Genomic DNA, 57,671 nt, shown 5'->3' with positions numbered 1-57,671 from the left:
TCGTGTGGGCATTGAACCGGTGGTGGTGCAGAGCGATACCGGCATCATGGGCGGTAAGGTCGCTCATGAATTCATGCTGGACACTCCGAACGGCGAAGATTACTTGATTCTTTGTAAGAAGTGCGGCTACCAGGCCAACCGCGAAATTGCGAAGTTCCAGCGTGTTCCGTTCAAGGGTGACGAAAATGCGGCCCTCGAAAAGGTCGCCACGCCGAACAGCGAAAGCATCGACGAACTCACCAAGTTCCTGAACGTGCCCGCCGAATCCACCGCCAAGTGTGTGTTCTTCGACTTCGAAGGCAAGCTCATCACGGTGGTGGTTCCGGGCAACCTCGACGTTTCCGAGATCAAGCTTCACAACTTGCTGAAGGCGAAGGAACTTTACCCCGCCGAAGACAGCCTCATCAAGGCCTGCGGCATGGTTCCGGGCTTTGCGTCCCCGATTAATTCTCACGATACGCGCATCATCGTGGACGAAGCGCTTGCCGATTCCTTCGACCTCGTGACCGGCGCAAACGAAGAAGGCTTTCACTTCAAGCATTGCAACCCGAAGCGCGACTTCCCGAAGTTCGAAGTGGCCGACATCGCCGAAGCATCCGAAGTCTGCAAGTGCCCCTGCTGCGGCGAACTCCTCACCGAGACCCGCGGTATCGAAATGGGCAACATCTTCAAGCTGGGCACCAAGTTCTCCGAATCAATGGGCGCCAAGTTCCTCACCGCCGAAAAGACCACCGCTCCGGCCATCATGGGCTGCTACGGCATCGGTGTGGGCCGCCTGATGGCCTCTGTCGTGGAAAACAGCCACGATGACTTCGGACCGATTTGGCCCAAGTCCATCGCGCCCTTCCAGGTGGAAATCGTCCCCATCGGCAAGGAAGCCGAACTAGTGGAACTCGCCGAAAAGTTCGAAAAGGAACTCGAAGCTGCCGGCATCGACGTGCTGGTGGACGACCGCGATGAACGCCCGGGCGTCAAATTCAAGGACGCCGACCTCTGGGGTTCTCCGGTGCGCATCGCCATCGGCAAGAAGGGCCTCGCCAACGGCGAAGTCGAATGGAAGTTCCGTAACGAAAAGGAATTCTCCATGGTCAAGGTGGTCGACGTTGTCGCCAAGGCTAAGGCATACTTTAAAGAGTAAACGAAGAGCCCGTGCTATTCATCACCTCTGCTTCGGTAGGGGTGTTTTTTTCTTGACAAAGCTGTTTTTTTTTCTTACATTCTGAGAGAGGCAATATAAACAGAGGTGTTTGATGAAAGAGATTCTTTTGACTTCATTCGTTTCCGCAGTCTGCGCCATGATGCTTGCTTGTGGAAGCGATTCCGGTACCAATTCCGGATCGAACGGGGGAGCGATCAATACACCGTCGGTGGGTGATACATCGGCAATCCTTCAGCCGCATGAGTGTGAAAAAATCATGCAGGCCTTGCCTGTCCAACCGGAATTGCCTTATGTCACAGTCAATGAAGTGAATTCAGATAATCAATGTAATGTTGAAATCCCTACAGCCGTTGACTCATCAACTATAATGAATTTTTTGAATAATTTGAGTGCATATGGTGAGGCTATTGCTCCTACGTTAGTTGAAAAAGGGTCTCAATCGTGGGCTTATAGCTATAGTGTGAACATGGGTGTTACGCTTTGGTATGAAGGAGAAAATCACTTTAGTATTCGTTTAGAAAGTGATTGCCGAAATGCAGCCTATGTGGCAAATATTCCAGAAAAAGATTCTATTTGGAATAGTGAAGGCGACGATGGGGACGTTTCTTGTACCCTTTATACATCTGCATATAAATATTCTGAAATTCCTATGACGCAAATGCAGTTAGAAGAAAAAATGGCTACTCTTGTAGCAGATGGTTGGGCTGTAACGACTGGTTGCGCCCGTCGTCTAGATTTAGATGCTGATGCATACTGTTTCCAAAAACAGGTTAACAATTATCTTTTCGAATTAGGTTATGGACCCGATGAAAATGGGGCTCTGCTTGATGTTGGGATAGCTTTTAGCTATCAAATGATTCCCTAATTGCCTGTGTATATTCGAATTGCAAAATCCTGTAGCTAATGCTATAGGATTTTTTTATTTGAAAAAAGCGTCGGCCAGTTTTTTTAAAAAGTCATTTTTCTATATTATTTCCCGAAAAAATTTTCTCTAAGGAGATTCTTATGGACATGAAGAAAATTGCTCTTGGTTCTGCAGCGTTGGCTGCTTTTGGTCTTATGGGTTGCGACCAGATGGGTGGCGACAAGGCCGAATCCAAGGCTCCGGCCGCAATTACTGCAAATTCTACCGACGACCAGAAGTTTGCCTATATGCTGGGTGCTCAGTTCGGTGGCCAGAACTTTACGATTATTCCGCGCCAGATGGGCGAAGAGCTCTATGAAGATGCCCTGCTGCAGGCGATTCACGATAATGTAAAGGCGAATAAGGATACGAACTTCAAGGTTCAGATGACTCCGGATTCGCTGCAGGCCGTGAGCCAGCGTTACACGGTAATCGCCCGTACCCGCAACGAGATGCTTCGCCCCGATAGCGCCCTGTTGGCTGAAGGCAACCAGGAAAAGATCAAGGCTTATGTGGATTCTGTTTCGAAGACTCTGCCTGTCGCAAAGGCTCCTGCTTCTACGGGGGCTGCAGTGACGGTTGCTGGTGATTCTCCGGACAATACCAAGTTCTCTTACCTGCTCGGTCTCCAGTTTGCAAACCAGCTTATTGCAATCGGCAACCAGTTCCAGACTGAATTTGATGTCGACTATTTCATTCTGGGTGTCAAGGAATCTGTAGCCAAGGTTGCTGACTCGACGGTCGCTCTTTCTCTCCCGCAGGATTCTCTGACCGCGGTTGGCCAGCGTTACCAGCAGAAAATCCAGGAATTGCGTCAGGCTGCTTTCAAAAAACAGCAGGAAGAAGAAGCCAAACTGAAGGAAGAAATTGCTCCGCTCCGTGGCGATACCCTTGCTAACGGCATGCCGCAGAAGTTTAACCTGAAGGTGAAGGCTACCAAGATTTCCGTCGACAAGGCGATTGCTTCTGGACTCGAAAATCTCGAACCGTTCGCGAACAAGCCGCTTCTCGTGTTCTATTTCTCCGCTACTTGCGGACATTGCGCTCACGCTGCACCCGAAGTTCTTGCGATTGCCAAGGAATTTGCTCCGAAGGGCCTCACGATGCTTGCTGTGGCCAGCGGTGGAAACCAGAAGGTCGGTATCCGCAAGTTCATGGACAACGCCAAGTGGGACGAAACTGTTAACGTGGTCTGGGACGAATCCCGCCAGTTCGGCGAACTCTATAGCGACGGCTATGTTCCGAAGGTCTACGCCGTAAATCCGGATGGCACTTACAAGATGTATGCCGCTTTCGAAAGCCAGAAGGAAGAACTCAAGCAGGACCTTGCTGGAATCCTTTCCGGCAAGAATGTTGAATGGAAACCCGAAGCTCCGAAGACTGAAGAAAAGAAATAGTTGGTAGAACTTAGACCGCTCTGCTCTTAGAACTTAGATTTTTATTTAAGTTCTAAGTTCTAAGCTCTAAGTTCTAAGTTCTAGAAATGTCTCTAATCGCAGTATATGACGTAGTCGTTGTCGGCGGTGGTCATGCCGGTATCGAGGCGACCCACGCCGCTTGGAAATTGGGCGTAAAGACCGCCATGCTCACGATGGATATCAATGCCATCGGGCGTATGAGTTGCAACCCGGCCGTAGGCGGGGTAGCGAAGGGGCAGATTGTCCGAGACATCGATGCTCTCGGTGGCCTGATGGGATTACTCACCGACAAGGCGGGCATCCAATTCCGCATGCTCAATATGAGCAAGGGGCCGGCCGTGTGGGGTCCGCGAGCTCAATGCGACATGAAGTACTACAGCGAAGTGGCACGCGAAGTCATTACAAGCCTTCCGGGGCTTTCCGTGATTCAGGGTGAACTCGCTGCCTTTTCGCGAATGGCTGACGGTCGCTTGGAACTTTCGCTCCTGAATGGCGAACGCTACATCACGCGCTCGCTCGTGATTACGAGTGGGACCTTCCTTGCTTCCAAGATGTTTACCGGGCTTGAAACCAGCATCGGTGGGCGAGTGGGTGAGCCGAGCGCCGATAAACTCTCGGAATGCCTTGCAAGCGAAGGAATTGCGCTCCGTCGCCTGAAGACGGGGACTCCCAGCCGCTTGGATCCTGATTCCATCGACTTTAATGAGTGCGATATTCAGCGTGGCGACGATACTCCGTGGCCCATGAGCGACCGCCATCTGGCAAACACGGTGCCAGGCCGCGATGCGGATTATTTCTGGGGCGATCCGACGAATAAATTTGTTCGAAACGATTGCGTGTGCTGGATTACCCGCACGAACCTGAAGACTCACGACATTCTGCGCAGTGGCTTTAAGGACAGCCCGATGTTTAGCGGACGCATTCATGGAAAGGGCCCGCGCTACTGTCCGAGTATCGAAGATAAGATTAACCGTTTTGGCGATCGTGACGGTCATCAGCTTTTCCTGGAACCGGAACAGGCCGATATCGGTCGCGTTTATATCAACGGTTTTAGTTCGAGTTTGCCGGCCGATATTCAGTTGGCCGCCATCCATACGATTCCGGGATTGACCCGCGCCCGTGTGTTGCAGATTGGCTATGCTGTGGAATATGACTCGGTGGATGCCACGCAGCTTTTCCCGACGTTTGAATGCAAGAAGGTTCCGGGGCTCTATTTTGCGGGTCAGGTCTGCGGTACGAGCGGCTATGAAGAAGCTGCCGGTCAAGGGCTTTTGGCGGGTATCAACGCCGCCCTGAAGGTCAAGGACGAAGAACCTTTGATTCTTGGTCGTTCGGATAGCTACTTGGGCGTCATGGCGGATGACCTGGTAAACATTCTGCTGGATGAACCTTATCGCATGTTCACGAGCCGCGCCGAATACAGACTGTTCCTCCGTAGCGATAATGCCGAAGCTCGCCTCAAGGAACGCGCCCATAAGATTGGCATGATTTCGGATGATGATTATGCGGACTTCAAGCGTCGTCAGAATCTGATTGAAATGGCCCGCACCCGTATGGCCGAGGAATCGGCGACGCCCGACCAGGCGAATCTGATTCTTGAAGCGGGTGGCCAGGCGCTTTCGACGGAACGCACCCGTTGGATCAACGTGTTGCGTCGTCCGGGAATCGATCCGGAACAACTTTTCAAGGCTGCCGTGCCCGACTTGAATCTTTCTCGCCGCGACCAGTGGTTCATGTACGCCGAAGAAATCTACGCAGGATTCTTCGACCGGCAGGCCCGCGAAATCGACGACCAGAAGAAGATGGAATCCGTGCGCCTGCCCGAAAACTTCGACTACATGCAGGTGACCGCCGTCAGTATCGAAAGTCGCCAGCGCCTCAATGCTCACAAGCCCTTGACACTCGGCCAGGCTAGCCGTATTCCCGGTGTCCGCCCGGCCGACATTACGGTTCTCGCGCATTGGCTAGAAAACAAGAAACTGAACGGCTAGGGGTTCCGCAGGTGGCGGTCACCCCCGTTTTTTGACTCGAAAAAGCATAATTTTTAATTGCTTTTTTGAGAAAGCATCAAAAAATTACTATCTTTGCGCCGTCAATTAACAATATTTCCAAGAGGTCTATTATGTCAGAAGAAACTGAAGTCAAATCCACAGAAGAAATCAAGCCTCAGGAAACAAAATCCCAAGAAAAGAAGGCCCCGGCCAAGAAGAAGCGCCCCCTGAACGCCAAGCGTAAGGGTGCTCCCGCTCCCAAGAAACCGGCTGTCTTTAGCGATTCCCTGGAAGAACGTTTCCCCGCCCTCGCCGCCAAGCTCAAGAAGCAGATTGAAGACGGTATCAAGCAGAAGATCAAGGAAGCCCAGAACGACCCGAAGGTCAAGGCCGCCTCAAAGAAATTCGCTGAGAAATAATTCGATTTTTCTTTGACAATTTAAAATGCCGCTGGTCATTCGATCGGCGGTATTTTTTATATATTTATTTAAAAATTTACAAGGAGATTTCTAATGCGTAAGTTATTCACGATTCTCGCTCTCGGTTGTGCTCTCGGTATGGTTGCCTGCGGTGGTGGTGGCAAGACCGTGACCCGTATCGATGAAAAATCTACGACGGATTTGTCGGGCAAGTGGAACGACACTGACTCTCGCCTGGTTGCTGAAGAAATGATTACGAGCTGCTTGCACAGCGCCAAGATCGAACGCGTGATTGGCGAAATGGGCCGCACTCCGACAATCGTCATTGGCAAGATCCGCAACAAGAGCCACGAACACATCAGTGTCGAAACCTTCGTTAAGGACATGGAACGTACTCTCCTGAATTCCGAAGCGGTTGATTTCGTGGCAAATTCCGCCGAACGCGCCGAACTTCGTAACGAGGTGGCCGACCAGCAGGGGAACGCAACCGAAGAAACCGCCAAGGAACTTCATCAGGAAACGGGTGCCGACTGGATGCTGACCGGCACCATCAATACCATCGTGGACCAGGAAGGCGGCAAGTCCGTTATCTTCTACCAGGTGGACCTGGAACTCACCGACCTGCAGAGCCACAAGAAACTCTGGATGGGTGACAAGAAGATCAAGAAGTTCGTCTCTCAGGATTCTGTGAAGCTTTAGTCGATTTCCCGCAGGGGTTTCCTTGCGGGGCTTTTTTTATGCGTCTTTGGATTACGACCGCACCTGACGATTTTTCTGCTGAGTTCGACGATATTGAGCAGATGTTTTCTCATGGGCTTTCGCGTCTTATTTTGCAGAAGCGGAGCCGTACCGGGGCCCCTTATGCGACCGAAAGCGAATATGAACGCTGGCTTATGGCTCTCCCGATGGAATGCCGCGACCGCATCTGGGTGCGTGGGAGTCCCGACTTGGCAGAACGCCTGGATGTTCGCGGGTGCGTTGCCGAGGCGACTTCGCTTTTGGGAGATATTCCCGAAAGCTGGAAACGCGTGAACAGTATTGCCTTTTGCCGCAATTTGGAACAGCTTGATTTGCTTCCCGAGTGGGTGGCGGGCGCTTTGGTGGGGCCCGTGTTCCAGCCGCAGTCCGTCTACGAACCGGTTCCAGTTCTTGGTGTCGGGAAGGTTGTAGATAAATTAATTGCCTGCGTTTCAACTCGCGATTCGTCCAATTCGGAGCAGGCTAAAACTGCGCCCAAGATTCCCCAGGTTATCGCCTTCGGGGGCATCGATCACGAAAATCTGGACGATATCAAGAAACTTCCCCTACAGGGAATCTCTGTGCTGGGTGGTATCTGGAATTATGCCGATCCGGTGAATGCGTTAATTAAATTAAATAGGGCCGTAAATGGAATGTGTAGCGTGTGATGTGTAATTATTAATTACTCATTTCTCACTTCACTCCTCACATTGCGGCGTAGCCGCTCACACTCCACAATGCATTATCGTTGGATATAAACAGCGTTTCTCGGCTTGGCCTTGAGTCTGTTGCCGAGCAAGTCAAAGTAAACCGGGTTTCGGTTTAGGCGGGCGGGTTTACTGAAATCGCGGTATTTCTTGGCAATGCTGACTGTCGTGTCCGGCACCTTGTAAGGCTTGTCCGGATCGTCGACGACCATCTTGATGCGCGCCGTGCTCTTGCAACCGGTCTCGTTCGTGTAAATCACGGTGTAGTAACCGCTGAAGTCGCCGTCTACGTTCTTGAGTGTGTTTTCGCGGTCGGTGGATTTGAAACCGTTCGGGCCTTCCCAGCTCCAGAGCTTGCCGTCCCACGGATGCGGGCCGAACTGCACCGTAGCGCCCTTCGCGACCTTCAGGTCGAGTGTCTCGTTCCAGCCGCCTTCATCGACCTTCACGTAGGGGATAATCTTCGTGCCGCTGCAGGGGCCAACGACCTTCTTGCCGTCGCAAACGCCGATGGAATCTGGGATGTCAATTACCCGCGGTTCGAAATCAGGGGTGGGGAAGGCTTTCATGAGTTTTGCGGTCTCTTCGGCGGTAATCGGAAGAATGGTGCCGTGGCGGGGCGTGAATGCGCCCGTCATTGCGGTATTCTGGATAAACTTGAACGTTTCGAGGTCCGTACTGCTTGTAAACTGGTAATGATCGTTCATGTAGCAGTCGTACATCAGCACCCAGGAATTCTGGTTGATGAGCTTGAACACTCCTGCACCTTCTACGGCTTCGGTCGTCTGTTGCAGGGCCTTGCACGGCTTGCTCCACTGCGAACCGGAGGCGGCTCCGCTCTTGGGCATAAGCGAACTTGCGGTCACCTTGCAGATGCCGCCATCGCCCTCGTTCTTGTAGAAGGCGTGGTAGAACTTGTCGATCGGGTTGTAGACGATATCCATGTCGATGGTCGATTTGCCGCGGTCAAAGAAATGCTGCGGTTCGCCTTCCAAATCGGTGAAGTCCTTGTTCGAGTAGGCGTAGAAAACCTTGTCGTAGGGGATGGTGCCATCGTTGGTCAATAGCGAAAAGTACACGAGTGGGCGGCCCTTGGTGCCGTCGCCGTTGTCGTAGGTGTCGTCCCAGAACGTTTCCGGGGCCCATACGCGGGTCACGTTCGCGAAGTTCTTGCCCTTGTATTTATCGGGAAAGTGCACGGTGCTGTGTTCCCAGTTGATGAGGTCGCGGGAGCGCATGAGCACCATGCCGCGGTTGCTCGCCCAGCCTTCGGCACTCTTCATGTCGGTGTTTACCGTGTAAAACCAGCCGTCGGGGGCGCGTAGCACGTGCGGGTCGCGGAGTCCCTTCTTGATGCTCACGGTATCGGCGGCCACCACGCGCTTGCCGTTGTTCATGGCGGTAAAGCTGTAGCCGTCGTTACTCAGGGCATAGTAGATGTTTTCATCCTTGTTGTCCCGAAAATAGACGAAAAGGTAGTTGGAGTAGGGCTCATACCCGTGGATAGAAACCTTGAATACCTTTTTCTCGATTCGCTGCGAGGTGCCGACATTCTTGATGCTGGCGGTCAGGGAAACTTCCTTGTTTTCGCCCACGAAGCGTCCGTTGATGCGCCCGTCATGTCCGAGGAAGAGGGTGTCCGAACTTTCCCAGGTGATAGGGTATTTGCGGTCGGTTCGGGGAGTGGAATCGGGAAGGACTAGGTCTTCATAGAGGTCATTTATCGCATTGCTCAGTTTGACGCTGTCGTACGCGGCCCAGAACGGCGAAATTTCGACGATGTCTTGGGAAAAGGCGATTCCTGCCCCTATAATCGCAAGTGCAAATGAACGTTTCATGTTTTCCTCTTTTCTAACCTTTTTGTGGATCCCGTCACTCACTACGTTCGCTCCAGGATGACTTAATTTGTTGCGTCATCCTCGACCATCGGGAGGGGATCCAGTGTTGCATCCTTTTCAAATATAATTTCTCATTTTCACTCCGTTTTGCTCTGAAAAATACGATTGTTGATAGTTTTTCCACGGTCTAGGTGTATTTTATGTCACATGAATTTCTAAAAAACATATAATAAAGTTGCAAATAGCTTTTTTTGAAAAAAAAGGCATATTATTCCAAGTTGGAATAGTATAAATTGGACTTATTTCAAATTTTAATGATATATTAGGAGTGTATGGAACGATCCCGCGCGAAAATTTTAGTTATTGATGATACGAAAACAAACATCGAAGTGCTCGAAGGCATTTTATCCAACGATTACGATGTTTTTGTTGCCCTGGATGGTAAAAAAGGGCTGTTGCTTGCCGAAAAGGTCAAGCCTGATCTTATATTGCTCGATGTGATGATGCCCGAAATGGACGGCTGCGAGACTCTTCACCAGATGAAGGAAAAGAGGCTCGTCGACAATACTCCGGTCCTGTTCCTGACCGCCAAGGCGGATTCCAAGAGTGAACAGCAGGGGTTGGACCTTGGGGCGGTCGACTACATTACCAAGCCGTTCCATCCGAACCTGGTACAGCTCCGTATCAAGAACCAGCTTGAATTCAAGCACCAGCGAGACCATCTGCAGGAACTTGTTGAAGAAAAGACGGTGGACCTGCGCAAGACGCTCAAGGTGATGCTCACGAGTCTCGGTGCACTTGCCGAATACCGCGATCCCGAAACCGGGGCGCACATTAAGCGTACCCAGGTGCTGGTGCAGATGCTTGCCGAAAAGTTGCGCAATCACCCGCGTTTTAAGGATGCCATCCCCAATAACGAATATATCGACTACTATGCAACGGCGGCCCCCTTGCACGACATTGGGAAGGTGGGCATTCCCGACGAAATTCTGCGCAAGCCAGCCCGCCTGAACGAAGAGGAATGGGCCGTGATGAGTACGCATGCGCAGATGGGCTACGATGTGCTTGTCAATGCGACGCATGAACTCAAGGACCACCCGCTGGTGCGAATTTCTGCAGAAATCATCTTGAATCACCATGAGCGTTTTGACGGTGACGGATACCCGAACGGTCTCAAGGGTGACGCAATCCCTGTCGGTGCGCGCCTGATGTCGGTTGCTGATGTCTACGACGCCCTTGTTTCCAAGAGACCCTACAAGAATGCTTTCCCGCACGAAGTTGCCGTCAAGGAAATCCAGGAAGGAAGGGGGACCCAGTTTGATCCGGATGTGGTCGATGCCTTTATGGAATTGGAATCGCAGCTTCCTGCCATTTACGACCGGTTCAAAGAAGAATCCTAGTGAGGTTTTGATTTGACCCACAATTCAATCAATGCGCAGCGTCGTCGCCTTCGAAATCGTATTTCAATGGTTTATGTGTTGCCGACTTTTATAGCGGCGATTGTGTTGGTCTTTATATTTTCTTATGCGGTTCGTTCCATGCTGGTGGATTCTGCGGTCGCCAATACCGAGAAGGCGCTCCACGAACGCGTTCAGACCGAAGTCGAGGCTTTTCTCAAGAATCGCGAAGATAAGTTCCTCTCGTTTTCAAAGCGCTTTCAGCAGATAACGAAGGACAATGCGCTTCGGCCCATGCTTTACAAGCAGACGCAGCAGGGGGGCGAAGGGATTGTCGATGTCTATTACGGAAGCAAGGACGGCGATTTCATTTCGGGTCGCGGACTGAAACTTGAGAGCGGGAAGACGGAATTCCGCACGACGGGCTGGTACCTGGAAGCATCGCGTAAACGCGGACTTGCCTACACGGGGCCGATTCTCCGCAAAGATGTGAACAAGCAGGTGCTTTCGCTTTCGTATCCGATTTGGGATAAGAATCACAAGTTCAAGGGTGCCGTCGCCGAAGATGTCAATCTTCACAAGGTGCGTCTTTCGATGGGCGGGCTTGCCAAGGAAGAAGGCGGCGTCACGATGCTGGTGGGGAGCGAAAACGACAACCTCCTGACCTATTTCCCGTACGAGACCAATCGTGGAAAGGTCCTGCAGGATAGCGTCGAAAATTTGCTTCAGCTGGTTTCGGACAAGTTCAATTCCGATACACTGATGGATGGGCGCATCTTGCGCTTCGAAAAGACGAATGAACATCGCCAGCAGCTCATTTTCATGGTGACTCCTTTGAGCCATTTGCCGTTCTATATTGTCCACGTGAGTCAGCACAACAGGATTGCCGCGAGTATCGAAAACCACGCATCGACGGTATTCGGCGTGGTCGCCATCGCCGTGTTCCTGATGATGGGACTTGCTGCCCTTCTTTCCCATATTCTTTTCCGTCGTTATATCCAGCGCGATCTGAACGACAGCGTGAATTCCAGTACCTTGTTCGATACACTTTTGTGGAAAGGCGACAACTTTACGATTATCCTTACGAACGAGAATTTTGACATTCTTCATGCGAGTGCTTATGTGGTCGATTTCCTGAACGGCGGCGAGGACATGAAGGACGAAAGCTTGTTCAAGTTCTTCAAGTCGGAAACCTTTGAAAAGTTTGCGCGCAGAGTTGCCATGGGCGGCCAGATGCTTGCCAGTGAACGCAAGACGATTGAGCGAGTCCAGAATTCTGACGGGGAAGTGGCATGGTGGGGCATGTCGTTCCAGGTACTTGTCGAAGATAACGGTGCGACAAGATTGCTGATCATGGTGACCGACGAAACGAGCGGAATCCAGAAAGATACCATCTTGGATACGATTATGCTTTCGGGCGACCATTCAATCCTGATCATCTTTGACAAGAATATGCATGTCAAGTACATGTCAAGGCAACTTGCTGAATTCTTGAACAAGGAATGGCGTTCGTTTATCGGTCTTTCGATTATGGATCTTCCCGAAATGGGACTGCCTGAATCGATTATTGCTTCGATGATTGATTCGTTCAAGAAGGACGAAGTCTGGAAGGATTCCTTTATGCTGAAGCCCGAGGGCGTTTCCTTGGAAACGTGGTTCCGTGGCGAAGGCTGCACCTTGAAGACGCAAGAAACCGTTGTCGGCTACATGCTATCGATGATTGATATCTCGGAGGTGGTAGCGGCTCGCGAAATTGCCGAACAGGCGACCCAGGCGAAAAGCGAGTTCCTTGCGAATATGAGTCATGAAATTCGTACGCCGATGAATGCCATTATCGGCATGGCACATTTGATTTCGGAGACGGACCTGGACAATCACCAGCGCGGTTTTGTGGATCGCATTAGTCATGCGGCAAAATCCTTGCTCGGCATCATCAACAATATTCTTGACTTCTCGAAGATTGAGGCGAAAAAGCAGAATCTGGAAATTACGCAACTTGTGTTACAGGATGTCATCGGCGAGGTGACGGCGCTTGCGGAAGTTCGTATTGCAGGTCGCCCGATTGAACTGATTGTGGATGTAGATCCGGATATTCCAGAAATCTTGATGGGTGACCCGCTCCGTCTTTCGCAGATTTTCACGAACCTGATCAACAATGCGACCAAGTTTACCGAAAAGGGCGACATTACTTTGAGTGTTAAGCTCTTGCAGCAGGTGAACAATACGGTCAAGCTGTATTTCTGTGTCAAGGATACAGGAATTGGCATGACTTCCGAGCAGCTGGGGCGCCTGTTCAACGCCTTTACGCAGGCGGACGGTTCTACAACGCGCAAGTATGGCGGCACGGGACTTGGACTCGTGATATCGAAGTCGCTGGTGGAACTGATGGGCGGTCAGCTGCAGGTGTCGAGTTTTTCGGGAGAAGGTTCTCAATTCTTCTTTACGATTTCTCTGCCCGTGGCATCGCAGGCCGGCGAACCGAAATGGAAAAGTGAAAATCGGTTACGCAACAAGAATATCTTGCTGATCGATGACTGTGCGAACTTGAGGACGGTTCTTCGCCATTACCTGACGCGTTTGCAATGCGTTGTCGAGGAAGCCTGTTCCGTTGACGAGGCTCTGGAGCTGATCCAGGCTCATGAAGAGGCCAACGAGGATCCGTACGATCTGTTCCTGGTGGATTACAGTATGCCTCTCTTGAACGGTTTTGACTTTGTGCATGGCCTGAGCGATTCGATGAAGTCGATTCCCAAGATTTTGATGCATCCGATTCATTTTGACGAAAGTGAACTTTCGACTGCAAGTGGACTCGGTTTCAATGCGTATGTTTCTAAGCCGTTGCAGTTGAGTACGATGTTGAGTGCCATGCAAGAAGCTTTCGGTTATCCGCTCACGTACCAGAAGGCTGCCAAGAAAGAAAAGGGGAAAATCTATTTCAAGGAAGCCAAGATTCTTCTGGTCGAAGATAACCAGATGAACCAGGAATTGGCGGTGTCCTTGTTGAACAGTGTCGGCCTTACCACGATGATTGCGAACAACGGTAAAGAAGCCTTGGAAATGCTCAAGAAGGATGCCTTCAACCTAGTGCTGATGGATATCCAGATGCCCATTATGAACGGCCTGACGGCGACTCGCGAAATCCGTGCCCGCGAAGACGAATACTTCAAGCAGGTGCCGATCCTCGCCATGAGTGCCCGAGCTTTCAAGAAGGATACGGAAGAATGCTTTGAAGCGGGTATGAATGCGCATATCGTAAAGCCGATTGACCCGACGATTCTTTACGAGGAACTGGCGAAGTTCTTGCAGGTTGCCGCAGAAACGCAGGGCGCCGCGAAGGACGATCAAGTCGATATCTCGCAGGATGACAAGGACTTTATTTCACATTTCCAGAAGGTCAAGAATTTTGATGCGGAGTCGGGGCTTTACCATGTCAACAACAACCGCAATATGTTCCTCAAGATTTTGCAGGGCTTCGTCCGCGATTATGGTGGAAAATCGTTCAATCTGCGTTCCCTGATAGAACAGTTCCATTACGAAGAGGCGACCCGTATCGTGCATACGATTAAGGGACTTTGTGGAACTATCGGCGCAGGCCATGTCCAGAACCTTGCGGCAGCGCTCGAAGCGGACTTGGAACAGAAACAGTGCAATTTTAGCGAATACAATGTATTCGAAGAAAACCTGCGTGAACTTGTCGACGAACTGAATATCGTTCTGGCGGATATCGTGGCGGAACAGAACGAACCTGTCCAGAAAGTGGATGATCCCGAAGCAGAAAAGAAGTTGCGTGAAGCGGTTGTCGCCTTGAAGGATGCGGTGGATACCTGTTCTTCGACCCAGTGCAAACGAATCTTGGACGGTATAGACGGGATTGCCTTTGAAAAGAGTCAAGAAGTTCTTCTGCGCAAGCTGAAAGAACTGCTTGAAGATTACGATTTCAGCGAGGCCGCCGAAATCCTGGATTCCCTGGAAAAGACTCTCGGTTAGTGTAGCACCATTGCTGCGATAAATGCCAGGGTGACGATGATTGCCGCTACGATGGCAAGCGGGTTCGCTTTTTTCTTGGAACCGAATTCATTATCGACAATTTCTTCGTAGTCCGGTGTCTCGAGATCGGAAAATTCCGAACCTTCGCTCCAGCCGGTTTCCTTGTCGCTTCCGCAGTGCGGGCAAAAGGTGGCATTTTCCTTGAGTGGGGAATGGCAGTGGGGGCAATAGTTCATAAAAGTCAAAGTAGAAAAAGTCTTTTGGGTTTTCTGTCCGCTTTTTGGGGCTTCTGGTCATTTTTTGAGGCTCTAATTTGCTTTTTAAGGTAAAAAATGCTATAATACTGATGTATAAGTGGAGGATTCTATGAATCGTACAATTAAAGGTTTTCTCGCTGTAGTCGCCATGACGGCGATATCCTTTGCGCAGGCTCCGGTTGAGTCTGCTACGGCACCTGTTGCTGAACCTGCTGCTCCCGCGGCAGAAACTGTCGCAGAACAGGCGTCCCCTGCAGCTCCTGCCGCTGTTGAAGCTGCTCCCGAAGAAGCGGCTCCCGTGGCAGTCCGCGGCGCCGATGCCGCTGAAGCGTCTCCCGCCAGCTCAAGTTCCGATGTCGCTGCACCCGTTCCTGCGGAACCGGTGCAGGAACCTGCCATTGTCGTGGCCCCGAAGGCTGTTCGCGGTGCCGACAAGGATCCTCAGGCGGTTGAACGTTTCCGCGATGCAAAGAATGTGGTTTATTACGAAACGGTCTATACTCGTGAAGATGGCGTGCCCGTCCGTACGGTTTACGTTGCCGAACGTGAAGGCAAGGACACCGTGACCATGGATAATCTGATGGGTCTCAAGCCGATGAAGTTCAAGATCGGTGCGCACGCCTCTGTCGGCGCCTACCAGATATCCGGCAATGATTGGGATAGCGACCGCTATACCGGTATGAACTGGAAAGCGGGTCTCATGGCCTTGATTCCCCTGAGTGAATACACGATGGGCCTCAAGATCGGCGCTATGTATGAGCAGGCCAAGGCAAGCGAGTCCTACTACATTAACCAGGTACCGACAAATTTTGAGTTTAGACAGAAGATGATCGATATTCCGGTTCTCTTCACCTTCAAGGCTCCGTCATCCAGTCTTTACTTCGATCTCGGTGTCGAAATGAGTATTCCTCTTTATGACAAGCTGAAGATCTCTTATACGGATCGCAATGACAACCATGTCTCTAGTCGCGTAGACCTGATGGATGACTACCGTAATGCGATGGATTGGGCATTCTTTTTCGGTTTCTCGATTATGGCCAACCAGTACATCTCGCTCGATATTGCGGCTAAGCTCGGTATGTCCGATCTTTACGACGGTCACTTGAAGTACACGAACTTGAACTTGGATGCATCCTCATTCAACGTTGGTATTACGCTCTATCCGTTCTAGTCTATGCTCCTGGCTATTGTTGCTGTAATTGTTGGCTTGGCCGTTCTCGTCTGGAGTGCGGACAAGTTTGTGGATGGTGCCGTAGGTGTTGCTGAATTCTGCGGCATGTCCACGCTCCTTATTGGTATGGTTGTAGTCGGTTTTGGAACTTCGGCTCCGGAACTTACAGTGTCTGCTATTTCGGCGTCACAAGGCAATCCTGAGCTCGCTCTGGGAAATGCATACGGCAGTAACATTGCGAATATCGCGTTGATTTTGGGGGCGACCGCACTGATTTCTCCAATCTTGATGCAGCGATCCGTGCTTCGCGGAGACTTGCCGATTCTGCTCGCGGTATCCGTTCTTTCGATTATTCTCGTATGGGATGGAAGCGTCGCTCGTTGGAACGGCTTTCTGTTGCTAATCGTTTTTACCGCCGCAATGGCTTACAGCATCCGTCGCGAACTGAAAAAAGTCAAGTTGGAAAAATCCGAAAGCCTGTCGGGGAATGATGATTCTGCCGAACCGAAAAAGGTGTCTCTCGGAAAATCTGTCTTTTGGCTAGTTCTTGGTCTTGTGTTGCTTGTCGTGAGTTCTCGCGCCCTTGTCTGGGGAGCGGTCGAAATTGCCCGTACGCTTGGCGTGAGCGACCTTCTGATTGGCTTGACGATTGTCGCTATTGGAACATCTCTTCCGGAATTGGCTAGCTCTATTGCTGCCGCCCGTAAAGGTGAAAACGACCTTGCCCTGGGTAACATCATCGGTTCGAACTTGTTCAATACGCTTGCCGTGGTTGGCCTTGCGGCGATTGTTTCGCCGATGGATGCAATTGAAAAGGCTGTCGCTTATCGCGACATGCCCTTGATGATTGCTTTGACCGTTGCCTTGATTGTGCTTGGCTTTAGGCGTAAAGGCGATGGCCGCTTGAACCGTATTGCCGGCGCCATTCTTTTAGCCGTTTATGTCGGCTATCTCGCCCTGCTTATCGTGCAAGCGAAGGGCTAAATCAAAAAAATTGGAGCTTTCCGATATACGTTTCCGAAATCTGAATTCCGAATTTTGAAATCCGAATTCCGAAATCTGAATTACATAGGCGGGAAGAACAGGTAGGCGATTGCGATTGCTGCAATCACTCCGGCGGCATCCGCTATCAGGGCGCATGTAACGGCGTGGCGAGTCTTCTTTACTCCTACGGAACCGAAGTACACCGCGATAATGTAGAAGGTCGTATCGGCGGCTCCCTGGAACATGCAGCTCAGGCGGCCTGCGAAACTGTCAGGGCCTAGAGTCTTCATGGCGTCGATCATCATGCCGCGGGCACCGCTACCGCTCAAGGGTTTCATAATGGCGGTGGGGAGGGCGGGAACGATATCGTTACCCACGCCGCAGAGCCCAAGAATCCAGGAAACGCCGTTCAGCAACAAGTCCATTGCACCGCTTGCGCGGAATACGGCGACACCCACGAGGATGGCGACTAGGTTCGGAATGATCATCACGGCGGTATGGAAACCGTCTTTCGCTCCTTCGACAAAGGCTTCGTAGGCCTGCACCTTCTTGTATACGGCGAGTCCGAGGAAGGCTACGATGATGCCGAACAGGGCGATGCCGCTAATCAAGAGACTGGTCGTGCCGATGGCTTCTGCCGTCAGGTGGCTGAAGTAGACCATGATAGAAATAACGCAAGCCGAAAGTCCGCCGAGCCAGGCGACCGTTACCGGGTCCTTGAGCTTGACCTTCTGGAAAAAGCTGAGTGCGACTATGCCGGCGATAGTGCTGAAGAACGTAGAAAGCAGGAGCGGAAGGAAGACGTCGCTTGGATTGGAGGCGCCCATCTGCGCGCGGTAGGTCATGATGCTGACGGGAATGAGCGTGAGGCCACTGGCGTTCAGCACCAGGAACATAATTTGCGAATTGCTCGCGACGGTCTTGTCTTCGTTCGGATTGATTTCCTGTAGTTGCTTCATGGCCTGGAGGCCCATCGGGGTGGCGGCGTTGTCGAGACCGAGCATGTTGGCGCTGATGTTCATGAGCATGGTTCCGATGACCGGGTGGTTCTTCGGTATTTCAGGGAACAGGCGGCTAAACAGCGGCGAGACGATTTTGGCGAGAATCTGAACAGCTCCTGCCTTTTCGCCGATTTTCATAATGCCGAGCCAAAGTGAAAGAATGCCGGTAAGCCCTAAGGCAATTTCGAATGCCGTTTTCGACATATCGAAGGCGCCAAGGATTGCCTTGTTGAAAATGCCTGAATCACCGAAGGCGATCCATTGGATCATGCAGGCGACAAAGGCGCCAAAGAAAAATACGAGCCAAATGATATTTAAGACCATAGCATAAAAATAGCAATAATGAAACAATATGGAAATCGATGTGCCCCAATAAAAAACGGACCTGTTGGATTAACCAACGGTCCGCTCTTGTTTATTTAGATGTTGCGATTTTTAGTACTCGAATCCGCAAGCGGACATTGCATCACTCTCGCTGATTTTGGTACAGCTGCTAGATGTGCAGGAATACACTTCGCCATCGTCGAAGCATCCATAGACGCCCGAACAAACCTGAGTGTAGTCGTCACAGATGCTGCCGATGGATCCCGAATTGGATAGATATAGGGGCTATATCCAATTCGTCTTCATTGTCGTCTGCGATATCGCTACAAGAAATCTCGTCGTCGTAAACGGAAATTTCTCCGTAAATAGACGAGGTACATTGCTTTTTTGCGCCAGGCGGACAAGCGGAAACGATCATGTACGTAAACTTGTCTTTAGCTTCGCCGTTGTTCTTGCACAGGTTTTTAGGCACACTACCGCAAATGACAGGCTCTTCATCATTGGAGGCCAAGCAGTAAGATGTCGTGTTTGCATCTGGACTGGTTTCGTCACCCGTAAGTACAGCATCGGTCGATCCCTTGCCGGAGCAAGCGACCAAGGCCAGCATACCTGCTGCGAGTGCGCACTTTGTTACTTTGTACATAAATCACCTCTGGGAGATTAGAACGTGAGGAACACGCCGAGGTTGCCGACAAGGCCGCTCCAGGACTGGCTACCCAGGTCGTCTGCAATAGAAGCTTCGACGATCAGGTTGTTGTACTGGAAACGGAGACCGCCGTTTGCCATGGTGCTGTTAGTACGCATAGTGATAATGGAAGTTTCGTCGGTGTTCTTGCCCTGTTCGATGGTGGTTGCGCTGCGGCTAAACACGTTCCAGAGGTAGGTTGCACCGGCAAAAACAATCCAGTTTTCGTTGATGGCCATTTCGCCCAAGATGTTCGGGCTGGTGTAGAGGCTGATGGAATTACGATTGTTGGTCTCGGTGTTTTCGCCTGCGCCATTTTCGATTTCATCATAGAGACGGATGGGGGCGAAGGTGTTCAAGCCAAGGAAGACGTTAGCAGAAGCTGTCTGGAAGACCGGAGTACCCAGGTTGAAGAACGGCTGGAACTGGATGTAGGCGTCTTCGCCGGTGACTTCGCGGCTCTGGTTACCCTGGGAATCCTTCTCCCAGTCGGTGTGGCGGAAGAAGTTCACGCCGACGGACCATGCGAGACCCTTGGCGGAAGGACCGTTAGAAAGGGCGAGGTCTGCACCGAGAGTCCAGTAGTCTTCGTCGTGGTCAACCTTTGCGCCGTTGGCGTCGGTTTCGGTATCGGTTTCAGTCTGGTAGGTGAGCCAGTAGAGGCGAGCCGTGAGGTCCAAATTGCCGAGGAGCGCACCAATACGAAGGGCGAAGATGTCACCAGCGTTCGTGGTAGAAGCATCTTTGGTGCTCTTGGTATTTGCAGTTTCCTGTTCGCGGGATTCCCATCTCTTGTCGAGGGCCACGTCAACAGCCACGCCGAAGCTCTTCATGGCGAGACCTGCGGTGAGCATTCCGAGGCCGTTGCTGTTGTCAAAGGCGAGCAGGTAAGTCATGGAACCACTGCCGAGGGCCAATGCGCCATACTGGTCAGACGGTTCGACGTAAATCAACTTGCGGCCGTTCATCTTGTAAATGGCGTTCATGTCGCCACCGATGGTGGAGGCGGCAGCTTCGTTGCCAACCATATTGTAGGCATTGCCATGGAGAACGTTCAGGCCCTGTGCCGGAGCTGCAGCGGGCTGTTCAACAGGAGCCGATTCCTGGAAAACGGGCGTCGTCTGCGGGGCAACTTGAGGAGCGGTAGCAACGGGAGCCGGTTCCGGTTCAGATTCTTCTTGAACGGCTTCAGAGGAAGCTTCGGTGGTGGATTCTTCGTACTCGTCGTAGTCCTGTGCGACAGCAGCAGAAACAGCGACGGCGGTAGCGAGGGTAAGCAACTTAATGTTCATTATGGATTCTCCATGAGAGAGGTGTTTAATTTGGACTGAAATATAAAAAAAAGTAACAAGTTTGATAAGAAATAAAAGCAAAGATTTTAAGAAAAAAATAAATAAAACGCATACGCAATGCGTATGCGCAAGACAAACTCAATTTGCCGAAGTCCGGGAGGGTCTTAGGGAGGGCGAGCCCTCCCTTGTCGGTTTGCACCGAAGGTGCCCACGCAAATAATCCGCGCCAACCACAAGATTTCAACTTGAACGACGCGGATTATTAAGTGCCGGGAGGGTCTTAGGGAGGGCGGGCCCTCCCTTGTCGGTTTGCACCGAAGGTGCCCACGCAAATAATCCGCGCCAACCACAAGATTTCAACTTGAACGACGCGGATTATTAAGTGCCGGGAGGGTCTTAGGGAGGGCGAGCCCTCCCTTGTCGCATTACTTCTTGGGCTCGATGCGTTCCATGCCACCCATGTACGGCCTCAGCACTTCAGGAATCAACAGCGAGCCGTCCTTCTGCTGGTAGTTGTCGCAGATGCCGACCATCACGCGCGGAGTGGCAAGGCCAGAACCGTTCAGCGTGTGGACGTAGACGTTCTTGCCGTTAATCTTCGTCTTGATGTTGGCGCGGCGTGCCTGGTAGTCTTCGAAGTTACTGCAGGAGCTTACTTCGAGCCACTTCTTTTCCACCGGGGCGTAGACTTCCAGGTCATAGCACTTGGCGGCACCGAAACCGAGGTCGCCCTTGCAGAGGGCCAAGCGGTGGTAGGGGAGGCCGAGCTTTTCGAGGAGCTTTTCGCCGAAGCGGGTGAGTTCTTCGTGGTCTTCGTAGCTGTGTTCGGGGTGAGCGAAGTAAACCATTTCGACCTTGTTGAACTGGTGTAAGCGGAGAAGACCGCGGGTGTCCTTGCCGTAAGAACCGGCTTCGCGGCGGAAGCAGGCGGAGTAGGCGCAGATGCGCTTCGGAAGTTCGGATTCCGGAATCACTTCGCCGGAGTAGAGGTTCGTGAGCGGCACTTCTGCAGTGGGGATGAGGAACAGGTCGTCGTCCTTGTCGCAGCGGTACATGTCTTCTTCGAACTTCGGGAGCTGGCCCGTGCCGCGCATGGTGTTGCGGGTCACCAGGTACGGCGGCGTGAATTCCTCGAAGCCAGCCTTCTGGTGTTCGTCGAGGAAGAACTGAATGAGGGCGCGTTCGAGACGAGAGCCGAGACCGCGGTAGACCGGGAAGCCGGAACCGGAAATCTTGGCGCCGCGTTCAAAGTCAAAAATGCCGAGACGTTCGCCCAAAGTCTTGTGGTCAACGCGGGCGAAGTCGTCGTTCTTGGTGTAGTAGTCGGCCGGAATCGGACCGTCTTTTTCAACAACGTTATCCGAGCTGTCCTTGCCTTCCGGAGAACGCGGAGCGATGTTCGGCACGTGCATGAGCATTTCGGTCTGATTGTAGTCGAGTTCCTTGAGCTTCTTGTCCAGTTCGTCGATCTTGTTGCCGAGTTCGCGCGTAGCGGCTTGAGCTTCGTCGGCGTTTTCGCCCTTCTTCTTGAGTTCGCCAATCTTCTTGGACTGGGCGTTGCGTTCGCTCTTGAGGCGTTCGACTTCGGTGAGGAGCGGTCGGCGTTCGTTATCGACTGCCAGCACGTCACGAAGGCTTACAGTCGTATATTTCTTTTCGGTTTCAGCAATGTAGTATTCCGGATTTTCACGGATTTTCTTGATGTCAAGCATTTTATGCCTCGGATGATAAAAATTTTACGAGTTAAAGATAGTTAATTCGGAATTCGGAGTTCGGATTTCAGAATTAAAAAAGCGGAAAAATAGAGTGCGTATTAAATTTCGGTGTTGTCTTTTGCCCAGTGGGGGAACTGGGGTGGCAACGGCGGCGGAAAAACCATCAATGACTACAAAAAGGTGCCTGTTTCGGGCCGAGACATTCATGTCTATGCATCGTCAAATCTTGCACCGAAGAGTCCGTTGCTTCTTTCTCTGCACGGCATGGAACAGGACCCGAATTACCAGCAGAACAATACCCATTGGGAAACGGTTGCTGATACGGCGGGCTTTGTCGTTGTTTATCCGAGGGGTGCTACGGGGATGAGTACGTGGGATATCCAGGGAGACAAGGATACTAAATGGGTGGTGCAGATTATCGACCAGATGGTCATCTAGGACTTTCAAGACATCGCTCTAGGAATTAACAGATTTGTTGCTTTAAGGACACTCCCTCTGGGGGTGTTTTTTTTAAATTTGAGGTATGTTTTCTAGGTATATGTCTCGTTTACTTTGTTTTGTAGCGGCAGCCCTGTTTGCGGGGCTCTTGAGTGGTTGCTATAGCTTTACGGCATCGACGCTCCCAAGCCATATCAAAACGGTCAAGATTCACGAAGTCGAAGACAAGACGCTTGACCCGGTGCTGGCCAACAACATCCGCGCCGGGGTGCTCGAAATGTTCCGAAAGAATGCGGGCGGCGTGCGTGTCGTCAACGACAATGCCAATGCTGATTTCGAAATGACTCTCTTGAGCTATACAAATAAGCCGGAAAACTATAACAGTTCCAGTGACGTGGAAACCTACCGCGTGACGATTCGCGTAAGTGTCAAGTTTTACGACAACGTAAAGGAACGTGTTATTTACGAATCCAAGTCGCTGAGTGCCGAAGGCACTTACGATGTGCAGGCGAATGAAACTGAAGACCGTCACGGTCAGAACCGCGCCATCGAAAAAATGCAGGATTTGATTATCACGAACGCCCTTGCTAAATGGTAAACGCTTCGCGTTGCCGACAATATAGAGGGCTGCCCTTGCTAAATGGTAAACGCTTCGCGTTGCCACTCCCTTATTGACGAAAAAGAGAGCCTCTATAGACCTTGTAAAAAAAGCAGAGTACACGGTTTGCCATGCACTCTGCTAGGGGGTGGTTTGGAGTAATCAATAAGATAGAAAATAAAATCTTAGTTGGAGTAAACTTTTTTGTAAAAAATACAAAAATATTTACACTTATTTAGTTATTATTACTAAAATTGCGCTGAAAATAGCCTTTGAATTCCTTGACTTTTATACGAATCGCAATGCAGAGTGCGAGAAACATCACTTGCAAAAATGTTTTAAAAACCTTTCAAGGATGACAGGCTCATCGTTCAGCAGGGCTTGGGTGAGCGAATTTCCTTTGTATGTAAGTTTGAGCGAGAAAAATGGTTCGCCACGTTCGAGAAGCGCCAGGAATATTAAGTCGCCATCCCAGTGGGGGAGTTTGGCCACGTTTTCCTTGGGTATCCATTCGAGCGTGCCCTCGTCGCATTCCTTGAGGGTGCCAGTGAATTCAGTCGCCGTGAACAGGTGCATGAATTCGGTCTGGTCCATGCCGTCGCTAATGAAGGTGACTATCCCTCTGTACTTCGGGCGAATCAGCGTGAGGCCCGTTTCTTCGAGAGCCTCGCGCTTGATGCAGTCCTCGGGAGATTCCCATTCCTCGAACTTGCCGCCAATGCCAATCCACTTGTCCTTGTTGATGTCGTTTTTCTTCTTGACGCGGTGGAGCAGTAGGTACTTGCCGTCTTGTTCGATGTAGCAGAGAGTTGTGTTGAGCATGGTTTAGTAGGAGGTAGACTGTGGGAAGTAGGTGGTGGAAAGTAGAGGCGGTAGGAAGTAGGTCGTCAAATTGTCATCCTAGAGCCACGAAGTGGCGAACGGGATCCAGTGAAGAATTTGGAAGCGAATTTCAGAAAACGCCCCTTGCGGGGCGTGATTTGCAATTACCTAAGGTTCTCTGTGAGCCACAAGCGGCTCGTCTTAACGAGCCGTGGTGGCGAGAACTTTGGCTTGCCGGAGATGCAGTTCCAGCATTAAGCCAAAGCGGCTATTATAGCGTCGCCCATGCCGGTGGTGCCGACCTTGGTGCAGCCTTCCTGGTAGATATCGCCTGTGCGGAAGCCCTGGGCAATCACCTTTTCGCAGGCAGCTTCGATAGCCTTGGCTGCTTCTTCTTCCTTGAAGGTGTAGCGGAGCATCAATGCCACGGAGAGGATCTGTGCCAGCGGGTTAGCGATACCCTTGCCTGCGATGTCCGGAGCGGAACCACCGGCCGGTTCGTACAGACCGAAGCTCCCTTCGGCGATAGAAGCGGACGGGAGGAGGCCCATGGAACCCGTGAGCATGGCGCATTCGTCGGTAAGGATGTCGCCGAAGAGGTTCGGGCAGAGGAGCACGTCGAAGTCGCGGGGGCGCTTCAGGAGCTGCATAGCAGCGTTGTCCACGTAGAGGTGTTCGAGAGTCAGTTCCGGGTAGTCCTTGATGACTTCGTTCACGACTTCACGCCACAGGACGGAAGTGGTAAGAACGTTGGCCTTGTCGATGGAGGCTACCTTCTTGTTGCGGAGCATGGCTGCATCGAAAGCGAAGCGGGCGATGCGTTCCACTTCGTAGCGGCTGTACTTCATGGTGTCGAAACCGATTTCTTCCTTGGAGCCAGGAACGCCTTCGCGGCCCTTGGGCTGACCGAAGTAAACGTCACCAGTCAGTTCACGAACGGTAAGGATGTTGAAACCGTCACCGACGATGTCAGCGCGGAGCGGGCAAGCGCCTGCGAGTTCCTTGTAGACGCGGGCCGGGCGGAGGTTGCAGAAAAGCTTGAAGTGCTTACGGAGCGGCAGAAGTGCGCCGCGTTCCGGCTGCAGGTTCGGGGGGAGGTGTTCCCACTTCGGTCCACCCACGGAACCGAAAAGAATACAGTCAGAAGCTTCGCCCAGCTTGAGGGTGCTTTCCGGCAGTGGGGAACCGCTTTCGTCATAGGCGGCACCACCGACGTTTGCCCATTCGGCGTTCACGTCGAAGCCGAACTTCTTGGAAACCACGTCCAGCACGCGGACAGCTTCTTTCATGACTTCGGGGCCGATACCGTCGCCCGGAAGTACTGCAATCTTGTAATTCTTGCTCATTTTGAATCCTTGGTTTATAATTTTGAACGCGGTAAATGTAGCAAAAATGCGCTTGTCGTGCAATGCGGACTTGCCGAACTAATATATGAAGTATGCAAAAGTGTTAAAGCCAATATTACTACATTTGTTTTTGTGAACGAGAATCCCTTCGAACTTCTGGCAAAATTGCCGCGCAGCAAGGCCCGCCGCGGACGCATCCGCACGGCACACGGCGACATTGAAACGCCGATTTTTATGCCGGTGGGGACCCTTGCCAGCGTGAAGGGTCTTTCAACCCGGGACCTGCGTGAAATGCAGGCGCAAATCATTCTCGCGAATACGTACCACCTGTACCTGCGCCCGGGCACCAAGCTCATTGCCGAGGCGGGCGGCGTGCAAAAGTTCATGGGCTGGAACGGCCCCATGCTTACGGACAGCGGCGGATTCCAGGTGTGGAGCCTCAAGGATTTTCGCCACATTACTGAAGACGGCGTGGAATTCAAGAGCTTGTTGGACGGAAGCCGCCACAAGTTTACGCCCGAATCCGTGATGCAGGCCCAGCGCGAAATCGGCGCCGACATCATCATGGCTTTCGATGAATGTACGCCTTATCCGAGCACCGTCGAGGAGGCCTCGCACTCGCTGGATCTGACGCTCAAATGGACCCGCCGCGCCATGGAATGGCTCGAAAAGAACCCGCCGCTTCACAGTTACCCGCAATTCTTTTTCGGAATCGTGCAGGGCGGCATGCACAAGGAACTCCGAAAAAAATCCATCGAGGCGCTCAAGGAACTCGCTCCCGACGGCTACGCGATGGGCGGCCTTTCCGTAGGCGAACCCGTAGAGACCATGTACCAGATTGCGGATTTTTGCACCGACTACTTGCCCGAAGACCGCGCCCGCTACGTGATGGGGGTGGGGACGCCCTGGAACCTGCTTTCGCTTATCAAGCGCGGGGTCGACATGTTCGACTGTATTTTGCCCGCGAAAAACGCTCAGGACGGCCTTGTGTACACCAGCAGGGGAGTGCTCCGATACAAAAATGCCAAGTTCGCGCACCAGCACGATGTGCCGCTGGACCCGGAATGCGACTGCTACTGTTGCCGCAACTACAGCCGCTCCTACCTGCGGCACCTATTCAAGACCGAGGAACCCCTCGGCTGGACACTTTCGACTATTCACAACCTGCATTTTTACCTTCACCTGATGCAGCAGGCCCGCGACCACATCGAAGCTGGCGATTTTGAGGATTGGTCTTCGCAAATGATTCTGCAGCTGCAGCAAGAAGCGGAATAAGTTTCTAATGCGAACCTAGTGACAAGGCAATCTTCTTGCATTTGGCAATTTCTTTGGGCGTAAGGCCATTTCGCTTATGGGTTCCGCCTTTTTGAATCACACCTGCAATCTTGAATCCGCTCCAGCAAAGGATTTCCTTGAGGGCGCGGACAGTGCCCGCCGACTGCTTGAAAATCAGGTTGAATGGCCATTGGGTAGTGCATGTCGTAACAATGACAGCTTTCTTCCCTTTTAACAGTGGAATCGGGTAATCGCGTTCGCTGTGATCCATCATGCCGTAAACCCAACGGTCGAAAAGCATTTTGAGTTGCCCGGTCATGTTGCCCCAATAGCAAGGCGAACCGACCACAAGGGCATCGCATTCTTGCACCATGCGCAGAATCCGTTTCGCGTCGTCCTCCGGCATCACGCAATCGTGAGTGCTACGGCATTTCATGCAGCCAATGCACGGGCGAAATTCCAGCTTGCAGACATCAACAATATTGACCTCGGAGCCATTTTCAAACAAAGTATCACCTATGATATTCAGCATCTGGCAGATGTTTCCGTCTTTGCGCGGGCTTGCATTCAAAATGACCACTTTTCTCATTGTGTCTCTATCCAAAAGAAATGTTCTTCTATAAAACTTTCCCCTGTTAAACACCCCAGAATCTAGAAAATGTCACTTAAAAGAACGAAATATCCTTTTTTTTAGCCCAAATTCGCACCTTTTGTAAATTTTTGCTGTGCTTGGCTTGAATTTAAATTATATTTAAATTGGAAATATAGAGAGTTTTTGCTCTTGTTCTCTAGTCGAAATCAGCAAATTTCACCAGTACGGGAACAAGGCGAACGCTCACGTAGATACGTTTATCGAGCCGCCTATAGCGGTTCTTTTGGGCGTGTTTCGACAAGCCGCTTTTGCGGTTCTGTCGCCCTTTCGGGGCGTGGGTCGTTTGCGTTTATCGTACTAGGCAATGCTGAGCCTCGACTAGGTAAACGCAGCGAACCCGCACCCCTTTTTTGTTTCTCTACAAAATCGGGGTCGTGTTTTCCAGGGACAAGGTGAAACTCCACAGGTTTTAACCGATGGAGGCCATCATGGCATTGAAGCAATCATTTGCGGCATTTACCCACCTGTCATCCTGGAGCCACGTAGTGGCGATAGGATCCATGGCAATTCTCACCGCCTGCGGAGGCGATAGCGGCAGCAAGTCCAGCGGAGCAGAAGATGTCCCCGTCCGCGAAGTTTCCACCATCTACGACCTGGGAGCCTGCACTCCCGACCGCGAAGGTGATACCGTGTATGTCACGGCGCAATCCATCGACTACCTGTGTTCCGGCAACAACTGGCTCGATATCACGACCCTGCCGGAGAATCCCGACCCGGCGCAGTCTTCTTCTAGCATCGTTCCGGGCAACGACCCGGAATCTAGCAGTTCCACAGTGGACGACCCGCTGAACGGCGGTTCCAGCTCATCGGCCCGCACATCCTACATCGAGGTCACCACAAGGGAGCAGCTCGGCACCTGCGATGCAAGCCTCATTGGCCTACGTGCCCTGGTTCTTGCCGATTCAACCTATTTCACCTGCAAGGCCAATGGCTGGACAAAAGACGAAATCTATCCGGGTTACGACATCGTTCCCGCCAAGGAAAACTTGCCTCAATGCCACGCAGGCAACGCCAAGCAGCGTGTTTTGGTCAAGAAGGATTCCGTCTTCTTCAAATGCGATTCCGTAAAGTGGGTGCCCGAGACCGCCGACGGCTATATCGTGAAGAACGCGTCCATTTTGGGTGCGGCGCAGAAGGGTCCTTTCAAGTTCAATTCGCCCCTGACGCTCCGCGAAGTCCTTTTGCACGACGACGCACTGACCTACACGGGCCGCGAATACATCGACGAAATTTCCAGCAACAAGGGCGACTTCGTGATTCCGAAGGTGAACCTGGTTTACCCCTACGCGGTGCTTGAAGTCCGTGGACTGTGGCGCAACGAAGTGACAGGCGAATGGAGCAAGGATTCCATGACGCTCCGCGCCCTGACCGATTTGACCAGCCGCACCGAGGTGAACATCAACCTGCTCACCCACCTGGAATACGACCGCGCCGTACAGCTGGTGAACAAGGGCTACAGCGTGTTTGCCGCCAAGAAACAGGCAAAATATGAAATCATGACGGCTTTTGGGTTTGCGACCACGGTGGAGTATTCCGAAGACCTGAAAACATTCGTGCCATCGACCAGCGAAAATTATGGGGAGAACGCCACACTGATGGCGATTTCGCTGCTTTTCATTGGCGACAGGAGCGAAGCCGAAATCCAAAATGCGATTAATAGTTTCAAGAGCGACCTGGCGGAAGACGGAGAGTGGGACAATGGGCAGATGAAGGCGGACATGGCGGACTGGGCGGAAGCTTTTGACGGCGGTTCCGTGCGGGCCAACGTGAAGAGCTGGAACATCCTGGACATTCCCGACTACGAAAACTACCTGACCATTTACTGGAACAATGCCTACGAACTGGGCGGCTGCTCTGCGACAAGGTCCGGCGTAATTGTGCAAAACAAGAACTCAATGAGCAAGAACTACAATGTCCACTACATCTGTAAGGTGACCAGTTGGCAGAAGGCGACCGATTTCGAGAAGGACACCTACCAGTGGGCCGAAGGTAAAGAGGGCGAAGTCAAGAAAGGAAACGTGACGGCGACTTACTATGTGTTTGAAAACGGCAAGTGGACGGTTGCGAAGAATGAAACTGCCTTGGGACTTTGTACTGCCAGCCGCAATGGCGAGGTCGGTAAAATTGATACTACGTACTTTATCTGCGAGAATAAAAACTGGCGCAAGGCCACCGTGCTGGAATACGACACCTACCAGTTCGGCGCGGGCAACGACGGCGAAGTCCGCATAGGCAAGGTAAATGAAGACAAGTATTATGTCTATGAAAACGGGGCGTGGCGGGCATCTGCAAGTGAAATCGAAAACAACCTGGGCGCGTGTGTTACAAGCCGATTGAATGAAGTGGGTAAGTCCGGAAACACCTACTATACCTGCAAGACAAGCGGCTGGACGAAATCGACGACTTTGGAATACGACACCTACGGCTGGGAAGCCGGAACGGAAGGTGCCGTCAAGCCAGGCAGCGTAAATACCTCGAACCACTACGTATTTGAAAACGGGGCTTGGCGGGCAAGCAAGAACGATGTGGAATACAACTACGGCGCGTGCGTCACCATTCGCGAAAATGAAAAGCATCCGCTCAACGGCAAGTACTACATCTGCGAAAATAAAGCTTGGAAAGAAATCTCCGCTACAGAATATGGACTAGGATATTGCATCACAGCAAAGAACGGGGTTGTCGAAAAACTGAATGAAGTGTATTACATCTGCAAGTCAGAGAAATGGAACGTTGCAACTGTGCTGGAGTATGATACTTATGGATGGACTGCTGGAACGGAAGGTGAGATAAAGGCCGGAAGCGTAAATGCCAACAATTACTATATCTATAAAGACGGTAAATGGCAAGAGACTTCAATTGGCACCGATTTAGGACTCTGTAACTCTGATAAAGACGGCTTTGTTGGAGTTTCGGGTGGAGTTTATTACATCTGCAAGACAAATTCCTGGAACATTGCAACCATGCTGGAGTATGATACATACGGTTGGACTGTAGGAACTGAAGGTGAAGTGAAAGCCGGAAATGTAAATACAGGCAATTACTACATCTATAAAGACAGCGAGTGGCAAGCGGCCAGTAGCGTTGAAAAAAACTTGGGCGGATGCACAACCGCTCGTGAAGGCGAAGTTGATAAATCAGAAAACACCTATTATATCTGCAAATCTAAAACCTGGAAAACGGCAACTGTGCTGGAGTATGATACTTATGGATGGACTGCAGGAACTGAAGGTGAAGTAAGGGTTGGAAACGTAAATACCAGCAAATATTACATCTATAAAAATAGTAAGTGGCAAGCGGCCAGCAGCGTTGAAAAAAACTTAGGCGGATGCACAACCGCTCGTGAAGGCGAAGTTGATAAATCAGAAAACACCTATTATATCTGCAAATCTAAAACCTGGAAAACGGCAACCGTGTTGGAATATGATACATACGGAAAGGCTTGCCTTACAAATGGTTCAATAGTCTCTGGAGAAGTTACTTCAACAAACAAATATGTCTGCGATGCAGGGGCGTTTAGAGCAGCAAATGAACAAGAAATTTCCCTGAATAAAGGGTGTGTCAGCTATACAGAAGGGAACGAAATAAGAAAACAATTATCATCCGTTACCGATTCCGTATATCTATGCGATAATGACTTATGGAAAAAAAGTATCGAATTTGCTAGGGAATATGGAACGCTGACAGATGAAAGAGACGGCAAAACTTATAAGACCGTTGTCATAGGCACTCAAACTTGGATGGCGGAAAACCTGAACTATTCGGATAGTACAAATTACCCCAGTATGAAGGGCCGAAATTGGTGTTATGAAAACAAATTGGATAGTTGCTCCAAATATGGACGCCTATACACCTGGTCTGCCGCCATGGATAGTGCTGGAACATTCAGTTCCAGAGGAAAAGGCTGCGGATATGGCAAGATTTGCTCGCCCACATATCCAGTTCGTGGAATTTGCCCCAGTGGATGGCACCTGTCGACCAAGGCTGAATTTGAAGCACTTTTCACAAATGTAGGAGGTAAATCAACCGCAGCAAAAATGCTCAAATCAACAAGCGGTTGGAAATCTAATGGAAATGGAGAAGATGCCTTCGGTTTTTCGGCGCTGCCTGCTGGCTACTACGACCGCAACTACTTCGACAACGACGGCAACGACGCGTACTTCTGGAGTTCTACGGAGTACGATAGCAACTACGCGTACGGCATGAACTTGTACTACAGCAACCCCAATGCGTTCCTGTACGGCAACTACAAGAACTACGGGTTCTCGGTTCGTTGTGTGAAGGATTAGTACCACTCTTTGAAAAAGGTTTCACTATCAACAAAGGATGAATTATGACTCAAAAGAATACAACGCAAAAAACTTGGCCTCATAACTTTGATGTTCTAAAGGCACAAATAGAGATAAATAAACTAAGTCCCTCAAAAAAAATAGAAACTAGCGAAATTTTTGCTAGAATATGGTCTTGTTTGACCAAAGGGGAAAAATTGACTATGGGAAAAAAATTGAAAGAAGCAGTGAACGCAGGACGATTGAAAAAAATATCACTTCATTCCTGTCCTACAAAAGGATCTGACAATCACACTTACTATGATATTGGGTGAGACACTTGTGAGACAGGATTCCTTAGCGCTTATAGTAGTCGTTTATTATGATGATTGTAACAACATCTCCGTAGAACATGCTGTGTGGTTTAATGATACTCGTTAGGGATGGAAGCCCGAAGGGTTCGGATTCGGTGACTGTAAGGAGCCGAAGCTGAACGGACGCGAATCAATCCTGTTCCTTCGAACCTAACTCTACTAAGGCAACAAGTTGCCAAGTATCGTATATCGGCTGGCTCGGGGAACTTGATTCGCGATAACGCGACAGCCCGACCCGCGCCAGCGGGGAACGCCCAGACATCACTCAGGCGCTCCATTCCGTTTGCATCAAAAAATCCAGTAAGCCGACAACTAAAATTCCGTCGTCGTCGTAATGCGGCTTGACAACGTCTTTAACGACGATAATCCGCTTAAATCCGTCCGTCAGGTTCACCAGGGATTTTTTCTCCTGCTCGCGTTTTTCGGCGGTCGATATTTCAAAGGCGGATTGAATATAGAATCGCTGGCTCCCTTTGTTTGCCACAAAGTCGATTTCGTAATACGACCGTTTTGGCTTGCCCTCGATTTTGACTTGCCGTTCCACGACCCCCACATCCACGCAGAAGCCCCTGTAGCGGAGTTCGTTGTATATGACGTTCTCCATTACATGGTTTTCTTCCATCTGCCGAAAATTTAGCCGAGCGTTCCGCAAGCCGACATCCTCGAAGTAATACTTGCTGGGGCTCCCGATATATCGGCGCCCCTTCACGTCATAACGGTTCGCTTCGTTCACGATAAAGGCGTCCCGCAAATAACCGATGTAGTTCGAAACGGTGTATTCGCTGATTTCGGAATTGTAGACGCTCCTGAAGGTCTGGCAAATCTTGTGCGGATTGGTAAGCGAGCCGATCGCCGAAGCGAGGATGTTTATCAGGTCGTCCAGTTCGATCTTCTTCTTTATCCTGTACCGTGCCTGAATGTCCTTGAGGTAGGTTTCCTCGAACAACTTTTTCAGGTAAAGGATTTTCTGTTCGTCAGTCTTCAGCGATGGCAAAAGCGGAAGTCCGCCGTAGGTCGAATATTCCGCCCAGGCGTGGTAAATGTCCCCTTCGTAAGCTTGCATGAATTCCGAAAAAGAAAGCGGAAGCACGTGAACCTCGTCGCCACGGCCACGGAATTCGGTCATCACGTCTGTGGAGAGGAACCTGGAATTGGAACCTGTCACATACACGTCCACATTATGGCGGTGCAACAATCCGTTCAACACGTCGTAGATTCGGGGGGGCTTGGTCGACTTGATTTCTTCGTCGGAAATAGCGTATTGAATCTCGTCCAAAAACAGGTAGTATTTCTTCGATTCGTCGGGAGTCCTTTCGCGGATATACGCAGCAAGTTCGTCCACGTCCCTGAGACGCGTGAGCCTGTCGTCGTCCAGGGCGATGGAGATGATATCTCCGCGCTCCACACCCGATTCCAGCAAGTAGGCGTAGAAGAGTTCAAACAGCAGGTAGGACTTTCCGGAGCGTCGGACGCCCGTAACGACCTTGATCATGTCGTTGCCTATCCTGTTTTTTAGGTCTTCGATGTATTTCGGACGTTTAATCTTCATATTTAATATTTTTGCTACTTTCTGTTACTTTTACAAATAAATATACATAATTTTTCATAAAAACGCAAATTGTATTTAATATTTCTGATACCTTAATCAAAAATATTAAATAAGTGACATTTTTACGCAAAAACACCCAGGTCGATGATTTTCTGCAAGGAGGCTATGGTGTCCTTGTCTTCATGCAAGTACATCGTAAAGCCTCAGGTCGTAGATATACTTGTATGTTTTTAGTGGGAAGTTTTCGATGTATTTATCTACGTCGGCGCGGAGAATCTTGTTTCGCAAGATATGCCTGCGGATAATGTCAGGCGCTTCGTCCTCGCAGCAGTAGTCGGTATATTCCTCGACATCCTTAAGTAAATCCAGAAGCTGAAGGACATTGCGGTTTTCCTTGGTGACGGCGACCTTGGCGCGACGAATGTAAAATGGGATTTTTCCGACCTTCACTTCGCGAGCGATGGCGGTGGTGTTGTTCGTGACGATTTCTTCTTTATACGGCACCTGCAGACACAATCCCAACTGGTTAGCGAAGGTGTAACCCGAATAATAACCGTAAATTTCATCGCCATCGGTGATGTACTTGTACTCGGCGACCATGTTCGACGATATGGGGTAGTATTCGTGGTTGGGGTCCGGCAAAAAATAGACCCCCGGTTCAAATCGCGAAAGTTCGCCCGCATCGACCAGTTTCTTGAATTGCTGGCGCAGATTACCAGCCGAAAGCCCGAGCGGCTCGGCGTTTTCGGTGAAAATTGGTTTCCCCGGCCCGAATTTTGATTTCAAGAATTCCAGAAGCATTTTATACCCTTATTAACACTTTTTAATGTATATAATTAAAAATCGTTTGTCAAGGTTACAGCAGTTCCAAATCCCTACAGTTCCCACCAGGGCACTCAAAAATGAAGATTCCCACCAACTAAACCTGGTCAATTCTTCAATGCTGTAATTGGGGACAGAAATTTTCCTTGGAAATAGAAGAAAGAAAGATGTCGGAAACGCTTTGCTTAATTTTGCTGGTTTTGCGATACTGAATAAACAGGAAAGTTCTTTAAAACAAGTTTGTGTTGACGAATAGTTTAACGATTTGACCCCACCACCCTCAATCATGAGGGGTCGGACATTTTTTATTCCAAGATGCTTTCCTTGAGCAAGAAATCACATAATCCGATGTGGTAGATTCCGTTGTCATCGTACCAGGGCGAAAGTCCGTTCCGCGTGATGACGATTTTTTTGAAAGAGTTGCCGACAATATTGAAAGGTAAAAGTTCTGCACGTTCCTTTTCGGGGGTGTCCATGCGGTATGCGGATTGGATGTAGCATTGGGCGTTCCCGTAATTGACAACAAAGTCTATCTCTCTGGTTGATCGGACCGTTTTTCCGTTAGCGCCCTTGCTGAAACTTTCTAGAACTCCCACATCGACTGAATATCCCCTTTGCACCAGGTCGTTGAAAACGATGTTCTCCATGATGTGTGTTTCTTCGTTTTGTCGCATGTTCAGTCGGACATTTCTTAATCCGACATCGACGCAGTAGAACTTGCTATTGGAATTGAAGTATTGCTTACCGCGGATGTCGTAGCGCTTCGCTTCCTTGAAGAGGAATGCGTTTTCCAGATGTGACAGGTACGAGGCGACGGTGTTATTGTTTACCTTGTTGTCTTTGCGGTTCTGGTAGCGCGAATTGATGGTGTTCGCCAGTTTCGTCGAGTTTGTAAGGGAGCCGGTCGCAGAACAGATTTCATCGATAAGCGAACCCAGGAGTTCTTGGTCCCGGATTCTGTTTCTTTCCACGATGTCCTTTAGGTAGGTCTCTTCGAACAGGTTCTTGAGATAGGATATTTTTGATTCGGCAGAAGGTCTCGAAAGAATGAAGGGCATCCCGCCATAGAGCATGTATTCTTTCAGGGAATCTTCCTTGGAGCCGCCCTTTGCAGAATAAAATTCGCGGAAAGAAAGGGGATAGACCTTAACTTCATCGCCGCGTCCCCGAAATTCGGTCAAGACATCTTTCGACAGCATCTTGGAATTGCTGCCGGTAACATAGATATCCAAATTCTTTTTTGCGAGAAGTCCATTCAAAACATCGTAAAAGGTGATGTGGTCGCCCTCGACATCCCTGTTCTTGACTTTCTTGACAAGCTGGATTTCGTCGATGAAGATAAAGTAATCCTGGTCTTCCGAAATTTTCGACTTGATATATTCTGATAGTTTCAAGGGGTTGCGTAGGGAGGCAAAATCGGAATTGTCCAGCTGAATGCGGATGATTTGCCTATCCAGTATGCCTTTGCTAATGAGATGCCTGAAAAACAGGTCGAAAAGGAGTACGGACTTTCCGCAACGACGGACGCCCGTAATAATCTTGATGAGACCGTTCTGCTTACGGTCAATCAGTTTTTTCAAGTATATGGGCCGTTCAATCATATTGGTCGCTCCTTTTAGAGATAAAAATAAATAATTTCTTGTTAAAATACAAGTTTTATTTGTAAAATATGTGACTAGACACAAGTTTTATAAATTTATCGTGTGTTTTTTTTAATATGCCTATTTTTGCTGCCTAAACTCCATGTCAGGGCAAAAAAGTTCGCCAAAAGTGTAAAAAAATGCCAAAATTTAAAAAATTACTTGACATTGTTTTTTTTTGTTTACATTTGGAAGTGTGGAATCAATGGGAGATATGTAAGGTATGACGAAAAAATTCAAAATTGCGTACTCATTTGAGGTGTTCTACTACGTAGCCATGACTTCTGATATTTCCATTGATGCACAGAAAAAGGAAATTTTGCAGAAGAGAGGGCGCTGTATTGACGGGAACGGTAACGATGAATATTCTAATGTTGGGGACAAAGGAACTTTGGCATCTATCTATTTGAAATCAGATGGATCGCCATCACTAGAATATCAACATTTGTTCGTAAAAAACGGAAATGCGGATATTACTCAAAAACTTCTAGTTCAGGAATTGGACAAAATCAATGGTAAAAGAAGCATTGCCGTAATTGAATTATGAAAAATGACTTGGTAAAAGAGATTGTGCTTTTTACAGGTGTTCCCGTTTTATGCTATTGGATTGGTCTGTCTGTTTCTTTAATTGTGGTGAGGCTTTTGTTGTGTATAACGCAAATGTAGCAAACAAGGTGATTGCGACCTGTAAGGAAGCTTTGCAGTCAGACAATGTTATCAATGAGCTGGCAAAGAACCACTGGTATCAGTTTTATAGCGAGGCTTTCAATCAACTTGTCGCAACCCACGCCGCCTTATTTGGTGGACTCATCGCCGTGGCATGTGCTGTTTTTGCCCTGAAGTATTGGCATGACAACAAAGGATATGAAAAGGAACTGGAAAAGAAAACAGCCAAGATAAAGGAAGATTTTGATGACTTGGAAACAAAAATGAGGAATGTCATATTGCAGGAGAATTTCCGTATCAGGGTTTCCATTTGTCGTAACTTTGCAGATATGGGAATTAAAAATGAAAAGTTTCTTATTCCAATCTTGTCAGAGCTGATTTCAGAAGCTTCAAGAGAAAATCTCAAGGAAATACTCTTGATGGAATTATCTGGTCAGTGGAATGACCTTCTTGACAGGTTAATCAAGTGTAAAGGATTGAAAGATTATGAAGATTACTGCCTCTTACTTATCGAGTTCTTGCAACCAGTCCTGTACGAAGACATCATTGTGCATCTTAATCTAGACAAAGATAAACTTGATGAATTGGAAAAGAGATTTCACAATAATAACAAAAGCGAGGTTTGAATGAACATGAAAAGTGTAGTTAGATTCATTGGAACTATTGGCTTGCTTGCAGCCTTCATTGGTTGTTCAAGTGATACTTCTCCGACTCCTGCACAACCGCAGCAAAGCACTTCTTTCAATAGCTACGAGGAACTTGTTGCGAACAGTGGTTGTAACGAGAGCGTGAACGGCTCTGTTGCTTATACGGCATTGGAAAACGCAAATTTTATTTGCACATTTGATGCCGCAACAGGTATCTGGTCATGGACCCTGGTTCAAGAAAATATTCCTCAAACAGAGCAACCCGCTCAGTCGGGTGACGGAGAAAACCTTGGCAATCAAAGCGGGGAAGCCATCAATCTGTGTCCATTGAATTCACCTATAGAAGCATTTGTCAATTCTTCAGTTGCATCAGGGACGATGACAGATTCTCGCGATGGTATGGTTTATAGAACGGTGAAAATAGGAAATCAAGAATGGATGGCCGAAAATTTGAAGTATCGATGCCAGGAAAATAAACTCAATGCTGATCCTATAAATCCAGAGACTTATGAGGCCGTGATTGGAGTAAATGTAGGTTTTTGCAATGATTTGTACGGCTTCTTTTATGACGATAGAGCCGTCAATTGGTGTCCAGAGGGGTGGCATGTTCCAGATGTTGCAGAATGGAATACGCTTCTTTCTTTTGCTGGGGGACAAAATGCGGGAGCTGCATTAAAGTCTACTATATGTTGGGCAGAAGGAACAAAGACTTATGATGCTTTTGGTAATGTGGTTAATCAAGTTAATAATGGAGATTTGGAAACAGATGCTTTCGGGTTTACTGTGCTTCCAAGTGGAAGGGCTCGTTACAGAGTCCTCACTGGTACTGGTTATACTTATCGTGTCTATTTTGTAGATCACTCTGTGGGTGAAACGGCTCTTTTTTGGGGTACTGGAGAAACTTATCGGAGTCAGGCGATATGTTCGGACGATGGGGCTTGTAGGACGGGTGTAATGGGTTCAACCGGTATTTATATAGTTAAATTCAATTTGACGGGACCTGTGACTATTGAACCTTATACAAATTCTGATTATAATTCTTATGCTTATTTTTCAGATTCAGAAATGCCTCTTGCAAATGTCCGTTGCATCAAGGACTGATTACCGCAGTTCCAAGGAAAGCTAAATGAACAGGGTGAAGCAGGTGGGTATGTGCTGCACTTGTTCGCTGTTGCCCAGGTCCTTGGTGTATATCAGGTAGCGGTCCTGTATCCGTTCGCTAAATTTTTCACAGAATGCATCGAGCGAAGCGTGTGTCTTGTATCCTGAAGACTTGACCTTGATGGGGCAGATTTTTTTTCCGCGTGAAATGATGAAGTCGATTTCGTAGTTGTGCTTTTCGTCTTGAGCCCAGGTGTGGTAAAAGAGGTTGTCGCCCTTGGCTGTCAGCATCTGTGCCACAAGATTTTCGTAAACATAACCCAGGTTTGCGGATAATTTGTCTGAAAGCATCCTCTCGTAGATGATGTTCTCGGTATAGTTCTTGTCCCAGAACGCGAGTGTTACGAAGAGTCCTGTGTCGCAGACGAACAACTTGAACCGGTCTTGGTTTTTCGTCAAGGCCATCCCCACGTTTGGATCGTCGCAATGGTAGCAGACGTTCACTGTCCTGCTGTCCTCAAGTTGCTGTAGAAGACTGTTTTCTCGACTTTTTGCGACCTTGCCAATGATGCTGGACGATATGTAGCGGTTCGTTCCGCGACTGAGTTGCGCAGGGATGCTCTCGAACAGTTTCGACATGTTCCCCGACGGATCCAGTTTCAAGAAATCTTCTGTGTAAAGCTTTAAGATTTTACGCTTTATGGCGTCAACCTTGCGCAAGTCATTTGTTTCTAGGTATTCGACGACTGCTTGAGGCATTCCGCCGACCAGCGCGTAGAGCCGTAAAATGCGCATGGTTGTCCGGAAGGCGGCCCCAAGCGGTTGTCTTTTTTCAAAAAATTTATTCAACGTAGGAACGGTCGCCTCGTCGTTCATTGCCCAACGGAATTCCTCGAAATCCATGGGGTGCATTTGAAGGCGGTCTTCTTCGCTGGGAATGGTGATGTTTTCCGTATTCTTCTTGATGCTGATAAGCGAGCCTGTTTCGATATAATCGTAGCGTCCGTCAGCGATCAGGTACTTTATGGCTTGCCGGGCGTTGGGACATCTTTGAACTTCGTCAAAGATGATTACTGAATTACGTCTTTTCAAAGACTTGTGAAAGATTGCCTGCAGCCGCAGAAAAATGAACTCCAGGTCCATGAGGTCATCGAATAGGGATTTGACCTCTTCGGAGGCCTTGTTGAAGTCTATCAGGATGTAGGTCTCGTACTCCCTTTTGGCAAATTCCTCGACAATGGTGGATTTCCCGATTCGGCGGGCTCCTTCAATAAGCAATGCGGTCCGACCCCTGCTTTCGGACTTCCACTCAAGCATTTTTGCGTAGATTTTGCGTTTAAAGGTGAAAATCGACATATTTCATCTCCCGGTTATGCCTAAATATAGCAAAATATTCCGTTCCCGCAAATTTTATCTGTATTATTTATACTTTTCCCGTAAATTTTATAGATAAAAATATGGACTTCCCCTAAAATTTTTAATTAGGGGTCCGAAAAACGCCAAAAGTGTAAAAAAATGTCAAAATTTAAAAAAATGCTTGACATTGTTTTTTTTTGTTTACATTTGGCATGAGAAGTTTTAAATATCAGAAAAAAAGTTGATGGTCACAAGTTGCGGTAAATCCTTTCCAGAAGTGGTGCTGTTCATCGGTGCCGGTGCCACGGCGCAGCTTGGCATGCCCCAGACCGATTTGCAGACTAAGATTCTCCGTGCGTTAGCCTCCCATAATCCTTCGGATTCGCTGGAAGATATTCTTGCCGATTCTAGGCCGAAAAAAATTTTCGGTATGACTCCCGCCTTTGAAGGGCGTAACCTAGAAATCATGGCGGCGTTTATACGCTTCCTGGGCGATGACCTGGAAAAGGACTGGAATCTTGTAGATGGAGCAGACCTGCGGAACGGGCGTGCCGTCTTTGGCGACAGTGCAGACGAGGGCATTCTGCGGAGCCGCATTCTGGAACTTCGCCGTGAATACGACTGGAACGCACTGAAGAGGATTATCCAGGTGTGTCCCCACGACGAGGTGGAAGACAACCTGGTCCGCGATGTCTATACCATGATAGACATGAAACTTCGGGACAAGCAAGGAATCAAGGTCAAGAGTCTAAGTGGCGAAGTTGAAATCATTGAGCCGGAGCGGCTGCCCAAGGCACGGAATTGCCTAGTTCTTTTCACCAATATCCTCTTTGCCAATGCCTGGTACGGTCTTTCCAGGGGGAAACGCGCCGAACAGTTTCAGAAGTATGTCCGGTTTATGGAATCCCTTGCCCACCTGATGCAAAAGGAGGGGGTGCGCTTTGCCGACGAAACCGAAAACCTGCAGTCCGCGGAATTCTACAGGCATTCCACCTCCATCATTACCCTGAATTTTGAAATTGTCTTTTTGTGGCTGCTGTTCAACGCCAACAAAAAGGTTAACCACAACGGCACCTATCTTTCTCGAACGTCCCAAAGACTGGAGCAGTGGGTGGATTTCGGTGTCCCGAGCAAGAGCCGCAAAATTTCAACGGAGAAATCGGACCGTGAAGCGGGAAAATTTTCCTATTCGCAAAGCGAGACCTCGGTGTTCCGGTCGAACGAATACACTGTTCCGGGGAACCCTGTTAGCCGCATTGGCAGTTTCTTTTTTGCCCATGGCTGCTGCAACTGGCGAGAATGCCCTTCTTGCGGGAGGATGATGTATTATCTGGGCGACAAGTGGGGCTACGATTCTGTCCACGCGAACCCGCCATTCCCGGTTCCCCTGTTCGAAAATAACGATTTCAACCGAACCGCCAAAGAAGATGAATGGAAAAGTAAACTCCGTTACGATTCCCTGGAATGCATCAGTTGCGGTGGGGAAACTATCGCAAGCAACGCCCCCATGATTATGCAGACCATGATCAAGGGGATGCCAACATCCTTCTTGGACGAGGTGCAGCGGGAATCCCGCGTTTTGCTGCGGAAGGCCCGACACGTGGTGCTGTTCGGCTACCAGCTGCCACCCGATGATATCTTGTGGCAAGAGTCCTTTGCCGAGGCGGTGCGCTGCCGCAGGGATACAGATGACAAGGCCTATTGCACCGTGGTGGTGGGGCACCTGGGCGAAAAACGCTGGCTCTATGGTGACGATATGATGGAATACGCGAACAAATACCGCTACACCAGTGATGCCGTCGGGCGCGGGGCAAAGGCCATCGTGAATGCGGTTGCCATTTTCGGCAAAGGACAGGTCAGGGCCTGGTGTGGCGGGATTCCGCAGGTATTCTACGACGGGACAGAAGCGGACGTGAAGGAAATCCTTTACCCGGAAAGTTTTGTGGACTGGAAGGGGACTAGGCTTGAAAACTGGGTTTAACATACAGTAAGAGAGGTAAAGATGAGCTATAAAATCGAATGTACCATCCAGGAAATCGAAATTTCCTTAGACGGCAAGGTAACGGGACTTAAAATCAAGGGAACGGAAGGGTACCTGCTAAAGCAAGGGGATGACGAATACAACGTTTTCTGCCCTGAGAAAATGCCTGAAAAAGAGACGAAAACATCGGAGACGGCATTGGTTCTTCATGCGGGTTCACCCCTTAAGTTAAAGCCTGCCGCTGATTCGGCTTGTGCGCAAAGCCTGGTGCAGGCGAAATGTGCAGAGAAGAAGGTGAAACTTGTAATCGATGCGGATACAGGTACGGATAAGGGTGCGGATAAGGGCTCGGTGAGGGAGACTTTCAATCCGGAATCCGTAAATTTAAAATCTGTAACCCTTTTGTGAAACGAGGCATAGATGTTCAAGTCCATAAATTGTCTTTATCTTCAATTTTTTCACGAATTCCAAATTAAAAACCTAAGGAGAAAATGAAAATGCTGGTGAAAATAATGTTTGCTCTAATAGCGGTTTTCGCAATGGTAGCCTGTGATGGGGAAACTTATAAGACCGTAAAAATAGGTTCCCAGACCTGGATGGCGGAGAACCTGAAGGTGGAAACGAAAGATAGTTGGTGTTACGACAACAATGAATCAAAATGCGAAGAGTACGGAAGGCTCTATACTTGGGGTGCGGCCAAGAAGGCTTGCCCGTCTGGTTGGCATTTGCCGAGCGATAGCGAATTTGAAACGTTGTTTGAAACCATAGGCGGAGAATCGAAAGCGGGTAAAATGCTAAAGTCAAAGACCGGCTGGAGAGATTCCGGCAACGGAACGGACGCCTACTCGTTCTCGGCGTTGCCTGCCGGCCTCAGGCTCAACAATGGAAATTTCGAAGGCGAGGGCGACGACGCGTACTTCTGGGCTTCTTCCGGTAGTGCCCGCAAATCGCACTACATGAACTTGAACGGCAGTGACCATGCGATCCTGGAGGACAACTCCGAAGAGTACTCCGGCTTCTCTGTTCGTTGCGTCAAGGATTAGGTTGTCAACCGCCAAAGGCGGTAGGCTGTGCTTGTAACTATAGTAAACGACAAGAGATTTTTCCTAATAAAACGATGACCCCGGCACCAGGGTCGGGGTGACAATAGGAAATTGGAAACTATTAATGTCGTTTACTATAAAAGTAATAAAAAATCCCGGCATCGCTGCTCGGGATAAATTTTATCTGGATCCTTCGACTTCGTTTATCCCGGATTTGTTACGGGACTCAGGATGACTTCTTCCGAAACTAGCCTCTAGTCTCTAGATCCTAGTCACTACTTAAACAGATTCTTCATCTTCTCGAGGAAGGATTCTTCCTGCGCGGTTTCCTTGTCGTGCCTGAGTTCCGCGAGTTTCTGGTAAAGTTCCTTCTCTTCGCGGCTAAGGTCCTTCGGAATTTCCACGCCGATGTTCACGTAGAGGCTTCCACGGTCGCCTCGCTTGTTCAGCGGATACAAGCCCTGTTCGCGCAGGCGCAAGATGCTCCCGGCCTGAGTGCCGGCCGCAATCTTGATTTGCACTTCGCTACCGTCCAGCGTCGGGATTCGCTGCGTTCCGCCAAGCACCAGCTTGTGGACCGGCACCTTGATTTCGCAGTGCAAATCGTCGCCTTCGCGGGTGTAGAAGTCGTCGGGCTTTTCGGCAATGACCGCCAGCAAGTCGCCGCAGGCACCGCCGCGAGGCCCGCAGTTGCCTTCGCCGCGCAGGTTCAGGTACTGGCCCTCGGCAACGCCCGCCGGAATCTTGATGGAGATTTCTTCCGTTTCCTGCACACGACCCTCGCCGCGGCAATGGCTACACGGATTCGCGATGACTTCGCCCATGCCGTTACAGGTGGGGCAAGCGCTCTCGGTAATCATCTGGAAGAATCCGCCCGTAGAACGGCGCACACGACCCGTTCCATGACAGGTGCTGCATTCCTTGATGTCCTGGCCGCCCTTGCCGTTACATTCCGTACACGGCGTGTAGCGTTTCAGGCGAACCTTCTTGGTGCAGCCCTCGAAGATTTCCTTGTAGCTGAGCGCAACCTTGATCTGCAAGTCGTTCCCGCGCGGAGGCCCGGCCTTATGCGAGCTCCTGCGGCCACCGCCGCCAAAGCCACCGAATCCGCCACCGAAAATATCGCCAAAGTTCGCGAAGATATCCTCGAAACTGAATCCCTGGCCGCCGAATCCGCCGCCACCAAAGCCGCCACCGGGGGCGTTGAAGCCGAACTGGTCATACTGCTTACGCTTCTCGGGGTTGCTGAGCACATCGTAGGCCTCGGCAGCCTCCTTGAACTTCTCTTCGGCTTCCTTGTCGCCCGGGTTCTTGTCCGGGTGGTACTTGATGGCAAGTTTCTTGTAGGCGTGCTTGATCTCGTCAGCACTCGCGTCCTTGCCGACGCCTAGAACTTCGTAATAATCTCTTTTTTCAGCCATTTTGCCCTCCGGGCAAATTAGACGAGAGACGAGAGACGAGAGACGAGAGATAAATCTCCCAACCTTTTTCTCTAAAATCTCTAAATACAGTCGTCATAACAAAAAATCTTCTTTTAAACAAAAAGGATTGCTCCCTAAATAGAGAGCTAATCCATTTGATAAACGAGAGTAAAAAGACGAAAGATTATTCATAAGATTAAATTTTCAGCTTAAGACCTCTTTCGTCTCTCGTCTGTAGGACCGAAGGTCCGTTCTCTCGTCTAGTTAGTCAACCACTTCCGCGTCGACGACTTCCGGACCATCGCCCTTCTTGTCGTTCTTCGGCTGTTCAGAAGCACCCGGCTGCGGACCCGGCTGAGCCTGATTTGCACCGGCGGCCTGGGCCATGGAGCTGATCATGCCCTGGAGCTTGTCCATAGCGGCCTTGATCTCTTCCTTGGTGCCGTTGTCCTTCTTGGCCTTGATGTCGTCGATGGCAGCCTGCAGCTGGCTCTTGGTGTCGGCCGGGAGCTTGTCGCCAAATTCCTTCAGCTGACCTTCGGCCTGGTAAGCCATCTGTTCGGCCTGGTTCCTGATGTCCACCAGCTCGCGCTGTTCCTTGTCCTTGGCTGCGTTGGCTTCGGCATCCTTCACCATCTTGTTGATTTCGTCTTCAGACAAGCCGCTGGAAGAAGTAATCTTGATGGACTGCTCCTTGCCGGTTTCCTTGTCCTTAGCAGACACGTGCACAATGCCGTTCGCGTCGATGTCGAAGGTCACTTCGATCTGCGGCACGCCACGGGGTTTCTTCGGAAGGTCGGTCAAGTTGAACTTGCCGAGCGTACGGTTGTCGCGGGCAAATTCGCGTTCGCCCTGCAGCACGTGAATCGTCACGGCCGGCTGGTTGTCTTCGGCAGTGGAGAACACCTGGCTCTTCTTGGTCGGAATAGTGGTGTTACGGTCGATGAGCTTGGTCATCACGCCACCGAGGGTCTCGATACCCAAGGAAAGCGGGGTCACGTCGAGGAGCAACACGTCCTTCACGGAGGAGTCGCCGCTAAGCACGGCACCCTGGACGGCGGCACCGATAGCCACCACTTCGTCCGGGTTCACAGTCTTGTTCGGTTCCTTGCCGAAGAACTTCTTCACGGCTTCCTGCACGGCCGGGATACGGGTAGAACCACCGACCAGGATCACTTCGTCGATTTCGCTCAGGGAGAGGCCGGAGTCGGCGATAGCCTTGCGGCAGGGTTCCATGGAGCGTTCCACCAGGTGGGCGGTCAGCTGGTCAAACTTTGCACGGCTGAGCGTGAGGTCCAAATGTTTCGGGCCCGAAGCGTCGGCAGTGATGAAGGGGAGGTTGATGTTCGTGGAAGTCGTGGCAGAAAGGTCGATCTTCGCCTTTTCCGCGGCGTCCTTCAAACGCTGCAGGGCCATCTTGTCCTTCTTCAGGTCGATGCCCGGATTGTCCTTCTTGAATTCGTCGTTGATCCAGTCGATAATCACTTCGTCGAAGTTGTCACCGCCGAGCATCGTATCGCCGTTGGTGGCCTTCACGCTGAACATACCGTCGTCGATTTCCAGGATAGAGATATCGAACGTACCGCCACCGAGGTCATACACGGCGACCTTTTCGCTCTTCTTGGAGTCAAGACCGTAGGCGAGGGCGGCAGCCGTCGGTTCGTTCACGATACGCAGCACTTCGAGGCCTGCAATCTTGCCCGCGTCCTTCGTAGCCTGACGCTGGGAGTCGTTAAAGTAGGCGGGGACCGTAATCACGGCCTGGGTCACCGGCTGGCCCAGGTAATCTTCGGCAATCTTCTTCATGGTCTGGAGAACCATGGCCGAAATCTCGGGAGGAGCGAACTGCTTGTCGTCCACCTGCACGCGGACCGGGTCAGAACCCGTGCCAACCAGCTTGTAGGGCATGTTCTTTTCGGCAGCGGAGCATTCGCCAGCCGTACGGCCCATGAAACGCTTGATGGAGTAGATGGTCTTTTCGGGGTTGGTGATAGCCTGGCGCTTTGCCACGTGGCCCACCAGACGTTCGCCGTTCTTGCCGAAAGCGACAATGGACGGGGTGGTGCGGAAACCTTCCGCGTTAGCGATCACGACCGGCTTGCCGCCTTCCATCACGGACACGCAGCTGTTGGTTGTACCAAGGTCAATACCGATAATCTTGCTCATAATGAGTCTCCTATTTTAAATTCTTGCCGCCCGCGAATCAATCTGAACGGGGCGATTTTTACGCCCATACATAAGCAAAACCCGTGCCAAACACTAATAACTGGCAAAAAACGGCCATTTTGTTTCGTTCTGAAACAAGAAAAACCCCTAGAAAGGGCCAAAATCGCCATGTTTCATAATGGAACGGTGCTTTGGAAGAATGTGAAAACGTCATTGCGAGGAGCGACGCGACGAAGCAATCCATAAAAAATAGTGGGGGAAGCCTCCCCCTGCTTCGCACTCCGTTGCTCACCACCCCCTCGCCTAAGGGCTCTGCCCTTAAAAACCCGATATCAAAAGCCCACGGCTCCAGAGACTAAGCTCGCCTCGCGGACAAATTACGGCCTTCGGCCTTTACTGTCCGCTCGCCGACTTATCTTCTTCCGCCTTAGGGCTTTCCTTTCCCAACAAATAAATGGGTTCAAAATTCAGGGCTGCAATCAGTCCTTTACACAACGAACTGAAAACACGAGGTTCTTACCGTAGTTGTACAGGTACGCATTCTTGTGGTTGTGGTACAGGAGCACGATGTACGCGTCGCTGCTATTGACCTCTGAAGAACTCCAGAAGTACGTGCGGGCGCCAATGTCGTAGAAGTAGCCATCGCTAGCCCTGTCGCCGGCGGGCAAGGCACTGAACCCGAAAGCATCCGTACCATTGCCGTTGTTATTCCAGCCGCTCTGAGACTTGAGAACCTTGCCCGCAGTCGATTGGCCGCCCACCGCCGTGAACAGGGCCATCCACTCCGTCTGACTGGGCAGATGCCAACCCGTAGGACAAATGCCCTGAACTAAGGTCGCTGAGCCGGTTGATGAGCCTGTCGAATTAGCCGAAGCGAGGTCGCATGTCGATCTGTAACCGCAGCCAGTCTTTACGGAGTCCACTGCAGCCGCCCAAGTGTATAGGCGTCCGGCCACATCACAGTTCTTTGCGACATTCTTGTAGCACCTGCTACGTTTCAGCAGGCTGGGGGTTTTGGAACTGTCGGCATAGTTCAAGTTCTCCGCCATCCATACTTGGTCGCCAATCTTCACCGTCCTATAAACATTACCATCACGTTCATCGGTCATAGTGCCATAGTCAATATCAGGATTGAAACGGCATTCCTTCGGTACATCCCAGCTCCAACCCGTTTTTCCTTCCAGAAGTGCCGAACAATTCACATCGCCTAAAGAACTACTAGAAGACCTTTCGACTGGTTCTGAGTCCTCGCTACTACTAGAACTCGACTCAATTTCACTAGAGCTCGACTTCGGTTCCTCTACAGAAGAAGACGATGTAACGCTAGACGAAGATTCCGACTTCACCGAACTCGACGAAGTTTCATTTCCACTACTGCTAGACTTTCCTGTCTTTTCGCTGCTACTAGATTGTTTCACTTCGCTCTGGGTGTCGCTTGACGAAGACTTCGCCTTTTCACTGCTGCTGGACTCAACTTTTCCGGAACTCGACGAGGTTTTTCCGTCGCTGGAAGAACTGCCATCAACCGCCTTCTCGCTCGACGAAGACCCATCCGACTCCGCCGACTGCGGAGCCTGCCCTGAACTAGTTGACGGGCTCTCGGTCACACTTGATGATGAACTGCTGCCAAGGGCAACATCGTCGCTGGAGGAGGAGAGGGTAACCTCGCTATCCGCAGGCCCCGCCGGCGAATCGCTCGAACCGTCGTCCCCGCAAGCATTGCCAAGCAACGCCGCCACAACAACCATTCCCCCCAGAACAAACTTCTTCAGCATAAATAACCTCACCCCTAAATATAACCCAAAACCACCCCAAAATCAACCACCCCGCACCCAAACATGCCGATATCTCAAGAAAAATGCTATAAAAATGCGTTTTTACAAAGAATTCGACATTTTTCTTCCAAAAATACAAAACAGAATTAAACAAAAATACAAAACAAAACTTGACAATTTTACAAAACGAATATATATTGTAAATATGAAAACGTATTTTCGCAGAATGGTTGACGACGAACTGGACCTGAGGCTTCGTTCCTCGGGTGCCGTTCTTATAGTCGGTCCTAAATGGTGCGGCAAGACTACGACGGCAGAACAAAAAGCCCAAAGCGTCGTCAAGATGCAGGATCCCGACTTCAGGGAGAGTTATCTTGCAACCGTATCGATTAAACCGTCTTTATTGCTGAAAGGGGAAAATCCTCGATTGATTGACGAATGGCAGGACGCCCCCATTCTGTGGGACGCCGTCCGCACGGAAGTGGACCGTAGGGGAGAAGACGGGCTCTTTATCTTGACGGGTTCTTCCAGTTTTGATCATTCAAAGACAATCCATTCGGGAACGGGGAGAATATCACGATTGAAGATGTTCCCCATGAGCCTTTTCGAATCACAGGAATCCAATGGCCAAATATCACTTTCAAAACTGTTCGACGCCCCCGAAAGCGATATTGACGGGATTACGTCAAGCCTTTCGATAGAGCAACTAATTCATGCCGCTTGCCGTGGCGGGTGGCCGGCCGCTCTTTTCAAGAAAGGCGATGATGCCCAACTTGTCGTCGCGCAAGACTATCTTGAAAACATCTGCCAGACAGACATATCCACGGTTGACGGAGTCGAAAGGAACCCCAAATGGACAAAGGCTATCCTAAAATCGTACGCCCGGAATGTCTCTACCTTGGCAAAGACCTCCAGCATCCATAAGGATATTCTATCGGAATCGGACAATTTTTCCATAATAACGCTGGATTCCTACTTAAACGCGCTACGCAGACTATTCGTCATAGAAGATCTGGACGCCTGGAGCCCATCCATCCGTTCCGCCACATCTATCCGTTCAGGGAAGAAGAGGGAATTTTCCGACCCATCAATTGCCGTCGCTGCGATGGGCGTCTCTCCCGAATACTTCTACACTGACCTGAAAACTTTCGGTTTTGTTTTCGAGACGCTTTGCATCAGGGACTTGAAGGTCTATTCTCAAAAACTACGTGGCGAACTTTCTTATTATCGCGACAGGACCGGGCTCGAGGCCGACGCCGTGTTGCATTTGAATGACGGACGCTATGCCTTGATAGAATTTAAGCTGGGGAGTCGCGAAATTGAGGAAGGAGCAAAGCACCTGACGACTTTAAAGGAACTTATACGGGAACACAATAAGAAAAGCGACCAAATTCAACTTCGTGAACCGGACCTGCTGATGGTTGTCACGGGTGGGCAAATGGCATATACGAGACCTGACGGTGTAAAAGTCGTCCCGATTGGCTGCCTTAGGGATTAACCCAGGTGGGGGAGAGCCCAGCGAATTCTGTTGATTGGAATGTCATCGTTTAGGATGGAGTCGGGAGCCCGCGCCATTGTTATTTGCAAATGTCAGATCAAAGAAAGATGGGATTAGGCGAATGTATAACACCTTGTTAATTCTTTAAATTCGTTTTTGCGAAATTAAAAAAATGAATTGCATTTGTGCGTACAAATATATATATTGATTGATATGAATAAGACTGCAAATTTATACGCCCGTATTGAATCCGACGTCAAGGAACAGGCCGAAAGCGTCCTGGAAACCCTCGGCATATCCGTTTCCAGCGCCATCAACATGTTCTATAAGCAGATAATTCTGCAACAGGGTATTCCCTTCGACGTTAAGTTGTCCAAGGCTCCAGAAAACGCTGCCAAATGGTCAAAAGAACGCTTCGATGCGGAACTCGAGAAGGGCTATGACGATATGCTGAAAGGCCGTACCCGCCCTGCCGCGATGGTCCTTTCCGATGTCAAGAAGAAATACAAGGTATGAATTTTGAAGTCCACTTTTCTTCCGCTGCAGAGGCTGACATCGATCAAATTTTTGACTATATCAGCATAACGCTTTGTTCGCCTATCGCAGCCCAAAATCTAATGGCAAAATTTCAGGAATCGGTAAATACGTTATCTGATTTTACAGAAGCATTTGCCTTATGTCAGGAAGAGCCTTGGATCTTATGTGATGTGCGTTCAATGCCGATTGAAAATTATCGCCTATTTTATCGTGTTGATCATGACAAACGAAAAGTCGATATATTGCGCATTTTTTATTACAGACAAGAAGCGAAGTAGTCATTAATACTAACTATGTTCAAACACCGGAGAATACAAAAAATCGATCCACTGGTCTAGACTATGCTTCATGTGACTGACACGAAATATATTGGCGATTACAAGATATCCGTCGAATTCAACGACGGATGCCGTTTTGTCGCTGATTTCGAAAGCGTCATCAAGTCGGACCATCGCCCCATCGTGCAGCATCTAGCAGACGTCAATACCTTTAAAGATTTCACGCTGCAAGCGCACACAATCACATGGTCGAACGGAGTCAATTTCGCCCCCGAATTCATCAAGAGCCTTCAATAAGCCGACTTAATCGTCAAACGTCTTCGTAATGTCCTTTGCACGAAAGGATATCGATGAACTCGCCGTTGATACGATAAATTAGCCGATTTGCGTCATCGATTCTGCGGCTCCAGAATCCGCTGAGGTTGCCCGTCAATGCTTCGGGTTTTCCGATGCCTTCAAAATCGTTGCGTTCAATGTCTTTAACAAGCTGGTTAACTTTTTTTAGAGTCTTTTTGTCTTGTGTTTGCCAGTAAAGGTAGTCGTCCCAGGCTTTGTCTGACCAAATTTTCTTCATCAGTCATCTACCTCAATAAGTTCGTGTTCGACACCTTTCCCGGCGTTGAGCTGTTCGATGCCTTTCTTGAGGGCTTCGATATCGCCAGCGTTGTAGCGGGGGGAGGGCTCGCGGACTTCAAAGGGGATGCGGCGCTCGTTGATGACATTTTTCACGAACATGTAAATGGCGGCAGAAGTGGACAGCCCCACATTGCTGCAGAACTTGTCAAAGCTTTCTTTGTCCTTGCTGTCGATGCGTGCGGATATCGTTGCCTGTGCCATATAATGCTCCTTTGTTACCTTACAAATATACATTTATTGACTGCAAAAAGCAATATTTTTTAATAAAAATACTGCAATTTTATTCAACATTCTGCAATTTGCATAAAATTGCATTAAACATTGACGCTAAAAACCCCGACCATCGTTACGAGAGGTCGGGGCTTTTAAATGCGGGGGAGTTCCGCACGGTTTAAGATGCGCGAGAACGTCTCGCGGACTTACCTCCCCAAATTGATTCGCAGGGTTTGTCCGGAGGAGTTGCGGACGATGTAGGCTCCGCCCTGGTAACCGGCGGTCTTGAGTCCGGCCTTGAGGTCCGTGAGCGTCGCGCCGGCGTTCAGGCGGATGTTCCCGAGCTCGGAGCCCATCAGGTCGAATACCCTGTAGCTGCCTGCGGCCCTTGCGAAAGCGTTTGCCATGCCCGCGGCTCCGGCGCCGTTTAGGGCGATTTTCGGTACGATGCCCGTGGTCCCGTTGCGGATGTCCTCAGCGCTGCCTTCGCTTTCGCCAAAGGCAATCCAGTCGAGGTTCACATAATCGGTAGTTATCTGGACTTTGAGCACATGTTCACCCTTGGTCAGTTCCTTGGTGGTCTTACCCTTGAAAGTGGTGTATCCGTCAAAATCGCCTGTTCCCTTCAGTTCCAGTTCGTCGGTAATGGCTTCGCCGTCCATAAAGAGCTGGATGCTTGCACGTTCCATGCCGGTAGCATAGGAAAGTTCGTAGGGGAGGGCACCCGTGGCATCCACATTCACGGTATATTCCAGCCATTCGCCCTTCAGCGTGTAGCCCACGGCAAATCCGTCGCCGTTCTTCACGATGTCCACGCGATCTTCGCGGTATTTGCCACCCTGGTTCTTGGTATCCATGTCGTAGTAGGCCTTGCCTGCGCCACCCACATCGTAATTCTCGAATTCAATGAAGTTCTTCTTGCCTTCCAAAGTTGCACCGATAACCGGAAGTTCGCACTTGGCTTCAGGATCGGTCAGCATTTCTTCGCAGAAGGGCCCCTGAGGAACTGCGGTCTTGCTGTCTTCAAATTCCCAGTAGTCGGCTTCGAAATCACCTGCGAAAATGAAGAATACATCATGCTTGCCCACTGCACCTTCGGCAGGCACGGTCACCAGGCCGTCCTTACTGAATTCAGCCTTGGCAACCACGGGGCCATCCACCTTGTCCAGGCGAACCGTAACGGAGGATGCCCTCTTAATGTTCAAGACAGAGGCTGAGAAGGATTCCGCACCGGCGTCACCGAATTCCACGCCGCTGATCCTGGTGTACTTGCCTTCGGTAAGGTTGGTGATGACCGTATTGCCGGCAGCACCGCTCTTACGGACCCTCACTTCTTCGCCCCAGGACATGGTTTCTGCTTCTACACGCTTGTAGGGATTGAAATCTTCCAGCTGGGGCACACCATTATCCGGCCACCAGTCAATCTTCTGGATGGTTCCGTCGGCATTGTACTTCATCTCGGCAACGCCAACAGAACGGCGTTCCTTGTGCTGGAACTTAAGGCCCAGTTTATCGGATTTCTGGTGCCAAAGCTGGTAATGATGGCCAAAAACGTATGATTTCCCCTTGTAATCCACAATTCCCGGGTGGTTTCCATTACTGCGTGAGGAATGAGGCATAACGTCGCCCTTGTAGGTCCAGGGGCCCGTGGGGGAGTCGCTCATGGCGTAACCGATACCTTCGGCACAGCAGGTGGAAGCAAAAGCCATATAGTAATGGCTACCGTGCTTGTAGAGCCAAGGGCCTTCCTGGTAATCCTTGATCTTGGGGTAGGTAACAATATTGCCGGAAGTACTGATCATGTCTTCGTTAAGCTTGATCATATAGAGGTCGGGATTTCCCCAGTACATATAGGCCTGGCCGTCATCATCCACCCATACGGTGGGGTCGATGTCGTTCCAATGTTGCCGCTGCCAAACCAAGGCCTTGTTCAGAGGTTCCTTGAAGGGGCCGTAGGGATTATCTGCCACCAGGACAGAAATTCCGTTACCATGAATGGGGACGTACATGTACCATTTGCCATTGCGGAATACAACCTGCTCGGCCCAAGCGCCATTGGTCTTGGTGCTCCACTGGATATCGTTCAGGGAGGCCACAGCCCCGTGGCTAGTCCAGTTGACCATGTCCGTGGTAGTATGCAACAGCCAATCGTACATCATGAACCCTTCGGCGTTATCTTCGTCGTGGGTCGTGTAAAGGTAGAGCGTATCCCCGTGCACTACGGGAGCCGGGTCTGCCGTGTAGTTGGTTGTGATTATTGGTTGCTGGGCAAAGGCCACTCCAGCCAAAGCCAATACAGAAGTAACGGATAAGATATTTTTCATCTTAATCTCCAAACATGTTTTACACCAGAGATAAAGATATATCGCGAAAAGCCCCGCGGAATACCTCGGGATTAACTTATCATTGACAATTTTACAAAAGCGGACACCCCTTAAAAAACCAAATCATCATGCCGGATTGTGAGCGGCTTTCTGAAAGTCCATGATGAATTTTTCTCCATCAACCTCTTGCGGTATAGAAAAAAGATATTGAGCGGAGCTACTAGATTCATCGCCACATGCTGCGAGCAGGGCTAGGAGAATGGACAGAGCAAATAACATGCGAAGCGAATGCCCCAAATTTAGTTTATTTTCACACAAATTGTCCCCTCCGGCTATTGACAGGTGCTTTCAATTTATATATTTCAGTATCCAAATGAGCAGAAATAGTCAAAAATCAATCCCGTGTCTATCCGCAGTTCCGCTGCGGAATACTTGACGATTCAGTTATTAAGAAATACTTAATAACTGCTGGCGACGGGAAAAATTACTAGGCGAATCACTACAACCTCCAGATGATTATCGCCGTGGGGTTCAAGGTCAACAACGAGCGGGCCGTTCAGTTCCGCAAGTGGGCGGGGCAAAAAAATGGCACAGTACAAAGCGTAGCTGTGCCTAAATAGCGGGGGAGTCGTGCGGGATTATTTCAGCTATTGTGAGGAATGTTTAATTTCGTAAACAGGGGTTCGTTTTCGCTAAATGAGCTTATATTTATTTATATCGCCCGCGTGGGTGTGTTGTTTGGGAAAAATGTATGAAAATCAATCATGGTATAAATTTTGCCATGGCGGTAATTTGCGCAGGTGCCGTAAGCGCGAACGCCGCCATTGAATGGGTAAAGCAGTGCGCCAGCAATGGTTTTACGCTGATTGCAGAATCGGATCACTTTGAAGTTTGCAAGAAGCCGGCGACGGATGACGGCCAGGCGAACAATGTGTCCATTCCGAACTCGGATGCGCAGGGCGTGCTTGCGTCGCTCGAAAAAGTATATTCCTTCTACATTGATTCGCTCGGGTGGATGTTACCCTTCCCAAGTAGCCCGGATAAAAAGCTCAAGAGCAACATTTACGTGTTCGACAATTCCGTGATGGCGGCGCTCTACGGCGGGCAAGACTTTGTGAAGGGCCTGAACAACGAATTTGGCCCCGGTATGTGGATTGGTGTGGGCTCGCTAAAAGATTACTGGGGCACTTCGCATGAATTCGCGCACGGCCTGCAAGGCGTTGCGGGTTGGATGGGCAACAACAGCCATTCGGGCTGGTTCGCCGAAAGCCACGCGAACTGGATGGCGCACCAGTACAATCCGAACGATGCCCATTGCTCGGAATACCTGATTAATTATCCGTACCTGTATTACGGTTCTACGCGTGACCGCTACTGCAACTGGCAGTTCTTGGAGCACCTCAAGGAAGAATTCGGCGGCGGCCACAAGGGTGCCCACGAGGTGAACCGCATCTGGATGGAATCGATCCGCGATGGCGAAGACGGCCGCATGGAGCAGACGCCGTTTACCGCCATGATGATGGTTTACGGCTGGTCGCTCGATAGCTTGAACCAGCAGTTCGGCAAGTTCGCGATGAAAAACGCGACGCTCGAGTATGCTCCCGCAAAGAAGGCTTTGTATAAAAAATCCTATGGCGACTATGAATTCAAGACGCGTCGTGACGCCAGTTGGGGCGACAACTACCGCAGGCACACGCGCGTGACCATGCTGAACAAGATGGAATGCGCGGCGGGCGAGAAGTGCGCGGACCGCTACATTTCGCCGAGTTATTGGGCTCCACAGCGCTGGGGTTACAATCTGGTGCGCATCTATCCGGATTCTGCCGGCAAGGTGACGGTCAAGTTCCGCGGAATCGTGCAGGACAAGCCGGCCGTGAACGGCTACACCTGCTTTGGCGACAATACGGATTACTACAACGGTAAAACGTACAACTGGTGCAATTACGCGCCCGACAAGCTGCCGGACCCGGTCTCGGGCTGGACGGTCGGGCTAGTCGCGGAGGGCGCGGACGGAACGCCCCGCTACAGCGAGATGAAGCATGGAATCGGATTCAATCTTGAAATCGAGACGAAGGCAAGCGACAAGGCTTTGTGGCTTGCCGTGACGGCGACTCCGACTGAAATGCAGACGATTCTCTGGGACCAGTTCTACTACAGCGTTTACCGCTACCCGTACATGATCGAGGTGGTAAACGGCGCTCCCGAAGGCTACAACAAGGATTTCTGGAAGCCCGCAAATGCGAGCGGATACACTAAGCACAGCAACGGCGGCGGCCTCGTGAGCAGCACGGCGGAGGTCGATGCGAGCGTGTTCGTGGGCCCCGATGCGGTCGTGAACGGCGGAACGATTTCCGGGAAAGCCCGCATCGAGGATTTCGCGGTCGTAGACGGCGGAACCATTAGCGGGAATGCCGTTGTCCGCGGGCGAGCGCTCGTGACTGCGGGTACCATCGGCGACGATGCCGTGCTCGAAGAAGATGCTTGGCTCGTGAGCGGAAGCATTACCGGCAAGGCTAAGGTTGGCGCGCTTTCGATTATCGTGAATACGACGGTGACCGACGATGCTCAAGTCTACGGCGTGATGTGGGCGGTAAACGGCAAAAAACTTTCGGGAACGGCGCAGCTGCGTGGCGACCTTGAAAACAACTTCGACAAGGAAATCTCGAAGGGAATTTTCTACGGTATGGTCGACAACGGAATGCTTAACAATGCAAACTACGGCGCAGACCTTACGACTCCGCCGACCGATGCGACTGCGAGCCTGGATAAGGCCGTATGGTATGCCGTGGCCGACGATTCGACTGAAACGGGTCCTTCCAAGACGATTAATGCTCAAAGCCTGCGCCTGAATTTGGCGGACGATACTTTTGAAGTGTTCAATTTGAACGGAAAGTACCTGGGAGTCATTAAAAATGCGGCCCGAGATCGAATTTCGTTGCAAGAATCTCTGCGCAGGGCGGGCCTGAACGCGGGCACATACCTTGTTCGTGGCAAGGATTCTCGCGAAATGCACCGAGTAAATCTGCGGTAAACTGGGTTTTAGGGGTGTCCCCTAGGAGAGGAGGTAGCGAACAACGCCGTGTGAGCGAGGGGGAGACTTCCCCCTTTGTTCATTTTTGTTATAATAACGGATAGCATAAGAAGGGGAATATTGTTTGCTAAAAATTGTCCTCATAACGCTGGCTATGATCAGTGTGGCAAGTTTTGCTCAGGACCCGAATCTGCATATTTATATTGCCTATGGGCAATCCAATATGGCTGGGGAGGGGGCGCTCTTGAGTTCGGACTATGTGCCGATCCCGCGTTTTTATGTATTGCGCGCTGCTGATTTTTCGGACCAGAAGGTGGGGGAACTTTATCCGGCGATGCCTCCGATGGGGCACAGCCAGTCGATGATCGGCATATCGGATTTCTTTGGTCGCAAGATGGTTCAGGAACTTCCGGACAGCGTCAGTGTTGCCGTGGCGAACGTGGCTATCGGAGGGCAAAGCATCGACCTGTTCGACAAGGACCGCAATGCAGAGTATATTGAAAGAATGAAAAGTACCGGAACTACCTGGTGGTGGATTCCGTACTTGAACGAATATGGGGGCGACTTGCACCAGCGCATCGTCGAAATAGGCAAGATTGCTAAACAGAAAGGCGTTATCAAGGGATTCTTGTTCCACCAGGGCGAGGCGGACAACCAGATGAGCGACTGGCCCAAGCGAGTCAAGAAGGTCTATGACGATTTTATCAAGGAACTGGAACTCGATCCGAAAAAGACTCCCATATTGATAGGTGAACTTGCGCCGACGGGCGACTATGGCTGGAGAAATACGGCGGTTGCGGAAGCCGTTAGTCTGATTCCCAATGCGCATCTGATTTCGTCGCAGGGATGCCCTGTACTTAAGGAAACGGATGCCTTGACGCATATCTCGTACAAGCTCCATTTTACCCGAGAAGGTTACGAGATTCTGGGATCTCGCTATGCTGTAAAGATGCTTGATTTGCAAGGCATAAAGGCCAGCACCGACGCGATTGCGGCGACGCCTCGCGTGCGAGCAGAGGATTCTCGGAAACCGCGACTTTATTTTGATGCACGGAAACAGGCCGTTTTTATTCGGGTGCGGAAAAACGGAAGGGTAGTCCGGTACCGTGTGACGGGAAAAAGAAAATAAGGCGTGCGCCTGGAAAGCAAAATCCCCGGATTAAATCCGGGGCTCATTGTATGAACCGAAAACCACCCGCTAGGCGGGTGGTTCAAAAGAGCCTTCTGGCG

General features: G+C 50.3%; 48 protein-coding genes and 1 pseudogene (1 of these 49 running past the window's edge). 30 read left to right on the top strand and 19 right to left on the bottom strand.

All coding sequences use genetic code 11. From position 1 onward, the window contains the following. From Q0P86_RS00820 to Q0P86_RS00790, 7 genes are all read left to right on the top strand, one after another. Positions 1 to 1,138, top strand: partial view of a proline--tRNA ligase gene (locus Q0P86_RS00820; RefSeq protein WP_295036739.1) — the 3' portion only. 587 nt of this gene lie to the left of the window's left edge; only the last 1,138 of its 1,725 coding nucleotides appear in the window; its start codon lies beyond the left edge, outside the window; it ends in the stop codon at positions 1,136 to 1,138. A gap of 112 nt (positions 1,139 to 1,250) precedes the next feature. Then, positions 1,251 to 2,024 carry a hypothetical protein gene (locus Q0P86_RS00815; protein WP_290990890.1) on the top strand — a complete coding sequence of 258 codons (774 nt, stop codon included), beginning with the start codon at positions 1,251 to 1,253 and terminating at the stop codon, positions 2,022 to 2,024. A 140-nt stretch (positions 2,025 to 2,164) separates the two neighbouring features. Continuing rightward, positions 2,165 to 3,460, top strand: a complete 1,296-nt coding sequence (locus tag Q0P86_RS00810) for an FKBP-type peptidyl-prolyl cis-trans isomerase N-terminal domain-containing protein (protein WP_291023360.1) — start codon at positions 2,165 to 2,167, stop codon at positions 3,458 to 3,460. 86 nt (positions 3,461 to 3,546) lie between these two features. Continuing rightward, positions 3,547 to 5,472 (top strand): tRNA uridine-5-carboxymethylaminomethyl(34) synthesis enzyme MnmG, encoded by a 1,926-nt coding sequence (gene mnmG / locus Q0P86_RS00805; protein WP_295036736.1) that lies wholly within the window; start codon positions 3,547 to 3,549, stop codon positions 5,470 to 5,472. A gap of 131 nt (positions 5,473 to 5,603) precedes the next feature. Beyond that, positions 5,604 to 5,891 (top strand): hypothetical protein, encoded by a 288-nt coding sequence (locus Q0P86_RS00800; protein ID WP_072978336.1) that lies wholly within the window; start codon positions 5,604 to 5,606, stop codon positions 5,889 to 5,891. 93 nt (positions 5,892 to 5,984) lie between these two features. Then, entirely contained in the window at positions 5,985 to 6,590 is a 606-nt protein-coding gene (locus Q0P86_RS00795) for a penicillin-binding protein activator LpoB (protein ID WP_290990882.1), read from the top strand. Positions 6,591 to 6,628: 38 nt separating this feature from the next. After that, positions 6,629 to 7,297, top strand: coding sequence for a thiamine phosphate synthase (locus Q0P86_RS00790; RefSeq protein ID WP_295036733.1), 669 nt, complete (start codon positions 6,629 to 6,631; stop codon positions 7,295 to 7,297). A gap of 74 nt (positions 7,298 to 7,371) precedes the next feature. On the opposite strand, the gene Q0P86_RS00785 is transcribed toward Q0P86_RS00790, so the two are convergent. Further along, positions 7,372 to 9,174 (bottom strand): glycoside hydrolase family 43 protein, encoded by a 1,803-nt coding sequence (locus Q0P86_RS00785; protein WP_295036731.1) that lies wholly within the window; start codon positions 9,172 to 9,174, stop codon positions 7,372 to 7,374. Between the two features lie 332 nt (positions 9,175 to 9,506). On the opposite strand from Q0P86_RS00785, the gene Q0P86_RS00780 reads away from it, so the two are divergent. Beyond that, complete coding sequence (locus Q0P86_RS00780) at positions 9,507 to 10,574, top strand: HD domain-containing phosphohydrolase (RefSeq protein ID WP_291023369.1); 1,068 nt, start codon at positions 9,507 to 9,509, stop codon at positions 10,572 to 10,574. Between the two features lie 102 nt (positions 10,575 to 10,676). Further along, on the top strand, positions 10,677 to 14,558 hold the full coding sequence (locus Q0P86_RS00775) for a response regulator (RefSeq protein ID WP_291023371.1): 3,882 nt from the start codon (positions 10,677 to 10,679) through the stop codon (positions 14,556 to 14,558). Here Q0P86_RS00775 and Q0P86_RS00770 read toward each other — a convergent pair. After that, a complete protein-coding gene (locus tag Q0P86_RS00770; protein WP_290990872.1) occupies positions 14,555 to 14,794 on the bottom strand; it encodes a zinc-ribbon domain-containing protein in 240 nt (79 codons plus the stop codon). The two genes, Q0P86_RS00775 and Q0P86_RS00770, sit on opposite strands and share 4 nt — an antisense overlap. 130 nt (positions 14,795 to 14,924) lie before the next feature. Between Q0P86_RS00770 and Q0P86_RS00765 the strand changes: the two genes are divergently transcribed. Both Q0P86_RS00765 and Q0P86_RS00760 read left to right on the top strand, forming a co-directional pair. Further along, positions 14,925 to 15,986 carry an outer membrane beta-barrel protein gene (locus tag Q0P86_RS00765; RefSeq protein ID WP_295036728.1) on the top strand — a complete coding sequence of 354 codons (1,062 nt, stop codon included), beginning with the start codon at positions 14,925 to 14,927 and terminating at the stop codon, positions 15,984 to 15,986. A gap of 3 nt (positions 15,987 to 15,989) precedes the next feature. Continuing rightward, positions 15,990 to 16,970 carry a calcium/sodium antiporter gene (locus Q0P86_RS00760; protein ID WP_295036726.1) on the top strand — a complete coding sequence of 327 codons (981 nt, stop codon included), beginning with the start codon at positions 15,990 to 15,992 and terminating at the stop codon, positions 16,968 to 16,970. A gap of 80 nt (positions 16,971 to 17,050) precedes the next feature. Here the strand turns inward: Q0P86_RS00760 and Q0P86_RS00755 are convergent, their stop codons facing one another. From Q0P86_RS00755 to serS, 4 genes are all read right to left on the bottom strand, one after another. After that, a complete protein-coding gene (locus tag Q0P86_RS00755; RefSeq protein ID WP_295036724.1) occupies positions 17,051 to 18,295 on the bottom strand; it encodes a nucleoside recognition domain-containing protein in 1,245 nt (414 codons plus the stop codon). Positions 18,296 to 18,536: 241 nt separating this feature from the next. Further along, positions 18,537 to 18,938: a hypothetical protein gene (locus Q0P86_RS00750; protein ID WP_295036722.1), complete on the bottom strand. Its 402-nt coding sequence runs from the start codon at positions 18,936 to 18,938 to the stop codon at positions 18,537 to 18,539. Positions 18,939 to 18,955: 17 nt separating this feature from the next. Beyond that, entirely contained in the window at positions 18,956 to 20,272 is a 1,317-nt protein-coding gene (locus tag Q0P86_RS00745; protein ID WP_295036720.1) for a hypothetical protein, read from the bottom strand. Positions 20,273 to 20,697: 425 nt separating this feature from the next. Continuing rightward, on the bottom strand, positions 20,698 to 21,984 hold the full coding sequence (serS, locus tag Q0P86_RS00740; RefSeq protein WP_294984880.1) for a serine--tRNA ligase: 1,287 nt from the start codon (positions 21,982 to 21,984) through the stop codon (positions 20,698 to 20,700). 114 nt (positions 21,985 to 22,098) lie between these two features. Between serS and Q0P86_RS00735 the strand changes: the two genes are divergently transcribed. After that, on the top strand, positions 22,099 to 22,425 hold the full coding sequence (locus tag Q0P86_RS00735) for a hypothetical protein (protein WP_295036718.1): 327 nt from the start codon (positions 22,099 to 22,101) through the stop codon (positions 22,423 to 22,425). A 100-nt stretch (positions 22,426 to 22,525) separates the two neighbouring features. After that, entirely contained in the window at positions 22,526 to 23,023 is a 498-nt protein-coding gene (gene lptE, locus Q0P86_RS00730; protein ID WP_290994117.1) for an LptE family protein, read from the top strand. A 321-nt stretch (positions 23,024 to 23,344) separates the two neighbouring features. On the opposite strand, the gene Q0P86_RS00725 is transcribed toward lptE, so the two are convergent. Next, complete coding sequence (locus Q0P86_RS00725; protein ID WP_290994119.1) at positions 23,345 to 23,845, bottom strand: 8-oxo-dGTP diphosphatase; 501 nt, start codon at positions 23,843 to 23,845, stop codon at positions 23,345 to 23,347. 108 nt (positions 23,846 to 23,953) lie between these two features. Here Q0P86_RS00725 and Q0P86_RS00720 point away from each other — a divergent pair, with 108 nt between their 5' ends. Beyond that, the gene (locus Q0P86_RS00720) at positions 23,954 to 24,103 is read left to right on the top strand and encodes a hypothetical protein (RefSeq protein WP_295036715.1); all 150 of its coding nucleotides are present in this window, start codon (positions 23,954 to 23,956) and stop codon (positions 24,101 to 24,103) included. On the opposite strand, the gene leuB is transcribed toward Q0P86_RS00720, so the two are convergent. Then, positions 24,100 to 25,191: a 3-isopropylmalate dehydrogenase gene (gene leuB, locus Q0P86_RS00715; RefSeq protein WP_294115678.1), complete on the bottom strand. Its 1,092-nt coding sequence runs from the start codon at positions 25,189 to 25,191 to the stop codon at positions 24,100 to 24,102. The genes Q0P86_RS00720 and leuB overlap by 4 nt on opposite strands. Before the next feature lie 132 nt (positions 25,192 to 25,323). Between leuB and tgt the strand changes: the two genes are divergently transcribed. Continuing rightward, positions 25,324 to 26,466: a tRNA guanosine(34) transglycosylase Tgt gene (gene tgt, locus Q0P86_RS00710; RefSeq protein ID WP_295036714.1), complete on the top strand. Its 1,143-nt coding sequence runs from the start codon at positions 25,324 to 25,326 to the stop codon at positions 26,464 to 26,466. A 4-nt stretch (positions 26,467 to 26,470) separates the two neighbouring features. On the opposite strand, the gene Q0P86_RS00705 is transcribed toward tgt, so the two are convergent. Continuing rightward, positions 26,471 to 27,055, bottom strand: a complete 585-nt coding sequence (locus tag Q0P86_RS00705) for a flavodoxin family protein (RefSeq protein ID WP_295036712.1) — start codon at positions 27,053 to 27,055, stop codon at positions 26,471 to 26,473. 491 nt (positions 27,056 to 27,546) lie between these two features. Here Q0P86_RS00705 and Q0P86_RS00700 point away from each other — a divergent pair, with 491 nt between their 5' ends. Then, complete coding sequence (locus Q0P86_RS00700) at positions 27,547 to 31,404, top strand: fibrobacter succinogenes major paralogous domain-containing protein (protein ID WP_295036710.1); 3,858 nt, start codon at positions 27,547 to 27,549, stop codon at positions 31,402 to 31,404. 44 nt (positions 31,405 to 31,448) lie between these two features. After that, positions 31,449 to 31,718 carry a DUF1413 domain-containing protein gene (locus Q0P86_RS00695; RefSeq protein WP_295036709.1) on the top strand — a complete coding sequence of 90 codons (270 nt, stop codon included), beginning with the start codon at positions 31,449 to 31,451 and terminating at the stop codon, positions 31,716 to 31,718. 304 nt (positions 31,719 to 32,022) lie between these two features. On the opposite strand, the gene Q0P86_RS00690 is transcribed toward Q0P86_RS00695, so the two are convergent. From Q0P86_RS00690 to Q0P86_RS00680, 3 genes are all read right to left on the bottom strand, one after another. Continuing rightward, the gene (locus Q0P86_RS00690) at positions 32,023 to 33,306 is read right to left on the bottom strand and encodes an ATP-binding protein (RefSeq protein ID WP_295036708.1); all 1,284 of its coding nucleotides are present in this window, start codon (positions 33,304 to 33,306) and stop codon (positions 32,023 to 32,025) included. A 180-nt stretch (positions 33,307 to 33,486) separates the two neighbouring features. Continuing rightward, positions 33,487 to 34,107, bottom strand: coding sequence for a DUF6088 family protein (locus tag Q0P86_RS00685; protein ID WP_295036706.1), 621 nt, complete (start codon positions 34,105 to 34,107; stop codon positions 33,487 to 33,489). Between the two features lie 326 nt (positions 34,108 to 34,433). Further along, positions 34,434 to 35,729 (bottom strand): ATP-binding protein, encoded by a 1,296-nt coding sequence (locus Q0P86_RS00680; RefSeq protein ID WP_295036703.1) that lies wholly within the window; start codon positions 35,727 to 35,729, stop codon positions 34,434 to 34,436. Positions 35,730 to 35,991: 262 nt separating this feature from the next. On the opposite strand from Q0P86_RS00680, the gene Q0P86_RS00675 reads away from it, so the two are divergent. The 3 genes from Q0P86_RS00675 to Q0P86_RS00665 are packed head-to-tail and all read left to right on the top strand — an operon-like array spanning position 35,992 to position 38,182. After that, entirely contained in the window at positions 35,992 to 36,315 is a 324-nt protein-coding gene (locus Q0P86_RS00675) for a hypothetical protein (protein ID WP_295036701.1), read from the top strand. Positions 36,316 to 36,370: 55 nt separating this feature from the next. Continuing rightward, on the top strand, positions 36,371 to 37,060 hold the full coding sequence (locus Q0P86_RS00670; RefSeq protein WP_295036700.1) for a hypothetical protein: 690 nt from the start codon (positions 36,371 to 36,373) through the stop codon (positions 37,058 to 37,060). After that, positions 37,061 to 38,182 carry an FISUMP domain-containing protein gene (locus tag Q0P86_RS00665; RefSeq protein WP_295036699.1) on the top strand — a complete coding sequence of 374 codons (1,122 nt, stop codon included), beginning with the start codon at positions 37,061 to 37,063 and terminating at the stop codon, positions 38,180 to 38,182. 21 nt (positions 38,183 to 38,203) lie between these two features. On the opposite strand, the gene Q0P86_RS00660 is transcribed toward Q0P86_RS00665, so the two are convergent. Continuing rightward, positions 38,204 to 39,499 carry an AAA family ATPase gene (locus Q0P86_RS00660; protein WP_295036697.1) on the bottom strand — a complete coding sequence of 432 codons (1,296 nt, stop codon included), beginning with the start codon at positions 39,497 to 39,499 and terminating at the stop codon, positions 38,204 to 38,206. A gap of 283 nt (positions 39,500 to 39,782) precedes the next feature. Between Q0P86_RS00660 and Q0P86_RS00655 the strand changes: the two genes are divergently transcribed. The 3 genes from Q0P86_RS00655 to Q0P86_RS00645 all read left to right on the top strand — a co-directional run bounded on the left by Q0P86_RS00655 (position 39,783) and on the right by Q0P86_RS00645 (position 42,562). Then, positions 39,783 to 41,519: a hypothetical protein gene (locus Q0P86_RS00655; RefSeq protein WP_295036695.1), complete on the top strand. Its 1,737-nt coding sequence runs from the start codon at positions 39,783 to 39,785 to the stop codon at positions 41,517 to 41,519. A 21-nt stretch (positions 41,520 to 41,540) separates the two neighbouring features. Beyond that, entirely contained in the window at positions 41,541 to 41,927 is a 387-nt protein-coding gene (locus Q0P86_RS00650) for a hypothetical protein (RefSeq protein ID WP_294115501.1), read from the top strand. Positions 41,928 to 42,058: 131 nt separating this feature from the next. Next, positions 42,059 to 42,562 carry a fibrobacter succinogenes major paralogous domain-containing protein gene (locus tag Q0P86_RS00645; RefSeq protein ID WP_294115499.1) on the top strand — a complete coding sequence of 168 codons (504 nt, stop codon included), beginning with the start codon at positions 42,059 to 42,061 and terminating at the stop codon, positions 42,560 to 42,562. A gap of 275 nt (positions 42,563 to 42,837) precedes the next feature. Here the strand turns inward: Q0P86_RS00645 and dnaJ are convergent, their stop codons facing one another. From dnaJ to Q0P86_RS00630, 3 genes are all read right to left on the bottom strand, one after another. Next, positions 42,838 to 43,983, bottom strand: a complete 1,146-nt coding sequence (dnaJ, locus tag Q0P86_RS00640) for a molecular chaperone DnaJ (protein WP_295036692.1) — start codon at positions 43,981 to 43,983, stop codon at positions 42,838 to 42,840. Positions 43,984 to 44,247: 264 nt separating this feature from the next. Further along, positions 44,248 to 46,149, bottom strand: a complete 1,902-nt coding sequence (gene dnaK, locus Q0P86_RS00635; RefSeq protein WP_295036690.1) for a molecular chaperone DnaK — start codon at positions 46,147 to 46,149, stop codon at positions 44,248 to 44,250. A gap of 479 nt (positions 46,150 to 46,628) precedes the next feature. Continuing rightward, positions 46,629 to 47,924 (bottom strand): fibrobacter succinogenes major paralogous domain-containing protein, encoded by a 1,296-nt coding sequence (locus Q0P86_RS00630; RefSeq protein WP_294115484.1) that lies wholly within the window; start codon positions 47,922 to 47,924, stop codon positions 46,629 to 46,631. A 205-nt stretch (positions 47,925 to 48,129) separates the two neighbouring features. Here Q0P86_RS00630 and Q0P86_RS00625 point away from each other — a divergent pair, with 205 nt between their 5' ends. From Q0P86_RS00625 to Q0P86_RS00610, 4 genes are all read left to right on the top strand, one after another. Further along, on the top strand, positions 48,130 to 49,422 hold the full coding sequence (locus Q0P86_RS00625) for a DUF4143 domain-containing protein (protein ID WP_295036689.1): 1,293 nt from the start codon (positions 48,130 to 48,132) through the stop codon (positions 49,420 to 49,422). Positions 49,423 to 49,635: 213 nt separating this feature from the next. Next, complete coding sequence (locus Q0P86_RS00620) at positions 49,636 to 49,938, top strand: type II toxin-antitoxin system RelB/DinJ family antitoxin (protein ID WP_295036688.1); 303 nt, start codon at positions 49,636 to 49,638, stop codon at positions 49,936 to 49,938. Further along, on the top strand, positions 49,935 to 50,237 hold the full coding sequence (locus Q0P86_RS00615; RefSeq protein WP_295036686.1) for a type II toxin-antitoxin system RelE/ParE family toxin: 303 nt from the start codon (positions 49,935 to 49,937) through the stop codon (positions 50,235 to 50,237). Before Q0P86_RS00620 ends, Q0P86_RS00615 begins: the two co-directional genes overlap by 4 nt. Positions 50,238 to 50,300: 63 nt before the next feature. Continuing rightward, entirely contained in the window at positions 50,301 to 50,534 is a 234-nt protein-coding gene (locus tag Q0P86_RS00610) for a DUF2442 domain-containing protein (RefSeq protein WP_295036684.1), read from the top strand. Between the two features lie 13 nt (positions 50,535 to 50,547). Here the strand turns inward: Q0P86_RS00610 and Q0P86_RS00605 are convergent, their stop codons facing one another. The 3 genes from Q0P86_RS00605 to Q0P86_RS00595 all read right to left on the bottom strand — a co-directional run bounded on the left by Q0P86_RS00605 (position 50,548) and on the right by Q0P86_RS00595 (position 53,410). Continuing rightward, positions 50,548 to 50,811 (bottom strand): Txe/YoeB family addiction module toxin, encoded by a 264-nt coding sequence (locus Q0P86_RS00605; RefSeq protein WP_295036682.1) that lies wholly within the window; start codon positions 50,809 to 50,811, stop codon positions 50,548 to 50,550. Next, positions 50,811 to 51,074: a type II toxin-antitoxin system RelB/DinJ family antitoxin gene (locus Q0P86_RS00600; RefSeq protein ID WP_294115925.1), complete on the bottom strand. Its 264-nt coding sequence runs from the start codon at positions 51,072 to 51,074 to the stop codon at positions 50,811 to 50,813. Before Q0P86_RS00600 ends, Q0P86_RS00605 begins: the two co-directional genes overlap by 1 nt. 218 nt (positions 51,075 to 51,292) lie before the next feature. Continuing rightward, positions 51,293 to 53,410 (bottom strand): family 43 glycosylhydrolase, encoded by a 2,118-nt coding sequence (locus Q0P86_RS00595; protein WP_295036680.1) that lies wholly within the window; start codon positions 53,408 to 53,410, stop codon positions 51,293 to 51,295. Between the two features lie 497 nt (positions 53,411 to 53,907). Here Q0P86_RS00595 and rhuM point away from each other — a divergent pair. From rhuM to Q0P86_RS00585, 3 genes and pseudogenes are all read left to right on the top strand, one after another. Continuing rightward, positions 53,908 to 54,009 (top strand): annotated as a pseudogene (gene rhuM / locus Q0P86_RS16830) (RhuM family protein); the annotation flags it as partial. 152 nt (positions 54,010 to 54,161) lie between these two features. Further along, positions 54,162 to 56,441 carry a DUF6055 domain-containing protein gene (locus tag Q0P86_RS00590; RefSeq protein WP_295036678.1) on the top strand — a complete coding sequence of 760 codons (2,280 nt, stop codon included), beginning with the start codon at positions 54,162 to 54,164 and terminating at the stop codon, positions 56,439 to 56,441. Between the two features lie 124 nt (positions 56,442 to 56,565). Beyond that, a complete protein-coding gene (locus Q0P86_RS00585) occupies positions 56,566 to 57,570 on the top strand; it encodes a sialate O-acetylesterase (protein WP_295036676.1) in 1,005 nt (334 codons plus the stop codon). Positions 57,571 to 57,671: the final 101 nt, after the last annotated feature.

The organism is uncultured Fibrobacter sp., assembly GCF_946062555.1.
Lineage (GTDB): Bacteria > Fibrobacterota > Fibrobacteria > Fibrobacterales > Fibrobacteraceae > Fibrobacter.
Note: the sequence above shows the minus strand (reverse complement) of the source record. Positions and strands in the feature narration are given on the sequence as shown.

Excerpts from the sequence above, each read along its gene's own strand:
- Q0P86_RS00815 (WP_290990890.1), top strand. The coding sequence starts at position 1,251 with ATGAAAGAGATTCTTTTGACTTCATTCGTTTCCGCAGTCTGCGCCATG.
- Q0P86_RS00810 (WP_291023360.1), top strand. The coding sequence starts at position 2,165 with ATGGACATGAAGAAAATTGCTCTTGGTTCTGCAGCGTTGGCTGCTTTT.
- mnmG (WP_295036736.1), top strand. The coding sequence starts at position 3,547 with ATGTCTCTAATCGCAGTATATGACGTAGTCGTTGTCGGCGGTGGTCAT.
- Q0P86_RS00800 (WP_072978336.1), top strand. The coding sequence starts at position 5,604 with ATGTCAGAAGAAACTGAAGTCAAATCCACAGAAGAAATCAAGCCTCAG.
- Q0P86_RS00795 (WP_290990882.1), top strand. The coding sequence starts at position 5,985 with ATGCGTAAGTTATTCACGATTCTCGCTCTCGGTTGTGCTCTCGGTATG.
- Q0P86_RS00790 (WP_295036733.1), top strand. The coding sequence starts at position 6,629 with ATGCGTCTTTGGATTACGACCGCACCTGACGATTTTTCTGCTGAGTTC.
- Q0P86_RS00785 (WP_295036731.1), bottom strand. The coding sequence starts at position 9,174 with ATGAAACGTTCATTTGCACTTGCGATTATAGGGGCAGGAATCGCCTTT.
- Q0P86_RS00780 (WP_291023369.1), top strand. The coding sequence starts at position 9,507 with ATGGAACGATCCCGCGCGAAAATTTTAGTTATTGATGATACGAAAACA.
- Q0P86_RS00770 (WP_290990872.1), bottom strand. The coding sequence starts at position 14,794 with ATGAACTATTGCCCCCACTGCCATTCCCCACTCAAGGAAAATGCCACC.
- Q0P86_RS00765 (WP_295036728.1), top strand. The coding sequence starts at position 14,925 with ATGAATCGTACAATTAAAGGTTTTCTCGCTGTAGTCGCCATGACGGCG.
- Q0P86_RS00760 (WP_295036726.1), top strand. The coding sequence starts at position 15,990 with ATGCTCCTGGCTATTGTTGCTGTAATTGTTGGCTTGGCCGTTCTCGTC.
- Q0P86_RS00755 (WP_295036724.1), bottom strand. The coding sequence starts at position 18,295 with ATGGTCTTAAATATCATTTGGCTCGTATTTTTCTTTGGCGCCTTTGTC.
- Q0P86_RS00750 (WP_295036722.1), bottom strand. The coding sequence starts at position 18,938 with ATGTACAAAGTAACAAAGTGCGCACTCGCAGCAGGTATGCTGGCCTTG.
- Q0P86_RS00745 (WP_295036720.1), bottom strand. The coding sequence starts at position 20,272 with ATGAACATTAAGTTGCTTACCCTCGCTACCGCCGTCGCTGTTTCTGCT.
- serS (WP_294984880.1), bottom strand. The coding sequence starts at position 21,984 with ATGCTTGACATCAAGAAAATCCGTGAAAATCCGGAATACTACATTGCT.
- lptE (WP_290994117.1), top strand. The coding sequence starts at position 22,526 with ATGTCTCGTTTACTTTGTTTTGTAGCGGCAGCCCTGTTTGCGGGGCTC.
- Q0P86_RS00725 (WP_290994119.1), bottom strand. The coding sequence starts at position 23,845 with ATGCTCAACACAACTCTCTGCTACATCGAACAAGACGGCAAGTACCTA.
- leuB (WP_294115678.1), bottom strand. The coding sequence starts at position 25,191 with ATGAGCAAGAATTACAAGATTGCAGTACTTCCGGGCGACGGTATCGGC.
- Q0P86_RS00705 (WP_295036712.1), bottom strand. The coding sequence starts at position 27,055 with ATGAGAAAAGTGGTCATTTTGAATGCAAGCCCGCGCAAAGACGGAAAC.
- Q0P86_RS00700 (WP_295036710.1), top strand. The coding sequence starts at position 27,547 with ATGGCATTGAAGCAATCATTTGCGGCATTTACCCACCTGTCATCCTGG.
- Q0P86_RS00695 (WP_295036709.1), top strand. The coding sequence starts at position 31,449 with ATGACTCAAAAGAATACAACGCAAAAAACTTGGCCTCATAACTTTGAT.
- Q0P86_RS00690 (WP_295036708.1), bottom strand. The coding sequence starts at position 33,306 with ATGAAGATTAAACGTCCGAAATACATCGAAGACCTAAAAAACAGGATA.
- Q0P86_RS00685 (WP_295036706.1), bottom strand. The coding sequence starts at position 34,107 with ATGCTTCTGGAATTCTTGAAATCAAAATTCGGGCCGGGGAAACCAATT.
- Q0P86_RS00680 (WP_295036703.1), bottom strand. The coding sequence starts at position 35,729 with ATGATTGAACGGCCCATATACTTGAAAAAACTGATTGACCGTAAGCAG.
- Q0P86_RS00675 (WP_295036701.1), top strand. The coding sequence starts at position 35,992 with ATGACGAAAAAATTCAAAATTGCGTACTCATTTGAGGTGTTCTACTAC.
- Q0P86_RS00665 (WP_295036699.1), top strand. The coding sequence starts at position 37,061 with ATGAACATGAAAAGTGTAGTTAGATTCATTGGAACTATTGGCTTGCTT.
- Q0P86_RS00660 (WP_295036697.1), bottom strand. The coding sequence starts at position 39,499 with ATGCTTGAGTGGAAGTCCGAAAGCAGGGGTCGGACCGCATTGCTTATT.
- Q0P86_RS00655 (WP_295036695.1), top strand. The coding sequence starts at position 39,783 with ATGGTCACAAGTTGCGGTAAATCCTTTCCAGAAGTGGTGCTGTTCATC.
- Q0P86_RS00650 (WP_294115501.1), top strand. The coding sequence starts at position 41,541 with ATGAGCTATAAAATCGAATGTACCATCCAGGAAATCGAAATTTCCTTA.
- Q0P86_RS00645 (WP_294115499.1), top strand. The coding sequence starts at position 42,059 with ATGGTAGCCTGTGATGGGGAAACTTATAAGACCGTAAAAATAGGTTCC.
- dnaJ (WP_295036692.1), bottom strand. The coding sequence starts at position 43,983 with ATGGCTGAAAAAAGAGATTATTACGAAGTTCTAGGCGTCGGCAAGGAC.
- dnaK (WP_295036690.1), bottom strand. The coding sequence starts at position 46,149 with ATGAGCAAGATTATCGGTATTGACCTTGGTACAACCAACAGCTGCGTG.
- Q0P86_RS00630 (WP_294115484.1), bottom strand. The coding sequence starts at position 47,924 with ATGCTGAAGAAGTTTGTTCTGGGGGGAATGGTTGTTGTGGCGGCGTTG.
- Q0P86_RS00625 (WP_295036689.1), top strand. The coding sequence starts at position 48,130 with ATGAAAACGTATTTTCGCAGAATGGTTGACGACGAACTGGACCTGAGG.
- Q0P86_RS00620 (WP_295036688.1), top strand. The coding sequence starts at position 49,636 with ATGAATAAGACTGCAAATTTATACGCCCGTATTGAATCCGACGTCAAG.
- Q0P86_RS00615 (WP_295036686.1), top strand. The coding sequence starts at position 49,935 with ATGAATTTTGAAGTCCACTTTTCTTCCGCTGCAGAGGCTGACATCGAT.
- Q0P86_RS00610 (WP_295036684.1), top strand. The coding sequence starts at position 50,301 with ATGCTTCATGTGACTGACACGAAATATATTGGCGATTACAAGATATCC.
- Q0P86_RS00605 (WP_295036682.1), bottom strand. The coding sequence starts at position 50,811 with ATGAAGAAAATTTGGTCAGACAAAGCCTGGGACGACTACCTTTACTGG.
- Q0P86_RS00600 (WP_294115925.1), bottom strand. The coding sequence starts at position 51,074 with ATGGCACAGGCAACGATATCCGCACGCATCGACAGCAAGGACAAAGAA.
- Q0P86_RS00595 (WP_295036680.1), bottom strand. The coding sequence starts at position 53,410 with ATGAAAAATATCTTATCCGTTACTTCTGTATTGGCTTTGGCTGGAGTG.
- Q0P86_RS00590 (WP_295036678.1), top strand. The coding sequence starts at position 54,162 with ATGAAAATCAATCATGGTATAAATTTTGCCATGGCGGTAATTTGCGCA.